The sequence below is a fragment of the Bartonella sp. AA97HXZ genome (assembly GCF_042196985.1).
Lineage (GTDB): Bacteria > Pseudomonadota > Alphaproteobacteria > Rhizobiales > Rhizobiaceae > Bartonella.
Window position 1 is genome coordinate 1 of sequence record NZ_JBHIRC010000012.1, and the last position, 43,505, is coordinate 43,505.

Genomic DNA, 43,505 nt, shown 5'->3' on the forward strand with positions numbered 1-43,505 from the left:
TGACCAACCACACCCGCTTTTACAGTTTCACGTTTTTACGATTTTGCAAATTCACAGAAAACAAGCAAACTGCCGATAAACCGCCCCATTAAAGCCTATCACCAGCCTATACAAGCCTATTCATTGCCACATCAGCCCTTTTCCCCCAACGCCCTCCATTCCAATTTTGACGCATTGCACAATCCAACCATTACGCCTCCATTGGCACCTTTTCTCCCCATATCCTCCCCACAACTCTCACGGCTCTTGACCAACCACACCCGCTTTTACAGTTTCACGTTTTTACGATTTTGCAAATTCACAGAAAACAACAAAACTTCCGATAAACCGCCCCATTAAAGCCTATCACCAGCCTATTACAAACCTATCACCAGCCTATTCATTGCCATCAACCCTTTTCCCCCAGAGATCAGCGTAAAATGAGAAAAACAATCGATGCCCTCCTCCCAAGCCGTGAAGAAATGGCATGATCTAAAACTTACGCCTCCCCCATGACACGAGCACTACATGCGCTTTTTCAGCGCTGCGTTTAATTGTTTGGTAACCTTGTAATACGAGATCAAACGCTTGATAAAAGAAATATACAGTGCCACAATGGGTATTGTTAAGAAAAAATCAAAAACACCCCCCAGCAGAATGATCAAAATCACCGTCCAAGCTGCCGCTATTTCGTAATGCATTTTATCCCCTTCCCTTTATAAATTGATTGATTGGGTTGCTTCAGTCACTTCTTCCAACTGCTGAATCTTCTTTTTCAATCGATGAGTTAAAATTTCACGAAGGATCACAACAACAGGGATCGTTGCAAAAATACATACCGATAAAAAAAACCAGAAAAACAAGAGAATGATAATATATTCAAATCTGCTCTCATCTACCTTAGCAGCTATCCCTTTAGAGAAAATCACATAGACATAAGCTTTGAAAAACATAATGATGAAAGAAAGGCATGCGTGAAGGATATAATCTTTGCGTGAAAAAGCGAGCCATTTTTTTAACGAATAGGAACTTATCTTTGTTTCTAGTGCTAAGTTTTGCGGCACTCTCTCTTTTTCTTTTCCGCTTTTTTCAAAGAAACAAAAACGCTGTGGATGTTCTTTCATCAAACGTCTTTGTTTTTTCACTCTGTAATAGAGCCTCAAACGCTTTATTAAAGAATAATAAGGCGCCACAATAATCATATTCACAAAAATGGCAAAAACTGTAACTGCATTTAGAAGAAAATATTCAACTGGCAGAAACAAAATAAAAAACGCGATCTCACCCCTCATGCGTATAACCTCATTGATTAATCTCTTGCTGCTTTATTTTTTCTTTTAGTTTTTTCTTTATTTTTTCCAATTTACGCTCTTTAAAACGACAAATGCCCCACAAAATAGGAAGGGGTGTGAGAAGACAAAACCATATCAACACTGGTAAGAGAAAAATAAGAGAACCAATTCCTTCCCATCTTGTCCATTGCAACGGCTGTACCAGAGATTTTGCACCCGCAGGAACTTCTAAAGCCATCATGATAAGGCATGTACAAAACATGATAAAAAAGCGGCGCCCTATTATTTTACACCTTCCCACCCCTTTACGCCTTTCCACTGAAGACACTATAAATTTTCTAAATGAAAAGAAAGACTCTTCAAATGTTGCTTTTTTCTCCTGCATTGTTCCCCTCTGCTTTTACGCTTCGCGCTTTTTACGCATTATTTTCAGGTTTAAGCTCTTTTTAAATTATCTAAACGCTTTATTTTTCTCAATAAATTTTTTCCTCAACCCTAATTTCTACATCCATATATTCTAACTCCCCATCCTTTATGTAAAGAATATGAGGACGATAGTTTTTTCCATCAACCTCACAAATCGCGTCCTTTTCGTAAACAAAATATCCCTGTTGCCTTAATTCTTCTCTTTTTTCCTCGATCAAATTTTCATAAGAATCTCTTCTTCTATTGCACAAATTGGGATCTGTAGCTCTAAAACATTCATAGCTCTCTACCTCCATGGAAAAATCCTTTGCCGCCTGTTGAAGCAAATCGTAACTGGGTTGCTTTGTCTTTTCTACCGCCTGAGCAATCACCATTGCGCGTTCCAGATGCTCCTCTTCGATGCTTGTTTCAAAGCCCAGCTTCTCACCTTCCATAAAGCTTTTGTGATAAGAGTGTAAAGTTTCAACATCGCCCATCAAAGCCAGAGCCGCAAGATAACGCAGGGAATAAGAAGCCAACCGAGGGACCACAGTTTTGTTTTCCCAAGGCAGGATTCTATATTGAGAGTGAAGCATCTTGCCAAGATCAACCTCAGTCATTGCCTCATCTAAAGCTTTCTCGAGTGCACGACGTAAACATCCAACGCTTACCTTTTCTTCAAAAATTTCCAACCCCTTCACATCAAAACTCAATTCAAGAGCAATCAAGCCTCCAGAATTATAAGGGTCTATTGTTTGGCAAGCCGCCGCATGGATACCAGAAACCACCGCAATTGCACAATCAAATCGCGGATACCCCTTCTCAGCATTATAAAGAAACTGCACTTCACGATCTGGTAAATAATAGGTGGCCAAATGATCTCCTTTTCCTTCAATTTCCACCTTCCACCCCAAACTCTTTAAAAGCGCCGTTGCACTTTCCATCGTTAAGATTTCCTCATCAGAAAGAGAAAACTCTTTTTCCTCAGATAACAGCTTAATCATCGGCATTGCTCCACTAGACGGCTCAAAAACGACAGGTTGTTCAAGCACGCGGCTTAATTCTTTTGTCACTTGGCAATACAGTCTCACCCGCTTGAAAGTAGAGTAATACAATGCCCAAATAAACATCATGACCACAGCAGAAAGCAGCGTGAAAAGCGTCAAGCCCACACCCCACGAGAGTACAACAACAATATCCATCATTTTAATATCTATCATTTTCTCCGCCCCTTCATGCGCTGTTTTGTTGAGAAGCGGTTTTTCTCCGCTTCCAGATTGCTTGCTCCAACATATCGATCTTTTCTTTCAACAGAACCGTGAAAATGATACGAACCACAAAGGCAACAGGGATGAACAAAAAAATAAACCATGATATAAGCTGCATGATTAACGAGAGAGCTGCCACGACATCCCCTTCCCACTCCGCCAACTTCCACCCAAGCAACATGGGTACGAAGCGAAGAGCCATTCTTAAAGCTGCCACAATGAAAGCAATACAAAAGATGACTTTATAATTTTTGCGTGTCAGAAACGCTTCTTCAAGCGAAAAAGACCGTAATTCTTCATCCAATGATACATTTTTTCCATTGCCCCTCATTTTTTATCCCTCATTTGTTTCAATTTTCAAGCCATTTTCATGAACCGAAGCTTTCGTCCTCACAATGAATGAGGGTTCATCAATATCAAGCGTTTGTATCCCTCATCTTTTATAAAGACAATATCAAGGGTGCATTTTTTTTCCATCACCTTCAAACATCACACGAAGAGAAGGTCTCTCCTACAACGCATGAGAATATATAAAGACCAGTATTCATTTTCTGCCCGCCCTTCACACGCTGTTTTGTTGGTAAGCCGTTTTTCTTCGCTTCCAGATTTCTTGATCCAACTGCTCGATCTTTTTTTTCAACAAACGCGTAAAGATGATACGGACCACAAAGGCAACAGGAATGAGTACAAAAATTAAATCTAATATAACCTGCACGATGCAAAAGAGAACTGTTATGACATCCCCTTCCCACCCCGCCAACTTCCACTCAAGCCACATTGGTATGAAGAGAGCCGTTCTTAAAGCTGCCACAATGAAAGCAATGCAAAAGATGACTTTATAATTTTTGCTTGTCAAAAACGCTTCTTCCAGCGAAAAAGACCGTGGTTCTTTATCCAATAGTGAATTTTTTCCATTGCCCCTCATTTTTATCCCTCATTTGTTTCAATTTCTAAGCCATTTTCATGAACCGAAGCTTTCGTCCTCACAATGAATGAGAGTTCATCAATATCAAACGCTTGTATCCCTCATCTTTTATAAAGACAATATCAAGGGTGCATTTTTTCATCACCTTCAAACATCGCACGAAGAGAAGGTCTCTCCTACAACGCATGAGAATATATAAAGACCAGTATTCATTTTCTGCCCTCCCTTCACACGCTGTTTTGTTGGTAAGCCGTTTTTCTTCTCTGCCAGATTTCTTGATCCAACTTATCGATCTTTTTTTTCAACAAACGCGTAAAGATGATACGGACCACAAAGGCAACAGGAATGAGTACAAAAAGAAGCGCTGATATAAAAACCAATATTAATGTTAAAATGAACAGGATATAATTCCACCACCCTGTCAAATCCCACTTAAAAAACATAAAGAATGCCATTATAAAAGCTGACACAATGAAAGCAATGCAAAAGATGACTTTATAATTTTTGCGTGTCAAAAACGCTTCTTCCAGCGAAAAAGACCGTAACTCTTCATCCAATGGTGCATTTTTTCCATTGCCCCTCATTTTTTACCCCTCATTTGTCTCAATTTTTAAGCCATTTTCATGAACCGAAGCTTTCGTCCTCACAATGAATGAGGGTTCATCAATATCAAGCGCTTGTATCCCTCATTTTTTATAAAGACAATATCAGGGGTGCTTTTTTTTCATCAACTTCAAACATCATGTTTTCATCACTCACAGTGTACCCCCTATTATCTTAAGGCTTCTCTTTTCTCCTCGATCAAATTTTCATAAAAATATCTTCTTCTATTGCACAAATTTGGGTCTCTGACTCTAAAATTCTAAGTGCTCTTTTTATTTTCAGGAAGATAAGCTGCTTTCCAAAGAAGAAGCAAACGAGTGCAAGAAAATCGTAACGAAGTTGCTTTGTCTTTATGACGATTTAAATCATCAACAAAACCGGCCCAAATAGATTTTTTCGATATTTTTTTTCAAAACCCAAACTTTCATCTTCCATAAAGCTTTTATGAGAAAGCTGCCAAATGTTAACATCAGCCCTCAATACCAAAGCCGCAAGGGTGTGCAAGTAAAGAAGAAGCCACTTGAGAGATAGCACAATTTCCTTTTCCCAAGGAAGGGTGTTCTATTGAAAGCCAAGCACGCGGACAAGATCAACCTCAGTCCCAGATCAAACCTCAGTCATTGCCTCATCGAAAACTTCCTCAAGTACACAGCATAAATGCCTTACGCTTACCTCTTCCTCAAAAAATTTCAATCCCTTTGCCTTAAAATCCACCCCTTTGCCTCAATGCCTCGTTGTCAATCTGGCCCCCCCCCAAAAATGATAAAGCCCTAAAATGATAAGGATTAATCATTTGGCAAGCCGCCGCATGAATACCAGCGCCTCTCACAATTCCATAACCAAATTGCACAAAACCTTTTTCATCCAGAGAGAGAAACTGTCCTTCACGGTCTCGTAAATAAATAACGGTCTCGTAAATAAATAGATGTCCCTCTTTTCTTTCAATTTTCCCCCTCCACCCCAAGCTCTTTAAAAGCACTGTTACACTTGCTATGGAGCAAAACGTGTGCTTTTGGCTCACCTTCTCTATGCGTCTTGCCTCTCCACCTGCAAGAAAATGGGCTTTTTTTCCCCAAACACCAGAATATCTTTTGCTTTAAGTATAGATTTTCGCTCTCAATATCGCTTGGTAAAACACATTTTTATGCTTGATAAAAAGAAAATAAGTTACAAGATTTTCTCTCTTTAAGAGAACAGAAACAGCAAGTAAAGTCCAAGAGCGGCCTCTCTTCACTTTCCCCTCAGCACTCAAGCAAGAATCCTACTCAAGCAAGAGCCTCAATTCTTTTCAAAACACGACACAAATATAAAAAGGCATAAAACGAGAAGTGTCCCCCATGCTCCTTAATGAACAAGTCAAAGGCAAGGCTCAATAAAAGCCCTCTTCACTTTCCTCTCAGCACTCAAGCAAGAGCACCAACTCAAGCAAGAGCCTCAATTCTTTAAAAAAACACGACACAAATATAAAAAGGCATAAAACGAGAAGTGCACCCCATGCTCCTTAATGAACAAGTCAAAAGCAAGGCTCAACAAAAGCCTCTCTTCACTTTTTCCCCTCGCTCACTTTCCCCTCACTCACATCGTATAATATGACGGGAGCTCCTTTCTGCTCAACCTCTTCTTCTAATTGCCGTATCATTTTGTTCAACTGACGTGTCACGATAAAACGCATAATAAAAACAATCGGTAAGAATAAAAAAGTACAGGCAAGCATCCATGCCAGTGGCTCGAATACGACAAGAGAAACAAAGTCCTGCCCTCTCCATATCTTAACGACAGCAGTTATAACTATTGGAGCAGTCGCCATGACTGTAGAAAGATAGAATATTTTTTTATAGTCTTGCCAAACAAGAGAAAGCTGTTTTTTATCAAACATTCTGCTGCTTTTTATTTTGGGGAGTTCTGTTTTAAGGCGATATCGCGTTCATTCAGCACGCATTTCAGTTCCTTTTTCACGCGACAATAAAGCCGCGCACGCTTGATAAACAGGTAATAAATGACAACGATTGGCGCCCATATTAAAACACTTAAGAGCGTAAAACACAGGAAAGAAATGGCTATTAATGTTATAAGACTACTCGTCATTTTGTCCCCCTTCCACATTCTGCATACGCATTGCCTGATCGCGTTGTTGTATCGCTTCTTCCAATTGTGGAAGTATTTTGTTCAATTTTCTTGTTAACTTTATGCACATGATCCCAATGATCGGAGAAAAGAGAAGAACCCCTAACCATATAAGGCTCAACAGCTGCATGATAAAGGCAACACTATCATTTTTCCACCATACAAAATTTGCAATAGAGAAAGCAGATTGCAAAACAGAAAAGAGAATAAGGATAAAAAAGATTATTTTACATTCTTTTGAATAAAAAGGCAGAGATTCTTTGAAGTTAAGAAAGCGCATTTTCGCATCAAGGGTCTTATGGGCGAGATTGTGTCTTTTCATTTCTCCCAGATCATTGCGCAATTGTTGTATGGCGTGTTTTTGTTGCGTCGTACTCTTTTTCAAGCCTTGAGCGAGTTTAAAAGATAACCTGATATATTTGATCAACAGGTAAGGAAACCTGACCATAACCATAACCATTAAAATGGCAATGATAATGAACCCTAAAAAAACCAAATGCTGCATCATAATGCTCCCTTTTTTTCCCTATCGCATTGATGTGAAATCATCATTTTTATTCTCTGCTCAAACAAATGTTTCTAATTCCTTTACTGTTTCTTGCACGCCATACTGAAGGAGACTATGGAGAATTAAAATGACAGGTAAAGAAACAACAATACATGTCCAGACCCAAAACAGCAGTCGCATGACAAAATCAATAATGTGAAGCACTATCATAGGCACGTAATTGTGCAAAAAAACCGCAGATTTTGGAAGAAAAGCTGAAAAAACGACAAAACCTGTGCAAAGTGCAACCATAACGAAGGCGATAGAAAAGATCATAAAATAATCTTTTTTTGAGAGAAGCAAAGATTCTTGAAAAGAAAAGGCACGCAACTGTGTTGCAAGAATTGTCCTCTGTCCTCTACCCTCTACCTGATAATGCCCTAAATTCTGCGCTGCACCCTTTTTTAATTTTCGCTGCGTCACCAATAACAAGATTGTCCGTTTTATCAACGAATAATAAAGTGCAACGATTGTCACCACGGTAGAAAGGAATACCATAAAAATTGCAGAACAAATAAAAATTGCCGTTCCTACGGCAATCAACATTCCAATGATTAAAGAAGCACTCACTTTTCCCCCTATTGTCTTCTGTTAAGAGATTGATTGTCTAGCTGTTGCTGCTCTGGCAAGGTTTCCCATTGTAGCATCATTTCCTTCACATCCCGTTTAAATACGGCGTTAAAGACAAAAAAGAGCGGACAAAAACCAAAAAGAACGCCAAAAATTATTTGCGGTAAGAAACATAAAAAAGCCCAAACACTATTCCACCCCGCATCAAGAACATGCTGAATTATAGGATTTTGGAAAGGGTGTTTAAGACTTTCCTGAAGTCTTTCCTGAAGACTTTCTTGTTTCATTTGTCCCAGTGCTTGGAGCTGTTCTTTGGATATAACGTGAAAAAATTCCAAAGGATCCATATAGGCAGACGCGGAAAAAAGCACCAACAAGAGGATAGCCAAACAACAAATGATGATATAATCGCCTGTTGAAAGAGCCGTCAATTTTTTGAAAGCTTCTGATTGATCCAACACTGGCTGCGATACAAAAGCCTTATCTCCCTTATGGGCAAATTGATGTTGTGATTTATCTTCGATCATACGGATACTCCCCCACTTCTAAAATTCCCACTCTTCAATATTTGATAGCACGCCACCAGCGCGGTAAATTCGCTTAGCACCCTTCTCAGAGTAATGCAAGTATTATAAATCCCCTCTACGTATTTTGTTCATTTGCCCTATACGCGCTTATACATGAAGCACTATACGTGAGGCGCTTACAAGCCACCCCCCCCCTATCCCCAAGGTGGTGCCCGCATATTGAAAGCCAAGCACGCAGACAAGATCAACCTCAGTCCCAGATCAACCTCATTCATTGCCCTCATCAAAAACTTCCTCAAGTACACAGCATAAATGCCTTACGCTTACCTCTTCCTCAAGAAATTTCAATCCCTTTGCCTTAAAATCCACCCCTTTGCCTCAATGCCTCGTTGTCAATCTGGCCCCCCCAAAATGATAAAGCCCTAAAATGATAAGGATTAATCATTTGGCAAGCCGCCGCATGAATACCAGCGCCTCTCACAATTCCATAACCAAATTGCACAAAACCTTTTTCATCCAGAGAGAGAAACTGTCCTTCACGGTCTCGTAAATAAATAACGGTCTCGTAAATAAATAGATGTCCCTCTTTTCTTTCAATTTTCCCCCTCCACCCCAAGCTCTTTAAAAGCACTGTTACACTTGCTATGGAGCAAAACGTGTGCTTTTGGCTCACCTTCTCTATGCGTCTTGCCTCTCCACCTGCAAGAAAATGGGCTTTTTTTCCCCAAACACCAGAATATCTTTTGCTTTAAGTATAGATTTTCGCTCTCAATATCGCTTGGTAAAACACATTTTTATGCTTGATAAAAAGAAAATAAGTTACAAGATTTTCTCTCTTAAAGAGAACAGAAACAGCAAGTAAAGTCCAAGAGCAGCCCCTCTTCACTTTCCCCTCAGCACTCAAGCAAGGATCCTACTCAAGCAAAAGCCCCACTCAAACAAAAGCCTCAACTCAAGCAAGAGCCTCAATTCTTTTCAAAACACGACACAAATATAAAAAAGCATAAAACGAGAAGTGTCCCCCATGCTCCTTAATGAACAAGTCAAAAGCAAGGCTCAACAAAAGCCTCTCTTCACTTTTTCCTCGCTCACATCGTATAATATGACGGGAGCTCCTTTCTGCTCAAGCTCTTCTTCCAATTGCCGTATCATTTTGTTCAACTGACGGGTCACGATAAAACGCATAATAAAAACAATCGGTAAGAATAAAAAAGTACAGGCAAACATCCATGCCAATGGCTCGAATACGACAAGAGAAACAAAGTCCTGCCCTCTCCATATCTTAACGACAACAGTTATAACTATTGGAGCAGTCGCCATGACCGTAGAAAGATAGCATATTTTTTTATAGTCTTGCCAAACAAGAGAAAGCTGTTTTTTATCAAACATTCTGCTGCTTTTTATTTTGGGGAGTTCTGTTTTAAGGCGATATCGCGTTCATTCAGCACGCATTTCAGTTCCTTTTTCACGCGACAATAAAGCCGCGCACGCTTGATAAACAGGTAATAAATGACAACGATTGGCACCCACAATAAAACATTTAAGACCATAAAGAACAGGAAAGAAAAGGCCATTAATGTTATAAGACTACTGGTCATTTTATCCTCCACGCCCATTCTTCATACGGATTGCCTGATCGCGTTGTTGTATTGCTTCTTTCAATTGTTGAAGTTTTTTGTTCAATTTTCTCGTTAATTTTATGCACATGATCCCAATGATCGGAAAAAAGAGAAGAAGCCCAAACCATAGAATGCTCAACAGCTGCATGATAACGCCGACCATATCGCTCTTCCACCATACCAAATTTGCGATAGAGAAAGCAGATTGCAAAACAGTAAAGAGGATAAAGATAAAAAAGATTATTTTACATTCTTTTGAAGAAAGAGGCAGAAATTCTTTGAAGTTAAGAAAGCGCATTGTCGCATCAAGGGTCTTATGGGCGAGATTGTGTCTTTTCATTTCTCCCAGATCATTGCACAATTGTTGTATGGCTTGCTTTTTTTGCGTTGTACTCTTTTTCAAGTCTTGAGAGAGTTTAAAAGATAACCTCATATGCTTGATCAACCGGTAAGGAAGCCGGATCATAACCATAAACATTACAATGGCAATGATGGTGAACCCTAAAAAAGCCAAAAATTTTATAACAATAGTCACGTGTTTCCCCTATCGCATTGATGTGAAATCATTATTTTTATTCTCTTCTCAAGCAACCATTTCTAATTTCTTTATTGTTTTTTTCACGCCATAATGAAGGAGACTATGGAAGATTAAAATGACAGGTAAAGCGACAACAATACACGCACAAAACCAAAACAGCAGCTGCATGCCAAAAACGCCAACCTTAAACAATAGAGGCATATAATTGTGTAAAAAAATCACAGATTTTGGAAAAAAAGCAAAAAAAGCGAGCAAAACTGCGAAAACCACAATCACAATGAAAGCTAGAAAAAAGATGATACAATAATCTTTTCTTGAAAGTTCCAAAGATTCTTGAAAAGAAAGGGGGCTGAACTTTATTGCACAAACTGTATTTTGTCCTATGCTGACTTTCTGATTATGCCCCAAATTCTGTAATGCACCCTTTTTTAATTTCCGCCGCATCCCACACAACAATATTGTCCGTTTTATCAAAGAATAATAAAGTACCAAGATTGTCATCAGAGTAGAAAAAAGTATCATGATCTCCCCGAGAAACATGACAGTACTCCACCATACTGTGGTCAAAATTACAAAAGTACTTATAAAAGAAGCAGCCACTTATTTTCCTATTGTGTTCTGTTGAGAAATTGGTTGTCTAGCTGTTGCTGCTCTGGCAATGTATCCCACAGCTTCATCATTTCCTTCACCTCCCGTTTAGAGATAGCGTTAAAGACAAAAAAGAGTGGAAAGAACACCACAAGAACACCAAAAATCATTTGCGGCAAGAGACATAAAAAAGCCCAAACACTATTCCATCCCGCGTCACGCAAAAACACGATTGCAGGATTATTTTCAAAAGGCTGTTTCAAGATCTCCTTAATCATTTTTCGAAGATCTCCTTGTTCCATTTGTCCCAGTGCTTGAAACTGTTCTTTGGATATAACGTGAAAAAACTCCAAAGGATTCATATAGACAGTCGCGGCAAAAAGCACCAACAAGAGGATAGCCAAACACAAAATGATGACGTAATCTTTTCTTGAGAGAGCCGTCCATTTTTTGAAAACCGCACACTGATTTAACACGGGCTGTGACGCAAAAGCCGTATTTCCCTTATGGGCAGATTGGTGTTGTGATTTATCTTCGATCATACGGATATTTTCTCACTTCTAACATGCCCACTCACTCTTTGAGAACATGCAACCAGCAAAACCGGTTTATCTAGCACTCTTTTCACCATGAAACACGCGCTATAAGCCCCTTTAAGTCTATTTTTAAAATTTCTCATACGTGACAACATACAATCCCTAAACCTTACAAGCACAAATGCCATTGTATCCTCTTATCTATTACCCACACTTCAAAAGACAATGTTTCACAAAACTCAACAAGCAAAAATATTCAATCTAAGAAATATCTGATGTGTAAAGTTTACAAACAATACGCTGATTTATAACAATTTATTGTTTTTCATATTAAATGAGAACCCTAAATACCGTAGGATTGTCTTATTCCAAACCTATTCCATATTAAATCAACCCAAACCATGTCTCTTGTGCGTTACAAGCAGAAAGAGCCATATAGAGTAAAACATTAAGAAAGGATGATAAATGCCTCTAAGGAAGCGCCTCAAATGCCAAGGGCTGTCTCAACAATGAGAGCTGGCAAAATGTGTGATGCTATAGACTTTCTTCTTTACAAGCGTAAAAATGGAAGTGTGCAATAGATTTTATATTATTCAAACTTTATATGGATTTCATTGGGGACTTTATCGTTATACCCTTCATGAGCACCCTTGCAAAATGGGCAAAAGAGAGCCCTAAGACATGGCTCTTTAAAAAGCAACACAAAACAAAGTCAAACAAGCAATCGATTATCCAGTATAAAAAACGTGCGACAAACAACCTTAATCCTCATTTGAAAGCTTCTTAATCAAAAAGGCTTCATTTTAAAAATTCTTCATTAAAGATGAAATATCTCACAGCCCCTACATTTGTATAGCCCCTACATTCATCAAGGCATCTCTTATAAAAGCATCTTTTTATAAAGGCATTTTCTTCTTATAAAAACAGCTTCTTTCGATAATGCATTCCGTCCTTTAAACGACATCCCCTCGTCTTATGATGAGATCCATTAAAACGGAAAATTTATACTCTATAAAGGATACTTATAAAGGATACACCAAACAAAATAGCGAGATCATTCACAGTTTATTTTAAGCCGATAAACGATATTTTATTTGAAAATATAGGGCATCTTATGCTATTATAATAGAATGCGGAGGTTTGCTTTTTGCCACTCTCTGCCACTCAACAGAAGACAACATATCTCCTATAAAGGATAAAAGTATGCTTAACAGCGTGATGTATATCAAATATCTTGGGAAAGCGCCCAACAACAAAAAAATAAGAGAACCCAAATAAAAAGCTTCCAACTTAAGAAAACAATGACCTTTCAAAAGTGGAATTGAAAAATTTCCACAAAGCGCTCGTGAAAAAAGAGACAAATAATCCCATTAAAAAAAACTTCCTATTAGAAAGACGATGACATGCCCTTGAAATCCATTGTTATTTTTTCATTCACATTTGACAAAAATTTTCCTTCAATCTCTCAAGAACAGTTAAGAAATATTTAAAAAGCAAATAATCCGCTAGCAATAAAAAATAAGCATGATAGGGGCGGAAGATAAGACTGATAGGGATAAGATAAAAAAGGTAAGAAACCACCTTAAAGATGATTTTTTCGCCCCACACCGTTGCTTTTCTTTGCATTTAAAACGCCTTTAGTATCGTTTGTTTTTTGATCTGCAACGGCTGATATTTCCCAGTATTTGCTCACTCCCCCAGTATTTTCCTCTTTTTAAGTATTTTCCCCCTCTTAAGTATTTGCTCCCCCCAATATTTGCGCCAAGTGCTTTTTACATCACTGTCCCCCATCAACAGACAGTTTCTTTTTCATTCAAATGGTTAAGTTCATGAAAATACGTAAAAAACGCGGTAGATCGAAAATAACAGGAAAGCGAGAGCCCAATAGCTGTATTTCACGTGCCCAAAATTCCAGCGAATCTGCGCTTCAATCTGCGATTGAAATGCGTGCAAAACACTTTGGTTTAAGCTTCGAAGAAGCGAAAAATCCGCTTGTCGGAACCTATATTGGGCGTCTTTGTTTGCTTGGCTATAAAGAGGCTTCATCAGGCATCAGTAAAGAGCAATATGACACGGCGCAACAATACTTGCAAATTAGAAACGACTATTTATGTGCAAAAGGTTTACCAAACGGTTATTATGATGGTTTTACGCACAGCGCATCAGATGAGAAAGCAAAAAAGCAATGGGTCCAAAGAGCAACGAAACACTATGAAGCTATGCAAGAAGCGATTAAAGAAGCACAATATCTACATCGTCAACACAACTTCCATGCGGCATTACACTATCTTGTTATAGAAGATCAACCGCTGCCTAATCTTGTTGGTTCGTTGCGTATTATTCTTGATGCCCTTTATAAACATTTTGACAGTTCTACCCAAAAGAGCCTTGGCTAAAACACCCATCATTTCCTCCCCCTCACAGGATAAAGATTCTCCCCCTCCTTTTATAACATGCCTCTTTATAACCAGCGCCTTTATAAAGTCCCCCTTTGGCAAGTGACACTTGAGATCCACTGAGCATGCCCTTTCATAAAATTTCATGGGATTGACAAGCTTAAAGCGCACAACAAACAAGCTTAAAAATATCCACCACGCCCTTTAAAAAAATACTTCAACTGTCAAAGAGACTTAACCTTATACCTACCAGTGCCTCACTTAATCCATGCCTCAAAGGACAATATTTCACGGCATGGACAGGATAAATATTGCCCCCTCTTTAAAAAACAGCAACATTCTTCCCTCTACCCCCATTGTAACAAACCACCCTCATCATACACTTCACCCAATATCGCGACATCCTTAGCTCTTCAGACAATTCATTATCGTCATTTTACGTCTTTTCTTGTACAATTCTATATGGCTCTTCTGATCTTATGACGGACAAGAGCTATGGCTTTTATTTCAGCATAATCTGGGTTTCTCATTCAAGATAAATAACGATAAAATATCCACTATAAATCAATAGCTTATCATTAAAACAACCCGTTGATTTTTTGACACAATTAAAAGCATCATCCCTTAAACGAAAGAAAAAGCCCCTACCAACAATCTCCTCCCTCATCAACAACTGCACCGATAACCCTCCACACCTATCACACCACCACTAATACGACAGCCAGCACAGCCCCAATCACCCCCACAAATCGCCAACACCTAAAGCTTTGCCCCGCAACACCTTCCAACCACCGCCTTCCCAATTCCATCAATAAAATACCACGGATTTCAAAACCACAATTCTCCCTTCATCTTGTCCCCGCCTTTCTCAAAGGAGAAAATGTTTTTTGCCACATCAAAAACTTTTCCATTAAAACAATATATTTTGCTGCATAGCCAATGAATGAGCTTTTTTCTGTAGATTTTTTCCCGCGATAAAGGAGGAAAAATAATCGTTTTGCGGTTGACAGAATATGAAAAATCGTATTTAATGATGGGTGCGGCAAGGGGTTTTCTGCGTCCAGATTTCATCATAAAATTTTCGCATTATCATAGACTATTATAAGTTATTATAAACTGTTATAAAACAGTGTGTTTCGCGACAATGTTTAAAACTTTACGGTTTGAAGGTATCTTTCGTCCTTTTCTGACTGTTTTCTTTTGCATTACACAATTTGCATCACCAACAACTCTATAATTTTGAGATTTTCAAAACAAGTGGTATTCAATAAGGGCTCTCAATAGAACGCCCTAATAATCCCCCCATAAAATACCAATATCATACATCACAGCAATGATGAGCAATACACGCATAAAAATATGAAAACAGCATTATTATGCTCTCATCGCCTCACCTTTCAAGATGCAAAGGCTTGTTTTTCAAAACATTGTTTAGCCAGAATTGAAGAAGATAATATCACTTATCGATCATCAACATAGAGGCTAAGATTATGAAGCCACAAGATTCTCCCCCACCACATTCCTCACAAACCCCAGAAGGTGCAAGTGCACCTGAAGGGGCGCATGCAAATGCATCATTAGACACTCTTACTGCACATTTAGAACGGCTTAACATTGAAAAAATAAAAAACACCCCTTTTAATCGTGCAGAATTAAAAGATATTATTGCCGGTTTAGAAAAGCATAATGCCGATGGCAGTTGGATCAAAAATTATTATGATATTTTAGATCTGTACATGATGCCAGCCTTGGTCGATCAAGCAAATCGTAAATATCCAGAGATGAATCTCAAACTTACAAGCCCTCCTGACGGCTTTGCCCTTGCACTCAAAGAAACGCTCGAGAAGGGCATAAAATCTTCTAGGCTGATCGTTAACGCACAGGATAGGGGAATTCATTTTGCGGTTGTCGATCATCAAACCATTGATAATAAAACATCTTTGATCTTTTTTGAACCGACCTTACTGCGTGACACGCTTCCCGCACTACTTGCATTAAGGACGCGACAATCCATTGAACATCACCAATTTCCGAATATTCATTTTGCCATGGTAGAAATGGATATTCAACGAAGCTCCTCTGAATGTGGGATGTTCAGCTTAAGCCTTGCCAAAAAGCTTTATCTCGAAGCTCAAAAATTAGAAAGACTACACAAAGATAATATTAAGGGTGTGTTATGTGAACCAGACACGCCTTTACCTGCTGAAAAATTAGATCCATATCTTCCAGCTCGTTTATACAAACACGTGCAAGGCAGAAGACGTCTTGGGGAATATCTAAAAGCCAATCCAGAAGCAGCACAGGAGAAAGTAAACAAAAAAGGCGAAACCCTAACCGAAAGATTTGAGAGAAGCTTGGTAGCAACAGAGACAAAAACTGTTTCTGTTTCACAACACAGAAAAAGAGCCACAGAATACAAATCTCTAATGATGTAATAAGCGTTTTGGCCATAGCCATATTCCACATCCACAAAGAATGAAGCTCTGCGGCTTTACGGTAAGGCATAAATTGCTGTTAGCAAATCTTCTTTTGAGGTAAAGATGCAAACAGTAAGCAACGTGACCTCTTAAAAGACAAAAAGATACCTTACCTTTGACTCTGAAAAGCGGGGGATTTTGTCTTTCGTAACAAAATTTTTTAAATAAAGATGATTTCATCTCTTTGTTTTTTTAGATAAAAATCTTTCCTGCAAACATTGTTTAGCCAGAATTGAAGAAGATAATATCACCTATCGATTATCAATATGGAGGCTAATAGTATGAAGCCACAAGATTCTTCCCTCCCTCATTCCTCACAAACACCAGAAGGAGCAAGTGCAAATGCATCGTTAGACACTCTTACTGCACATTTAGAACAACCCAGTAGCGAAAAAGGCAAAAATATCCCATTCAATCGTGAAGAATTAAAAAGTATCATTGCCCGTTTAGAGGATGATATCTCAACGGGTCGTTGGTTCACAGCTGATTATGCAAGTACAGACCTTAAACTAATGCCAGCCTTGGTCGATCAGGCAAATCGTAAATATCCCGACATGCGTCTTCAATTGGCAGCGTCATCTCACGACTTTGCCCTTGCACTCAAAGAAGCCATCGAAAACGGCGTTCAATCTTCTAGATTTATCATTCACACAAAGGACAGGGGAATCCATTTTTCAGTGATTGATCATCAAACCATCGATGACAAAACCTCCGTGATATTTTTTGAACCTACAACACTCAACAATATGAAACCAGCAGTGCTGGCATTAAGAACACAATTGGCTCTTAAAGCGCATGAGTTGCCCAATTGTTCTTTTGCCATGGTAGAAATGGATATTCAGCGAAGCTCTTCTGAATGTGGAATGTTCAGCTTAGCGCTCGCTAAAAAGCTTCATACCGAATCTCAAAAATTAGAAAGACTGCATAAGGATAATGTTAAGGGTGTATTATGTGAACCAGATACACCTCTATCTCCTGAAAAGTTAGATACATATCTTCCAACCTCTTTTTACAAACACGTGCAAGGAAGAAGACGTCTTGGGGAATATCTAAAAGCCAATCCAGAAGCAGCACAGGAGAAAGTAAACAAAAAAGGCGAAACCCTAACCGAAAGATTTGAGAGAAGCTTGGTAGCAACAGAGACAAAAACTGTTTCTGTTTCACAACACAGAAAAAGAGCCACAGAATACAAATCTCTAATGATGTAATAAGCGTTTTGGCCATAGCCATATTCCACATCCACAAAGAATGAAGCTCTGCGGCTTTACGGTAAGGCATAAATTGCTGTTAGCAAATCTTCTTTTGAGGTAAAGATGCAAACAGTAAGCAACGTGACCTCTTAAAAGACAAAAAGATACCTTACCTTTGACTCTGAAAAGCAGGGGATTTTGTCTTTCGTAACAAAATTTTTTAAAATAAAGATGATTTCATCTCTTTGTTTTTTTTAGATAAAAATCTTTCCTGCAAACATTGTTTAGCCAAAATTGAAGAAATAATATCATTTATCAATCATCAATATAGAGGCTAAGATTATGAAGCCACAAGATTCTTCCCTCCCTCATTCCTCACAAACACCAGAAGGAGCAGGTGCAAATGAATCTTTAGAAGACCTTATTGCACGTTTGATGCAAAGTTCCATCCAAACAGAAGAAGAACATGTTGCACCGAGTTCTGACGAATTAAAAGATATTATTACAGGCTTAGAAGATGATCTTGTCACCGGCCGTTGGATTAACGCTTATTATGAAAACACAGATATTAGATTGATGCCGGCTCTCGTAGAAAAAGCAAACAGCAAATATCCAGAAATGAATCTCAAATTGGCTCTTACAGCAGAAGAGTTTTCGCACGCCCTAAAAGAAGTCGTTGAGAGCGACGCAAAATCTGCCCGATTTATAGTAAATTCGGGAAGCAAAATCCACTTTGCCGTCCTTGATTATCAAAAAGTTGATGAGAAAATCTCTTTGATTATGCTTGAACCTACAACATTTCAGAATATCACAGCTTGCAAACTAGGGATAAAAATAAATCAAACCCTTCAATGTCTTCAACTGCCTCCTTATTCTTTTACCACGGCAGAAATGGATATTCAGCGAAGCTCTTCTGAATGTGGGATGTTCAGCTTAAGCCTTGCCAAAAAGCTTCATCTTGAATCTGATAAATTAGCAAGATTGCACAAAGATAATGTTAAGGGTGTATTATGTGAACCCAACTCATCTTTATCTGCTGAAAAGTTAGATTCCTATCTTCCAACCACTTTTTATAAACATGCGCAAGGAAGAAGACGTCTAGAACAATATTTAAAAGTCCATCCGGAAGCTGAACATGAAACAGTCAACAAAAAAGGCGAAACCCTGAGGGAGAGATTTGAAAAAAACTTAAGAGAAACAGAGGGAAAAACTGTTTCCGTTTCCTCCCACCAAAAAAGGCTCACTGAATACAAATCTTTAACGATGTAAGTGAGGCTTTTTCCATATTCCTATTCATCAAAGAACGAAGAGAGGCTACTTTACGGCTAAGATTTCTCTAAGCAAACCAGCTTTTGCGCTCATAAAACAAAAATAGCCAACAACTTTCCTCTTAAAGAAAAAGCACCATTGTCCTATAAAAACCAGCCCCTCTTAAAATTGTATCAAAATTCCACAGCTCTTGTTAGCCCAAAGCTCTGTGTAACAATGAGACTCTTTGGATAAGCAAAACGCTTGATACATAAAATATTTAATGCTTTCGTCTTCAGTAAAAGCATATGTCTTGTTTTTCTGAGAGTATCCACTTCGTATCTCAAACACCCCCACATCAATACCATACGACCAAACAACCGCAATAGACCACACTTATCGTGCATCAACCAAACAACCGCCCGCACCCCAAGAAGGCTCCATCAAAAACACCAGGACAAGCTCTTAAAATCAACAACCTCTCTTAACGGAAAACACCAGCCCAACTATTTACCCCTCTTTGCCAACTATTTACCCCACTTGCCCAACCATTATCCCTCTTGACCAACCATTATCCCTCTTTGCCAACCATTACCCCACTTGGCCAACCATTATCCCACTTGCCCAACCATTATCCCTCTTTGCCAACTATTATCCCTCTTGCCCAACCATTACCCCTCTTTGCCAACCATTACCCCTCTTTGCCCAACTATTATCCCTTTTGACCAACCATTCCCCCATTTCCTAAGATGTCATAACCAACCTTTTGATTTCATAAAAGTTTCACATCTCTTCTGTTTTTGAAGCGTGAAAAAATTCATTTTTAATCTGTCAACCAGCCTCACGTTAACGTGAGGCTTTATTTTATGGAGAAGCAAATGAGAAAAATATCTAAAGCAGGGCTTGCGCTCATTAAACAATGGGAAGGATTGCGTTTACAAGCCTATAAAGATTCCATCGGGGTGTGGACAATCGGCTATGGCCATACCACCACGGCTGGCCAACCGTTCGTTCACAAGGGCATGATCATTACTGAAAAACAAGCAGAAGAAATTCTTTCTCAAGATTTAAGACAATTTGAGAATACCGTTGAAAAACATGTGACGGTTTCTTTAACGGATGAACAATTCGCCGCGCTCGTATCGTTTTGCTATAATATAGGAACATCGGCTTTTTGTAATTCGACCCTGCTCAAAAAACTCAATAATGGCGAATATGAAGCCGTCCCTGCTGAGTTACAAAAGTGGACTAAAGCAGGAGGAAAACGTCTTCACGGTTTAGTGCACCGTCGTGCAGCAGAATCGGGATTATGGGCAAAAGGGGCTTATGTTTCTCCCAACTACCAAACTGTAGAAACGCAAGCTCCAATGGGATTTTTCAAAGCAGAAGCGCTTACACCGATTATTGGTTCTTTTTCTGGACTTGGGGGCTTATTGGCAGGCAATGGTCCCATCCAATGGGCATTAGCAACCATTATGGTTTTAGCCGCCTGCGTTGGCATTTTCTTTGTGGCAAAACGGTTTCGGGAGCAGCGCTTATGATGTGGTGGTTGAAAAAAAATCTGATGATAACAGGAGCGGCTCTGACCGCTTTTTTTATCGCTTTAGCGAAAGCTTTCACTCTTGGAAAGAAGGTTGAACAACAAAAGCAAATAGAAAAAACGCTAAAGTCATCAACAACACGGCTAGAGGTGGAAAATGCAATTAATCAAAAAAGTGATGCTGATGTACGCGCTGCTCTTACTCACTGGTTGCGCGATAAAAACAATCAATGAGCCTTTTTCTTGCGTTGGTTGGATGCCCATTTATTTAGACAAAAAAGATCTCAATGTCATCAGTTCAAATCTCGCAAGAGATATTTTAAAGCATAACAAACAAGGGGAAGGCTTGTGTGGGTGGAAACATGGCTAGAAAAAAAACAGAAAAACAAACAGAGCTTACAGAAAAGGAAAAAGAAGTCCTACAAGAAATCATCACAACGTATAAAAGTGTAAAAATGATGTCACGCTATACGAAATGGATTATATTCATCATTTTCTTATTAGCACTTGATTTTTCACGGATCGTAGATGTGCTGGGAAGTATTTTTACACAAAAATCGAATATTCAGCTCTAAAATAAATAAAAAACGTGAGACGTGTTAAATCTTTTAAATATAAAAAGCCATTCGTTATTTTTTGAAAACATGGAGATTTTATTGATGATTTTTCATGTCTCACGAGAAATTTTTACACGCCTCACAAACGTCGTGCTCTTCACAAACGCTTTCATGAAATGAATTTAAGGGCATGAAGAGAGATTTTTAACCAACGCGTAAGTCAGCAACTTTGGTAACATAAGAAAAGGATCATACCAACATACATTTTTTTAATAAACTATTGATATCCAAATGATTTTATACTCTTCATAAATAGCATTGCCAAGAATTTGTATTAAAAGACATTTCTTTTAAAGAAGCGCATAAACAAGCAATGTAATGGTAGCCTTACATAAAGCCTCTCATCTTTACGTTGAATAAAAAAGCAAGCCGGCTCCTCCCACCCTCTCAATGCCCTGCCTCCCAATACCCTGCCTCCCAATTTCCCCCTCCCAATACCCTGCCTCCCAATACCCTGCCTCCCAATACCCTGCCTCCCAATGCCCTGCCTCCCAATGCCCTGCCTCCCAATACCCTGCCTCCCAATACCCTGCCTCCCAATTTCCCCCTCCCAATTCCCTGCCTCTCAATTCCCTGCCTCTCAATTTCCACCCTCTCAATTCCCTTATGTTCTATGCATAAAGGTCAAGTTGAAGAGAATATATGGAAAATCCTTGGCTCGAAAATATGAAAAGAAGGCATGAGGCTACAACAGAATTTCGCGTGCCTTTATCATCAGAAGCATTAAAAATTCTAAAACAAGCGCGCCTACTGTCTCGTAATGATTTTTTTCGGCTACCTGTCATGGTCCCCTTAGTTCAAAAATTGCTCCCCCCCCCAAGAATTTTCTGTCACAATATAGGCAACAAACAGAACTTGAGTATAACAACATGGGTTTGGCTCCAGTTTAGGTGATGAGCTTACCGAAAAAAAGATGAGAGCAAGGCGAAAAATTAGCTTTTATCTTTAAGCTTCTCAAATGGAGCAGTCTCCCCATTTCAGAGATCAACGAAACAGAGAGATGCTTATTCTCCTATGCAAAAGCTTGAAATACCAGCATCTTATTCATAAAAAAACAAACCAGCCCCATCATGCTCTTTTCAACTCTGTCTTTCCAACGCTCAATAGGTACTAACTCTTAACTACTGACTCTTTTTAACTACTGACTTTTAATGATTGCGTTGGTTCATAAAAACCGTAGTGACCTCTCACCTTATAAAGCACAAACCCAGGATTTTTTAACGATGCATGCATAAACCTGAAATAAAAAAACAGAACTGTATTAGGAATAAATGATTATAAATCAAATGGTTATATTTTTATTAGCACAATATTTTCAAAGGAAACCACGATCCCCGCACAATAGAAACATTTCATAAAAACAAGAGAAAAAGCTATGGATTAAGAGTGAAATTCATTCACAATAACGGTAGATCAACCAGAGGAGAATAGAACAATCCTATAAGATAAAGAAACTATCATAAAAGGAAAAACTGTATGAAACGTGAAAAATCATAAAAAAAACGGGCACAGAAGGCCCGTTTCTTTATTACTTCTATGGAATAAGAGCTTAGAAATCCATTCCACCCATTCCGCCAGCAGGCATCGGAGGCATTAGTGTATCTTTCTTTGGAACTTCAGCAACCATTGCTTCTGTTGTGATCAGAAGGCTCGCAATTGAAGCCGCATTCTGAAGAGCAGAACGCAAAAACTTTCACGGGATCAACAATTCTTGAAAGCAATCAAATCACCGAATTCACCGGTTGAAAAACATGAAAAAGCATAAAAAAAACGGGCACAGAAGGCCCGTTTCTTTATTACGTCTAGGAATAAGAGCTTAGAAATCCATTCCGCCCATTCCACCCATTCCGCCAGCAGGCATCGGAGGCATTGGTGTATCTTTCTTTGGAACTTCAGCAACCATTGCTTCTGTTGTGATCAGAAGGCTCGCAATTGAAGCCGCATTCTGAAGAGCAGAGCGCACAACTTTCACAGGATCAACAATTCCCAAAGCAATCAAATCACCGAATTCACCAGTTGCGGTATTGTAACCATAAGTGTCAGCATTATTTTCCAGCACTTTGCCCACAATAATAGCGGCTTCTTCACCAGCATTGCTTGCAATCTGGCGCGCTGGTGCTTGTAGAGCACGACGAACGATACTAATACCAGCTTCTTGGTCAGGATTACTTCCCTTAACGGTCAACGCATTTGCTGCACGCAACAATGCGGTACCACCACCAGCAACAATACCTTCTTCAACAGCAGCACGTGTTGCATTCAAAGCATCATCAACACGGTCTTTCTTTTCTTTCACTTCAACTTCTGTTGCACCACCCACACGGATAACAGCAACACCACCAGCGAGTTTAGCAAGTCTTTCTTGCAATTTTTCACGGTCATAGTCAGAAGTTGTTTCTTCAATCTGAGCCTTGATTTGATTGACGCGAGCAGTAATTTCGCTCTTTTGTCCAGCACCATCAATAATGGTGGTGTTTTCTTTAGAAATATTCACTTTCTTTGCACGTCCAAGCATATCCAAAGTGACATTTTCAAGTTTAATGCCCACATCTTCAGAAATAACCTGTCCGGATGTCAAGATAGCGATATCCTCTAACATTGCTTTACGACGGTCACCAAATCCAGGAGCTTTTACAGCAGCAATTTTCAAACCACCACGCAATTTGTTGACAACGAGCGTTGCCAAAGCTTCACCTTCCACATCTTCAGCGATAATGAGAAGTGGTTTTCCAGACTGAACAACAGCTTCAAGCACAGGAAGAAGAGATTGCAAATTAGACAATTTCTTTTCGTGAATGAGAATGTAAGGATCATCAAGATCAGCGACCATTTTCTCAGCATTTGTGACAAAATAAGGGGAAAGATACCCACGGTCAAATTGCATTCCTTCAACGACTTCTAATTCCGTTTCAGCGGTTTTAGCTTCTTCCACGGTAATGACGCCTTCATTGCCCACTTTTTCCATAGCATCAGCGATCATTTTACCGATTTCAGCAGCGCCATTAGCGGAAATTGTTCCCACCTGTGCAATTTCTGCTGAAGTTTGGATTTTTTTTGCTTTTTTGAAGAGGTTTGCCACCACTTCTTCAACAGCAGCATCAATCCCACGTTTAAGATCCATTGGGTTCATGCCCGCAGCAACAGCTTTAACACCTTCTTGCACAATAGCTTGTCCTAAAACAGTTGCTGTTGTTGTTCCATCACCAGCGATATCATTGGTTTTAGAAGCAACTTCGCGCAACATTTGTGCACCCATATTTTCGAACTTATCTTCCAGTTCGATTTCCTTTGCAACGGATACACCATCTTTTGTGATACGAGGCGCACCGAATGATTTATCAATCACCACATTGCGACCTTTAGGGCCGAGTGTCACCTTAACAGCATTAGCAAGGATGTCGACACCGCGCAACAAACGCTCACGCGCTTCACGGCCAAATTTGACTTCTTTAGCAGCCATTTAATTTCTCCTTGGAGTTTTCTCAAAATAGTACACAATGAAAAACTAAGTGCTTCAATTAGCCCATAATTCCCATAATGTCAGATTCTTTCATGATGAGGAGGTCTTCCCCATTAATCTTGACTTCAGTTCCAGACCATTTTCCAAACAAAATACGGTCTCCTGTTTTGACTTCTAAAGGCACGCGCTTTCCGTTATCATCGAGAGCGCCATTGCCAACAGCAATCACTTCGCCTTCTTGGGGTTTTTCTTTTGCTGTATCAGGGATGATAATCCCACCAGCCGTTTTATTTTCAGATTCAACCCGACGGACAACGACACGGTCGTGAAGTGGGCGGAATTGTATATTAGCCATGTTTTAAATCCTTAAAACTGAACATAATTGAATTAATCTTAAAAGTTCTTGCTAGCACTCTTAAATTACGAGTGCTAGCATGTGTTAGATATAAAATCGGCATCTCTCAATGTCAAGAATAGCCATAAAAATAATTTCTCTAAATGAAGCTTCAAAGTCTTGCCTCTTATTGCACTTTCGCGTTATCTATCTTTTTTGAGAACCCGTGAACAAAAAAGGATCTTATCATGGTTGAAACACGTCAGGAAACGGATAGCTTTGGAACGATTTCGGTACGTCAAGATCGTTATTGGGGCGCACAAACTGAACGTTCTCTGCATAATTTTAATATTGGCAGTGAAAAGCAGCCTCTTGCCATCATCTATGCCTTAGTCCTTGTCAAAAAAGCAGCAGCGATTGTAAATATGGGCAAAGGAAAACTACCAGAAAATATTGGAAAAGCAATTATTGCCGCCGCTGATGAAGTGCTTGCCGGCGATTTTGATACGCATTTTCCACTGTCCGTCTGGCAAACAGGTTCTGGCACACAAAGCAATATGAATGTCAATGAAGTCATTGCTAATCGTGCTAGTAAGATTTTGGGAGGAAAACTTGGAAGCAAAAAACCAGTTCATCCCAATGACCATGTCAACATGAGCCAATCATCGAACGATTCCTTTCCCACGGCGCTTCACATTGCCACCACGTTGCAAACACGCCAACACTTACTGCCAATCCTTGAAGCTCTTATTGCGACATTAAAACAAAAAGAGCAAGAATTTGCAGATATCATTAAAATCGGCCGCACCCATACGCAAGATGCAACCCCTTTAACCTTAGGGCAAGAATTTTCAGGCTATCGTGCCGCATTAGAAGCCAATTTTCAGCGTATTGAAAATGCTCTAACCGATGTCCAAATGCTTGCTCAAGGTGGTACGGCTGTTGGCACAGGGCTGAATGCGCCAAAAGGTTTTGACGTTGCTTTTGCGCAAACAGTGAGCACTCTCACAGAAATAACGTTCCAAACTGCCAACAATAAATTTGAAGCACTTGCCCATCATGGCGCCCTTGCGCATTTCCACGGGAGCTTGAATGCTCTCGCTGCTGATCTGTTTAAAATTGCCAATGACATTCGGTTTTTAGGCTCTGGTCCACGTTCCGGTTTAGGGGAACTCAGTCTTCCTGAAAATGAACCCGGATCTTCTATTATGCCCGGCAAAGTCAACCCCACACAATGTGAAGCCTTAACCATGGTCGCATGCCAAGTTTTTGGTAATCACACCAGCGTAACCTTTGCCGCAAGCCAAGGACATTTTGAACTCAACGTTTATAAACCTGTTATTGGCTATAACGTTTTACAATCAATTACCCTTCTTGGTGATTGCATGCGTTCTTTTGATATGCATTGCATTCAAGGATTACGAGCCAATCGTGTTCATATTCACTCACTCATGGAGCGCTCACTCATGTTAGTCACAGCTCTTGCACCAGAAATTGGCTATGAAAAAGCTGCTGAAATTGCCAAAGCAGCGCATAAAAATGATACAACTTTGCGCACCGAAGCATTAAAAGCAGGGGTTTTTGTAGAGGATTATGACCGATTAGTTGATCCTAAAAAGATGATTGCTCCCCAATAAACAACCCACTAAAAAAGATGCAAACATCTTAAAACAAATCTTTCTGTCAAAAGATCGGGGTGTAAACACCCCGATGATGACCGATAACAATTACCCACAGCGTTCATTTTAGGCTCTGATCCGCATTTATGCTATGGGTGGTTTTGTTGCTTATATTGTACTTAAAAGGCACAACGGTTTTGCAAAGGCATGGATAGTCATAGCTCAACACCCAATGGCTATACTGGCAGAAAGTGATTTAAATGGATATGACCTTAAGGTGTTTTTCATTCTAGCTTCGCGTCTTGATTTTGAAAATCTATTAGCTATCAACCAAACAGAATTAGCTCAAAAAAATCGGTATTATCGGTATTAATAGACATAATTTCAATCGAAGTATAAAAAGATTAATGAATTCATCGTAGTTACGCTTTACAATGTTATCATTATTGATAACATTGGGTAGATAACTCTTATCTCAATGAGATAATGTGTTTATTTATAATGATAATCTAGCGTTATCCATATTGAACGAGAATCCTAAATACCGTAAGATTTTCTCATTTTAAATCGGTCCCATGTTGCATCAATCAAAATCACTGACTTGCACATCACAAACGCAATGAATGTATGAATAGAAATTGTATCCGATAAGGACTACAAACGCCTCTAATGAACCACCTCAAGTGCCAAGGACTGTCACAACGGACAAAAGGGGCCTCTGTCACAACATTGTGGAGAGGACTGTCACAACAACCCCACGAACTGGCAAATATAGTAATGGTACCGGCGTGCTCCTTTATGAAGCGTAAAAGAGATGCTCAATAGATTTATTATTATACCATTCACAATCGCTGTCATGAAATGGGTTTAGGAACATTGAGAAATGTCTCCTTTATGAAGCGTAAAAGAGGTGCTCAATAGATTTATTATTATACCATTCACAATCGCTGTCATGAAATGGATTTAGGAACATTGAAAAATGTCTCCTTTATGAAGCGTGAAGATGGGAGTGCTCAGTAGAGGAACAGCTGCTGGAACAAAATTCAATGTACCGAAAGGTTTTGATCTTTGCTGAAACAATCCGCCCTCTGACGGGGATATCCTTGACAACTCGCAAGAAATTGGAGGCTTTTGCCCATTATAGCGCCCTCACCCATTTCCACAAAAACCTGAATGGTACGCGCTAATCTCTTTAAAATCGCCAACGACATTCAGTTTTTAGGCTCTCATCCACGTTCCGTCTTTAAGCGAACGGAACGGAGAGTTTATCCGTTTTACATGACGTATAAGAAACCTCATGAGACTTGAGATTCTCGCACTTTACTCCTTCTTATTCTTCGTATTCCATTCAATCAATCAAAACTATTCGCTTGGATTATCATAAGCAAAAGTGGCATATAGATAAAAAAGAAATAAAGTCGCTCATCCCCTCAAGTGCTCAAAAGGCTATCGCAATACAAAGCTATGCAATATCAGAAACGAGCAAAGAATATGATGGTGCCAATATGCATTTTTTACGATCAATTGAATATGTAAGCACATTGATGTCAATCATAATGGATAATACATTTAATAACAAAAAGTGTTTTAATATATATAAAATAATGTTTTTTAATAAGTAAAAAGCTTATTTACTATACTATAATTTTTTCTAAAACACAGAGAACACTGAAGGCGTATAAAAAAATCCTGAAAAATCAATATAAACCCGGCATAATAGCATGAAAACAAGTTTTAAGAACGCTTAAATATGGATAATTATAGAGTTTTTGAGTGTTTTAGTTTTCATAATGATATTAAGTATAGATTTTTTTAACCAATTTGTATATAATACGATTTGTATCTGAAATAAATTGGGGACGTTTTTATGAAAACAAAATGTTTAGTTGCACTATCTATTTTCACCTTCATTACCGCTTCAACAGCGCAAGCAGCAGATACGGTAATCTTTAAGCAATCAGAACCGAAGGTTTCATTGCAAGATGTTTCATCGTCACGTATTTCACCGGTTACTGTTTCTGCGCCTTTTTCTTGGTCTGGTTTTTATTTTGGAGGACAAATTGGATATTTTTCCAATAAAAATACTCTAAATTACGCACAAGAAGCTAGGGACGGAAAATGGGCTTGGGTTGATAGAGATTTATCACCGAAACTATCAGGATTGAGAGCAGGTTTGTATGCAGGTTCTAATATTGATCTGGGAGATCTTGTTTTCGGTTTTGATACCGACATGGTCTGGTCTGGGAGGAAAAGCACCCAAACAGACAATGGAAAGAAAATTCTAGATGAATCAAACTCCATTAACATTGCCTTTAAAAAAGCTGGGATTCCTATCATAAAACCTGCAGCTCAGGGTGAAACGATATCCAACTATGGTGACATTGTTGTTAGCAGTGTAACATTGAAAGAAACGTGGTCTGGTGCCACGCGCGCGCGTATTGGTTTTGCTTCCCATCGTCTTATGCCTTATATTGCAGGGGGTATAGCCTATAGACAGATGCAATATATCATGTCACTTTTATCAAAATCGCAAGAAGATTCGACAATTTTTGCTTCTGGCAATGTGTTAGATGAGACAAAAACAATGTTTGGTTACACTGTTGGTGGTGGTTTTGATCTTGCAATGACAGATAATATCATCATGCGTACAGAATATCGTTATTCAGATTTTTTTAAAAAGAAATTTGCAAACGATAACCTTAAAATCTCTTCTCAAACGCATGATGTTCGCTTTGGTATCGCTTATAAATTCTAAGTTTTGTAGAAAAATTGAACGATTAAAAAACCCTGTTAAAAACGGGGTTTTTTAATGCCCCTTTCCCCCTAAAAAGACGTAGATTCTAAAAACCTGTACTAAACTGTAAACAAATAGTCACGAAACAATAAAGCCTCTCCCTCTCTTAAAGCAAGCTCCTATCCTCTCAGCCTTTCATGTAATGCCTTTGGAATATAAAAGCTTTACCATCATACCACTGGGTGCCATCGTAAAATAAATGAGAGCCGTTATTTAAGAGATATTTCTTTAAAATAAATATAGATATTGTGCATCAATTGCAGTTTTATAAGATGATGTTGACTTGGCCTCCCCGCTCTTAAAGGATAAAGATTCTAAAAACCCATTTTTAAACACCCATTTTTAAACACCATGTCGGTTTATAAAAGCACAAAAACCCTTGGAGACTCTTGGGGGATATTGGGCGGGCTTCTTTGGGTTCCTCCTCATGGAATGCCCTTAAATCTCAAGCAAGATAAACACTGAAGAATATCCAACACACACCGAAAAAAATACTGTAACGTTTCAAGGAAGTATGCCCTATATGACCACACTTCAAACGACAGTATTTTACCGCTATTGTATGCCAGAGTGGAGAGAGGATATTGCGGTTCTCTGTTTATGTAATTTCTATAACGAGAAGACAGCTTCATTTAGGGAGCACATGAAGTTGTCAAGGTAAAAACCAATTTCCAACCTTACCATTTCCCTCTGCTTTACGACTTTCAAAAGCCTCTAAAGCATAATCTTTTAAGCCTCTCATGCTCCTGTCTTTTAAAGAGTGGAGATTACACATTGCCCCATGTTTTTGTTTCTCACATATCTTTTTGGCGATCACGCCCCTCATGTCATACGACAACGCTTCAAACCAAACACACTCAAATCCAAGACACTTGGATTGCCAATTCACATGCGTGTTTTAAAGAAACAGCTCTCAAAACCCTCAAGCCCATTTTGCGACAGCACCCACAGGAATATAAAATCTATAGAGCACCATCTCTACACTTCATAAAAATGCAAGCTGGCACCATCCATCATATACTTTACCTCCAATGATGCCCTTGAAACGGCATAAGAGGCATTTTTATTCATTTTTTGTAAAATTTCACTCCACGCGAGAGCTCATCTAGCTTGTAACGTACGAGCGACATGATTTTGGTTGATTTACTATAAGCAGACTTGAAATGAAAGAATCCTAGGGTATTCGAGGTTTTTCATTCAACATGCAAAACATTGAACACGGTCTATAAATCCCACGTTTTATAACCCCCCATGTTTTATAAAACAACGTGATGCGCCATAATAGGATAAAGGAAAATATTTATGAAGTGGTGCGGGTGGTCGGACTCGAACCGACACTCCTCTCGGAACCAGATTTTGAGTCTGGCGCGTCTACCAGTTCCACCACACCCGCACACTGCTATAAAAGACAGGACTATAAAAGACAGACTTGTCGATTATTCCTTTGCACTATATGAAGAAGAACAGATTCGTCAACAGAAGACTTCTCATTTTTTAAGAATTCATATCATTTTCTTATCTATTTTATGAAATACTTTCTTTATTGGATTTCTCTACCGGATTTATAGCAATCTCATTTGTAAAGTCTTTACCTCTTAAACTTATAAAAAGCCTCATGATATTAAACAAATTAAAGCTTTGGACGATTTCTTTAGCAAATCGGCGTACAGCACCACACTGGCTTGGTTTCATTGCCTTTATTGAAAGTTCTGTTTTTCCAATTCCCATAGATGTTTTATATATTCCGATGCTTCTTATCCATCAAAAGCGGGTTTATCGCTATGCTTTGATTGCGACAATCTGTTCTGTATTAGGAGGCATTGCCGGTTGGTTTATCGGACATTTTGCCTATGATACCCTTGCCAAACCCATTTTAGAAATTTATGGTAAGGTTGAAAGTTTTGAATCACTGAAAAATAGTGCAACCCTGCAATTTCTCATCATTTTACTGATAACATCAGGTTTTTTTCATCTTCCCCCCATCAAGATTGTCACAATTTTGGCCGGTGTAATGAGTGTACGTCTTGAACTTTTCATGCTTATTTGTATTTTTTCTAGAGGCGCTCGTTTTTATCTTCTCGCGTGGCTGATTAAACATTTTGGACAAAAAGCAATGAATTTTCTAGTACAGCATTTCAAATGGATTGTTCTCATTGGTTGTGTTAGCCTCCTTTTAATTTATGGGATTTTCATAGCTTTTTTAAACAGGAAGCTTTTATAAGGAACAGACTTAATGGCATGCGTTTTGTCTTCTCACCCACTTTTACACAAACACCTTCATCTTGAACCCAGCAGAAAAGAACAAAGTTTATGGGCTTTTTTTCTCGCTTTTTGCTTGTCTGCCACAATAGGGATTGCCCTTGGTTTTGAATATTTCGGAGGATATCTTCCTTGCGATTTATGTCTCATAGAGCGTTTTCCTTATTATGGAGCCATACCATTTTTGCTCTTAGCAGGTTTTGGGGCATGTTTTTTTCGCATAACTGCTTGGATACAACTTTTATTTTTGTGTGTTTTTGTCTTAATGTGCATCAGCCTTGTTTTAGCCGTTTATCATGCGGGTGTTGAATATGGCTTTTGGGCAGCTCCCCTCAGTTGTGGTTTAAGCGCAGTCAGAAAAACCTCAGACATTAACCAGCTGCTTAACCAATTAAACAACATTCATCCTCCTTCTTGTTCTGAAGCATCCGCACGCTTTCTTTTTCTCTCATTTGCCGGTTGGAATGTCGTCTCAAGCCTATTTTTCTCCCTTATAAGCCTCTATATTACTTCAAAAGGGCTCCTTTCAGTCCATAAAAAACTCTAACCATAAAATAGAAACGAAACCGCGTGCACTCGTTCTCTCCAATCGCTTTCCCCTACCAACAACCCTCCAGTCACCAATCCCCACCCAGAACCACCCACCGCCAAACCAACCCACCCACACCAACGAGTCACCAACATCCCTCCTCTAGCGTTGTACTCAAAAGACAAAAATAAGCAGATACATCCATTTTATGGTTTCACCTCTCTGTACTTATAAGCAACATTTTGATAAAAACTCGTGATAGAAAAGCCGTAAAATAATAAGTGAGGGGACCAATAAATATAAATGGTCTGCTATGGCTGAAGATAAGAACACAGAGCCTTCTACCCTATCACCTATTTCCTTAGATATAACCAAACTTGAAGAACCATGTGTTATGATGGAACATGATCATAATGCATGGCGTGAGCATATAAAAGAAAGGGATTTAAATGCGCCTTACGAAAAACCACCTCATATAAAACCACGAATCAAATCGGCACCACGCATCAGGCAAGTTTTTTGGTGCGATTTTCCTCATGATTCGATACTCCCTGAATTTTGGAAAAAGCGGCCTGTTTTAGTGCTTTCTAAGAATGCAAAATTATATGGAAATGTGACAGTTTTACCTTTTTCAACGAAATCACAACCCAATAATCCCGCTGCGTATCCAATACAATCTCCCATAGAGAATAAAAAAGCATGGATTATCTGCAATTATGTCACAACAGTTTCTGTAAGTCGTTTAAGTTGCTCACGTACCGTTCCAAGATTATCCTGCGAAGATTTTCATAAAGTTGTAGCTCTGATGCTCAAATATTTACCGCATTTACACTATTGACTTTTGAGAAAAATAAGTGTACCTATATCAGCATACACGGCATCAGTAATGGTGGCCGCTTCCCCGCAAGGGGAGATAGGAACGAAGGAGTGGGAAACCGCTCCTTTCGTCATTTTTGGTGTTTTTTTGAAAACTGCCATTTTTTGCAACCTTCCCTAGAACATATCCAACATTCATTCTCCACCGTTGTTGTTTTGAAATATCTGCGATTTGGGGTAAGCAGAAGACAATATCCACACCTTGGATCCGGTAAAGTTTCCCACGGAGATTACCGAGATATTGTACATACTTATCATTTCATTGCACAAAAAATCGTGCTGCCGTTGCTTAAACTTTATATGATTTTCCGCAATGGGAATATCTTTCCAAGATTGAAAAAAATTTCATAATTTGGCATAACAAACAATCCCTTGTTCTTCGCGCTCTTGAAGTGTTCAATCGCTCAATTTACCAAAAGATATTCGACCTCACAACTTGTTTATTTACGTCCCTCAATACGGATGAAGCGGATGAAAAAGCCAGCATTTTTGAAAAGAAAAAAATAGTAAAGAGCATTTAATGATTCAAACGCTTTAAGACTACACAGAATACTCCATTCATCTTTGAACGCATCTGTTTCTGTTAAAGAGAGCTAATAATGCTTATATAATCTGAATAATATTAGTTTACTTACCATATGATAACCGATTGATAACGATAACGCTAAACACAGAACTTACATCACCACACCTCAAAATAGTATTTTTACGAGATAACAAAGAAAATTCTGTAGTAAAACAGAAATCAACACCCAACCGATTTCTATCTCTTCACCAATAACAATTGTTTATTGCCCTAACCGCATTATTTCACCTGTCACACGACCCAACATAGCTTTTACAGATAGATTTTCTTCCCCTTTTCCGAGAAACGATCTATGCTATTTTGGGATTTACTGCTAAATTGCGTATGCTTGCACTTTGAATACCTTTCTCTCACCATATAAAAGGTAGATAAAAAAATAATTTCGTTTATCAGCTTTATTTTAAAGACATACCTATTTTTTACAGGATACGTTTTCCTTTCTATCAGCCCTATCGCATTTAATACACTTGTCGTTTCTAAACATGAACAACCAAGCATCACAATGGAACAATAGACACCCATCACTTTCATGGGCACTTGCATTGACAAGAGATAAACAAGAGCATTGATCACCACACACGGAGCAAAAATCTATAGCGACTACGCCATAGACTTTCGCCACGCACGGGTTATTCTTAAAGCATATTTATGATGAGATAATCATTTATGACATTCTTTTTGTTACACCACAGAACGGGTTTTGCTAACCAGTTTTATTATTGTGCAAATTTTTCAAGAGAAATCCTCACTCGCTCATAGATGACAAGATTTCTTTATGGAGAGAACGTATGGCGCTCAGTTTTGACCTTTTCCATAACAAGGATAAGTTCAAACTTTAACCAACACGACAATACACCTACTCTAAACGATTTATGTACCACCTCATCCGCAACACATTGCCAAATATCCGTACATTTCCTCGAAAAATTTTCACACTTTTACGCATAGTAAAAAAAAGATTAACTTTAATCATGTTGCACTCCATTTTAATTGATTTGGATTTTAAAAATGACCAAAAAAATCAAACAAAAATAGAGAGGTAAGTTACGAAAACTACAGGGTAAATTTTACTGCCGCAAAATGTCTATTTTCCCCCGCCTGAACAGTCAGAGGAACACTATAAAAATTATTTTCATTGAAAAACAATTACTTATAATCTAGGGAAGAAAAGTAAAAATCTCCCCCAGAAAAAGAGATTACCTTCAAAATTATCAAAAAAAGCAGCACAATTTTAGTGATCTTTTTATTTTTTTTCTTTTGATCAAAGAGAGCTGGCAGGTGTCTTAGGAGCCCCTCCGGTAGGTTCCCAATTCGCAACAGCCGCTAATTCCTCAATGAGCTTCTCTCTTGGTAAATTATTATCATCCACCAACTTGTACTGAACGGCATTATCACTAAGCCACTTTATAAGCGTTCCTTTAACAGTTTTACCACCCTCAGCCTCACTCACCGCTTCCCATGCTGCAACAATAGCAGCAAGCTTTGGAGCATAACGTGGATGCGTTGGATCTTGAAACGCATATTTTTGATCCTTAGTCTCAGCAAAATTATCCTCAGGAAAAAAAAACGCAGGACGCAGACCACGCGACGAAAGCCATTCTTTTAAATCATCAACGCGAACATATGAGGAATCTGCATCTATAAAATCCGAAAAATTATAGTACGACCATTCTATCTCTAATCGATTGCTTTTTCCCGCTTGAACGATAGCATGATAGGCTGCACGGAAATTAGCAGTTTTCTCTGATGATACGGAAAGGTTATCTTCGTAAATATCACTTTTTTCTGGTTCTAATTTGTTGACAAACAAATACTTTCCTGGATTTAATCCAACTATTAAAAGCGCTGCCTGCAGTATTGTTAGTTTTTCAGAAAGCCGCCAAAATTTCAAACCATCACTATTTTCCATATATGCTCCCTTTTTTTCTGCACAATTTCGCTCTTTTTTAAAAACATCAAAAACGTTTGTTAACGCGTAGAGATTATGCACTTTTCACATTTCAACTCATCCCATACTTTAAATAAAAACACAGCACCCACACTCCTCCTTGTGATACACAAGAAAATGATTTGAATTGATTTAAGATAAGAAGTTTTGAAGTGAGAGAATTTTACTGAATTTTGGGCTTTCATGCAAGATATCAGGCAAGTTACAAGGCGATAAATGCCCCTTCATAAAGCATAAATTTTTATGCGTGATCAAACAGTTTGATATGATAATATCTCTCTCATTTATGCACCCCCACCCTTAAACCTGCCCCTGCAATCACAGCACAAAAGATAATTCGTTACACGCTAACAAATCCACCTAAATGCAAAAGCTGTAACAACGCTAAAGTGCGCGTAAATATCATAAGAATACTGTCTTACACCTCCACAAGCAGAATGAGTGGCGTAAAAACTGTACAATAAAATGCCATGCCTATAATGAACCGTGCTAAAGACTGTCGCAACACTGGGAGCTAAGGTGTATGATGATGCCGGCTTGCTCTTTTACGAAGCGTAAAGATTAAGAAGACTCAATGGAGTTTATATTATTTCATGGACATTTTGCTGCTCTACCCTTCTATACTCTTCACGGGGCCCCCCACGCGAAATGGGCTTTTATCCCTTGAATAAAGATCTCCTTTAAAAGAATCATTTCAAATTCTAAGAGCTGTTACAGTCTTTTGAACGCATAAAATGAATGATGATGCTAGCTTATTCCTTTCCTATATTCTCGAACATCAATACATTGAAATGCTCCATTCAAACGCCCCTTTAGCAAAATAAAGCACATTGTCTCTTAAATTTTTTCACGTAATCATTTCTTTCATGCGCCCCTGTCGTCTCCATTTGATAAATCTCCTTGTACTTTCTCAGCATCCCAGCACCTTTTTTCTCAGTGCAACCTTTTTGCAATTTTTCAGTTTTGAACTTTTAGATTGACTTTCGGTTTATTTTTCTTATGTTTTAGAATTATTCTAAAGTGCAAAGGAACAGAAAATGTTGAAATTGTTTTTTTCATTTGTACAACGTAAAGCTCTGTCCTTTCGTTCAGCACAAAACGTGATACTTAAAGCGCTCAAATTAAAAGAGCAACATGCGGCGCTCTATTTAAAATATGCAAAAGCTCTAGCACCTTATTCCTCTAAGGAAGCCGCGGTTTTTACCGCCATGGGGCTTCAAGAGCTTAAAAATTATAAGCAACTTTTGTGCCTTTCTTGCCATAATCGTGCAAACACTATCGGTTCATTATGTGACAAAACTTCTCTTGTGAAAGGCAAAAGCCGCCATCCCTCCCAAAAAACAACAGCGGCAAATCACACCATAAAAAAACCCTCGAAAACGCAAAGACAAACACTTTTGACTTGGATTCAACCAGGTCTTGCAGGGTTAATGGATGGCTCTGTCTCTACCCTTGCCCCCATTTTTGCCGCAGCTTTTGCCACGGGAGACACGCATCAAACTTTTTTGATAGGGCTCTCAGCTTCAATTGGTGCAGGGCTTTCAATGGGTTTCACAGAAGCAGCCCATGATGACGGAAAATTATCAGGGCGTGGTTCGCCATTAAAAAGAGGTCTTGCCAGCGGCATTATGACAACATTAGGAGGACTAGGTCATACTCTTCCCTATTTGATCAACTCTTTTTATGTAGCGACAATTATTGCTTTTATCATTGTTTTTTTCGAACTAGGCGCCATCGTCTGGATTCAGAACAAATACATGTCCACTCCCTTTTGGCGCGCCTCTTTACAGGTCATCATTGGGGGAGCTCTGGTTTTTGCCACGGGTATTCTTATCGGTAGTATCTAAAAAATCTTATCTGTAACCATAATTTAGATCTCAAATAAGCGCATGCCCCTAGGCATAAGCCATCCTTGATGATGCCATTATTGAAAAATGCCATTGATAATGTTAGGTGGTGTTGTGGAATATTTTAGGTCAGTAAGAGATGATAAGCAAGCTCTGGGGACAACCTATATCCACACACCTTTATCGACTTGGTTTTATAGATATCTTTTGTTAAAGTATCATTTTCTTCTAGACCTCATATTTTGGAAATGCCTCGATCATGTCGCACACTGAAACCAACGCCTCTCTAAACAATCATCCTGTCTCTTCTCAATCTTCACATGCCCAGACTTTATTTGTTCAGCGTCTTGCACACGGACAAGGTTTAGAACTTCCTTGCTACGCGACAGCGGGTTCTGCGGGTCTTGATCTACGGGCAGCAATTGGAGAAGAAGAAACGCTTGTTCTTGCCCCTGGGCAGCGGGCGCTTATTCCAACAGGTCTCATTTTTCATTTATCTCTTGGGTTTGAAGCACAAATACGTCCACGCTCTGGCTTAGCCTTAAAACACGGCATCACATGCCTCAACACTCCAGGAACGATTGATAGTGACTACCGTGGTGAAGTCAAAGTCCTTCTTATCAATTTAGGACAAGAAGACTTTTCCATCCAACGAGGCATGCGCATTGCCCAAACAGTCATCGCTCCCGTATCCCAAGTCAATGTTTGCGCCATTGAACCAGAGCAAAGTACCCAAAACCATAACGAGAGCCGTGGAACAGGAGGTTTTGGTTCAACGGGACACACTTAAGAAGCTCTGAAAAAATCGCTATCCTTAAAATAACACACACACTTATTCCAACCACTCTTTCACTTAAAACCCCTTGGGCTTTTAAAGTGCACAAGGAGTGCGCATTTGCTTTCAAAGTTTTTTCACTAAACGCCCCTCTAAACAAGTATCCTTACTCTTCTCCTGTCTCTTCTCAATCTTCACATGCCCAGACTTTATTTGTTCAGTGTCTTGCACTTGGGACAAGATTTAGAACTTCCTCACTACACAACGGCTGGTTCTGCTGGTCTTGGATTTACAAGCAGCAATTGGTAAAGAAGAAACGCTTGTTCTTGCCCCTGGGCAGCGGGCACTTATTCCAACAGGTCTCATTTTTCATTTATCTCTTGGGTTTGAAGCACAAATACGTCCACGCTCTGGCTTAGCCTTAAAACACGGCATCACATGCCTCAACACTCCAGGAACGATTGAGTGTGACTACCGTGGTGAAGTCAAAGTCCTTCTTATCAATTTAGGCCAAGAAGACTTTTCCATTTAAACGGGGCATGCGCGCCATTGCCCAAACAGTCATCGCCCCTGTATCCCAACTTAATGTTTGCGCCATTGAACCAGAGCAAAATACCCAAAGCCATAACGAGAGCCGTGGAACAGGAGGTTTTGGTTCAACGGGACACACTTAAGAAGCTCTGAAAAATCGCTACTCTCAAAATAACACATACCCAACCACTCTTTCACTGGAAATTCTTTGAGCTTTTAAAGTGCAAAAGGAATGCGCATTTGCTTTCAAAGTTTTTTCACTAAAAGCACCTCTAAACAAGCATCTCTCAATTACGTCTCGTGCACTATACAAAACTTCATTATCACCAGATACCCCTCCCTCATAACAAAAACATTGGCATTAACCATTGAGCGTTCACACACTACTTGTAATGTCGACAATCTATACATCATATTGATTTATAATAATAATGAATTGTCTTTCAACTTAAATGAGAAATCTCAATACTGTAAGATTGTTTTATGGCAAGCCTATTTATATTAAATCAATCAAAAGCATGTTTCTCACATTCCAAACGTGGCTAGCATGCAGATAAAAACTGGAAAAATGCCTATAATGAATACGTGTCCTAAACACTATCGCAACATTGGGAAAAAAATATAAATACGGTAATGGTGCTCGCTTGCTCTTTTGTTAAGCGTAAAGATGGTGATGTTTGATAGATTTTTTTATTATTTTACGGGGGCTTTACGGTTATACCATTTATGAACACCGCCGCAAAAAAGGCTTTAAGATGTATTAAGATACACAACAATCGCCTCTGCTGTTTTCTTGATCGCACCTCTTGCGGCAAGATGAGTAGAGCTTAATCCTAAAAAAACCGATTCGATATATGAACCCCCTGCATAATATCAAACCCATGCGTATTTGGTTTAACAAATCCACGGAACCCTCATCAATTTCACTCTACGACTTTGAGTAATATGCTTTGCTTCCTGCAACAAAGGCTGTTTTTTATCACTGATCAGAGACATCGGCTGGAATATTAGCGTTTCCCGCAGTGCCCGTTGTTACAGCATCCACATGCCCCACAACGTTACCACCCGCTCCATCGACAGCAGCATCCGCTATCCCTGTTGTTTTATTATTGATCTCACCTCTTGAAACAAGATTGGTAGAGTTTTGCAATCCTACAAGACCGATTTTATGATATCCAGCCATGCGTATTTGATTTAATAAATCGATGACAGTACCATAATCAATTTCGCTATCCGCTTTGATTAAAATTTTTGCCTCTAAATTTTGCGTCGTTTCCCTCAACAAAGCTTCTCTCAAAGCTGCTTGTTCTACAAGATGATCACCAATGTAAAGAGAACGATCTTTTTGCAACGTAACATAAAGAGGTTCATCAGACTGAACCACTGAAGGTGCTTGAGTTATAGAAGGAAGCTGAACGGAAATGGCAGATGTTGCCAAAGGCGCAGCAACCATAAAAACAATAAGCAACACCAATACAACATCAATAAAAGGGGTCACATTGATTTCGCTTTGCAACCCACTCTCGTCTATATCCCAATCATTATTAAGGCTTGCTTTCATTTTTTATGACTTTTCTGTTGTCTTTGTCTATCAAGTTCACGGCTCAAGAGCCTTTCAAGAGCAGCAGCGATATCGCCTAAATCACTGCGATAACCACTCAAAGCACGCATAAGGCTATTATACATAACAACGGCGGGAATAGCCACAAAAAGCCCAACAGCCGTTGCGAATAAGGCTTCAGCAATTCCAGGCGCCACCACATCAAGTCGCGTTGTTTGAGACTGAGCAATCCCAATAAAAGAATTCATAATTCCCCAAACAGTTGCAAAAAGACCAACAAAAGGAGCAATTGCGCCAATAGTTGCAAGAACAGCGCTTCCACATGCAACACGGCGTGTAGCAGCCAGCAAGCAGCGTGACAAAAGTGAATGAACCCTTTCTTTTAAACCTTCATGAACATCACGAGCCTTAGCATCGCGAACATCGCGGGAAACATCTTCATATTGATTGCTCTCCTCATAAAAGAGAATATCTTCAATCGTTTGTGCACTTTCCCCTGTACTGTTTTTTTCACCAGAGCTTTCGTTTATCCCTTCAGGAGCAGAAAAATGAACCTGTTGTGCAGAAAGATACACCTCTTTAAGAACTTCTTTGAGAAAAAATACACCAGCTCCTTTGCTTTCTTTCAAGCTAGCTGCCAAACGCGTAAGAGTCTGAGCATTTAGAACCAATTGAAGTTCATGACGTACTCTTCGTTTTACCAAAGTGATCTCGACAATTTTCACAAAAGCAATTGTCCAAGACACAAGTGAAGCAAGTAACAAAATAATGATAACGGCTTTTACCACCCAATCAGCAGCCATAAACATAGAAAGAGGAGAAAAATCATGCACTGTCAATACAGAAGACATATTATCTAAAGGGACTGTTTTATCTAAAGGGACTGTTTCAGATTCCATTTTTATCTCACATTCTTGTGCTCTTATCTTTATTTATGAGCTGGATCGTCACCCCGCATAGCATCACTGTTCCACAATGCCACGACCCTTTTAACGTCACTTGTGTATTCCTCTTAAGAAAGAAAACTTGATAAATCAAGTATAGTTTTATTTCACAAGCTCTCTCTTAATTCTAAAGAAATTACTCAAGAAATTTTTCTCTAACAATTCAACAAGTTTATCTTACCCAATCAATTTATTGCATAAATTAGGCAAAATGATAAACTTACAAGAAGTATCGCATATAATATTTTAATTTATAAGAATAATTTATCATCATTCCTGTTAAATAAATCTCTCATATCGCAAAGCTTTTCTCATTTCTGCGGCTCTTTTGAAGCCAACAAAATATTTTCTTACATGAAACAAGCAGCAAAAATATCATAAAATCCTCGGAGAAAAGGATATGCACTTCTCTAACAACCAGTGCACTAAAGTACCTCTCCTATCCTAAAATAAAAATATACCTTACGTTTAAAAAAAAGAACTATCGCAATATCTTAAACTGACCAAAAGTATCATGGGCAGCGCGTGTTGCCCCCAAATACATAGAGAGCAAAGAGCCGCAATATTATTTTCTTTTTCTTTGCTGCAAAAGTATAAAAATGACAGTACTTCTGCCGCAAAATCGCAACAACAATGTTTTTTAGCTGTCACAAGCTTAAAAAATAAGCCTCAGCACACTTTTAAAAAACTTTTATAAAAAACTGCGCCACGAGAAACTGAAGAATGGTACTAAATTACTGCAAAAACATAAGACAATTCTCAACAGATGCGCCCCTTTACAGACAAAGCATATCATATAGGAAAGATTTATTTTATCAAAAACAGTTTTAAATTCAACAAAATGAAAGGAACCAAAAAAAGCTTTTGGCGTTACTCAAGCAGTGAAAATTTTCACTCCAATGCAAATGATCACTATGAACACACCAATACAAATATAATGAATCAAGAGGGAAAAATACCATGGCCCATAATAAAACAACACAGCACGATAAAACAGCCGTAGAAAAAGACCAACAAAAAGACCTACAAGGACAATTAGAAACGTTACGCACTGAAATTTCAGGGATTACCTCAACCCTAACAGATCTTGGTGCAAACAAATTCAACGCCGCCAAAGACAAAGCGGAAAAACTATATCACTCAGCGAAAGAAAGTGGTGAAGACATGATGTCTCAAGCAAAAGACAAAATCAGTGATCTTGAACAAACTCTGAACCAATGCGTTCGCAAAAACCCTGGCAAAAGCGTTTTGTTTGCCGCAGGGGTTGGTTTTATTCTTTCTCAATTACTACGTCGTTAAGCAATGCATAAGTTTATCGCTCCTCTTTTAAACCATCTTGTCGGTGGAGGGCTTAAAAGCACAGTCAAGCAAGTACGCCTTCAAGCAATTTTCTATGGGTTTATTAGCATTTCATTCTTCATGTCTTTGCTTTTTTTATGTACCATCGGTTTTATTGCGTTATGTTCTGTTATGAAGCCTCTTGCTGCCGCCAGTATCATGTTTTTAATTTGTCTTTCTCTTGCGGGATTAGGTCTTATTATCAGTCGCGTTCTCAAAACTTATCAACGCTATGACCAACAAAAAAAGACAGAAGAACAACGCCACAAACTCATGACAGATGCGACTGTTTCCAGCCTTGCAGCTCTCGGTCAACATCTCCCTTTTGCCAAATTGAGTGTTCCCATTCTCGGACTTGCAACTTATTTTTTGTGGAAAAAAGATAAAAAAGACCGCTTTTCAAAGTAAAATATGTAAAACTGTCACTCTAAATTCCCCCTCAGTGTGCTTTCTTTTATAACAAAAGAAAGCACATTTTTTTCCTCATAATCTCTTTAGCTTCTTCAAATACCTGAAAAAAATCCCCTTCATTTTGCTAAAAATTCCATAGAACCGCTACACTCTCTTTCAGATTGCAACCCATGTTTCATGAACATAGCTACATGAGGCAAAGCTTGCATTAAAAGTTCTGGTTTGATTTGAAGCAATTGATTGTTTTTTGAAGGCAAGGTATTTTCAGTTTTACCTTTTCTCTATTTTTTCATAAGCCTTTTTCAGAACCAAAGGTCACGTCATCGATTTGAATTTATAAAGCAAAAATATTCCCCGTATGAAAATTCTTTTTTCAAAAAATCTGAAATTTTTACAGATAAGAAAGTTGTAAAAACGTCCATTACACAACAAAAATTTATCAATTCTGATACTGATAAAATAGAGGTCATACCTATAATTCACGTCACAGAAAAAACAAATAAAGAAAATTTTATAGAAATATTTGCTGATGGCATTCAAGCAATTTTTAATTTATCTCGTACAGGACATCGTGCTTTGATAATAGTTTTAGAAGAATATCGATCTAATAAATCAACAAACGAAGATCCCAGCAGCGTTACCTTAATTTGGTTTGATGGGGGTATAAATGGAAAAAAGCGCGATATGGTCGACAGAACTTTTCA

Annotated in this window: 42 protein-coding genes, 1 tRNA gene and 4 pseudogenes; 21 read left to right on the forward strand and 26 right to left on the reverse strand. The window is 38.8% G+C overall.

Features of this window, described 5'->3' with window-relative positions:
* Positions 1-503: 503 nt before the first annotated feature.
* From ACFINE_RS07290 to ACFINE_RS07370, 17 genes are all read right to left on the reverse strand, one after another.
* Positions 504-680 carry a hypothetical protein gene (locus ACFINE_RS07290; protein ID WP_375621559.1) on the reverse strand — a complete coding sequence of 59 codons (177 nt, stop codon included), beginning with the start codon at positions 678-680 and terminating at the stop codon, positions 504-506.
* Positions 681-695: 15 nt separating this feature from the next.
* Positions 696-1,271: a hypothetical protein gene (locus tag ACFINE_RS07295; protein ID WP_375621560.1), complete on the reverse strand. Its 576-nt coding sequence runs from the start codon at positions 1,269-1,271 to the stop codon at positions 696-698.
* A gap of 10 nt (positions 1,272-1,281) precedes the next feature.
* Positions 1,282-1,656, reverse strand: a complete 375-nt coding sequence (locus ACFINE_RS07300; RefSeq protein ID WP_375621561.1) for a hypothetical protein — start codon at positions 1,654-1,656, stop codon at positions 1,282-1,284.
* Between the two features lie 88 nt (positions 1,657-1,744).
* Positions 1,745-2,896 carry a DUF6990 domain-containing protein gene (locus tag ACFINE_RS07305; RefSeq protein ID WP_375621562.1) on the reverse strand — a complete coding sequence of 384 codons (1,152 nt, stop codon included), beginning with the start codon at positions 2,894-2,896 and terminating at the stop codon, positions 1,745-1,747.
* Between the two features lie 13 nt (positions 2,897-2,909).
* Entirely contained in the window at positions 2,910-3,275 is a 366-nt protein-coding gene (locus tag ACFINE_RS07310) for a hypothetical protein (RefSeq protein WP_375621563.1), read from the reverse strand.
* A gap of 231 nt (positions 3,276-3,506) precedes the next feature.
* Positions 3,507-3,869: a hypothetical protein gene (locus ACFINE_RS07315; RefSeq protein WP_375621564.1), complete on the reverse strand. Its 363-nt coding sequence runs from the start codon at positions 3,867-3,869 to the stop codon at positions 3,507-3,509.
* Between the two features lie 227 nt (positions 3,870-4,096).
* On the reverse strand, positions 4,097-4,453 hold the full coding sequence (locus tag ACFINE_RS07320) for a hypothetical protein (protein ID WP_375621565.1): 357 nt from the start codon (positions 4,451-4,453) through the stop codon (positions 4,097-4,099).
* Positions 4,454-5,175: 722 nt separating this feature from the next.
* The gene (locus ACFINE_RS07325) at positions 5,176-5,451 is read right to left on the reverse strand and encodes a hypothetical protein (protein WP_375621566.1); all 276 of its coding nucleotides are present in this window, start codon (positions 5,449-5,451) and stop codon (positions 5,176-5,178) included.
* A 564-nt stretch (positions 5,452-6,015) separates the two neighbouring features.
* Positions 6,016-6,348 carry a hypothetical protein gene (locus ACFINE_RS07330; protein ID WP_375621567.1) on the reverse strand — a complete coding sequence of 111 codons (333 nt, stop codon included), beginning with the start codon at positions 6,346-6,348 and terminating at the stop codon, positions 6,016-6,018.
* 198 nt (positions 6,349-6,546) lie between these two features.
* Positions 6,547-7,104 carry a hypothetical protein gene (locus tag ACFINE_RS07335; RefSeq protein WP_375621568.1) on the reverse strand — a complete coding sequence of 186 codons (558 nt, stop codon included), beginning with the start codon at positions 7,102-7,104 and terminating at the stop codon, positions 6,547-6,549.
* A 57-nt stretch (positions 7,105-7,161) separates the two neighbouring features.
* A complete protein-coding gene (locus ACFINE_RS07340; protein WP_375621569.1) occupies positions 7,162-7,713 on the reverse strand; it encodes a hypothetical protein in 552 nt (183 codons plus the stop codon).
* 8 nt (positions 7,714-7,721) lie between these two features.
* Positions 7,722-8,240 carry a hypothetical protein gene (locus ACFINE_RS07345; RefSeq protein ID WP_375621570.1) on the reverse strand — a complete coding sequence of 173 codons (519 nt, stop codon included), beginning with the start codon at positions 8,238-8,240 and terminating at the stop codon, positions 7,722-7,724.
* Between the two features lie 358 nt (positions 8,241-8,598).
* Complete coding sequence (locus ACFINE_RS07350; RefSeq protein ID WP_375621571.1) at positions 8,599-8,871, reverse strand: hypothetical protein; 273 nt, start codon at positions 8,869-8,871, stop codon at positions 8,599-8,601.
* Positions 8,872-9,296: 425 nt separating this feature from the next.
* A complete protein-coding gene (locus ACFINE_RS07355; RefSeq protein WP_375621572.1) occupies positions 9,297-9,629 on the reverse strand; it encodes a hypothetical protein in 333 nt (110 codons plus the stop codon).
* 210 nt (positions 9,630-9,839) lie between these two features.
* Positions 9,840-10,394: a hypothetical protein gene (locus ACFINE_RS07360; RefSeq protein WP_375621573.1), complete on the reverse strand. Its 555-nt coding sequence runs from the start codon at positions 10,392-10,394 to the stop codon at positions 9,840-9,842.
* A gap of 48 nt (positions 10,395-10,442) precedes the next feature.
* Positions 10,443-10,997, reverse strand: a complete 555-nt coding sequence (locus ACFINE_RS07365; RefSeq protein WP_375621574.1) for a hypothetical protein — start codon at positions 10,995-10,997, stop codon at positions 10,443-10,445.
* 8 nt (positions 10,998-11,005) lie between these two features.
* Positions 11,006-11,527 carry a hypothetical protein gene (locus ACFINE_RS07370; RefSeq protein ID WP_375621575.1) on the reverse strand — a complete coding sequence of 174 codons (522 nt, stop codon included), beginning with the start codon at positions 11,525-11,527 and terminating at the stop codon, positions 11,006-11,008.
* Between the two features lie 1,823 nt (positions 11,528-13,350).
* Between ACFINE_RS07370 and ACFINE_RS07375 the strand changes: the two genes are divergently transcribed.
* From ACFINE_RS07375 to ACFINE_RS07410, 8 genes are all read left to right on the forward strand, one after another.
* Entirely contained in the window at positions 13,351-13,917 is a 567-nt protein-coding gene (locus tag ACFINE_RS07375; RefSeq protein ID WP_375621576.1) for a hypothetical protein, read from the forward strand.
* 1,490 nt (positions 13,918-15,407) lie between these two features.
* The gene (locus tag ACFINE_RS07380) at positions 15,408-16,352 is read left to right on the forward strand and encodes a YopJ/AvrA family T3SS effector serine/threonine acetyltransferase (RefSeq protein WP_375610230.1); all 945 of its coding nucleotides are present in this window, start codon (positions 15,408-15,410) and stop codon (positions 16,350-16,352) included.
* Positions 16,353-16,675: 323 nt separating this feature from the next.
* Complete coding sequence (locus ACFINE_RS07385; protein ID WP_375621577.1) at positions 16,676-17,602, forward strand: YopJ/AvrA family T3SS effector serine/threonine acetyltransferase; 927 nt, start codon at positions 16,676-16,678, stop codon at positions 17,600-17,602.
* Between the two features lie 324 nt (positions 17,603-17,926).
* Positions 17,927-18,853, forward strand: coding sequence for a YopJ/AvrA family T3SS effector serine/threonine acetyltransferase (locus ACFINE_RS07390; protein WP_375621578.1), 927 nt, complete (start codon positions 17,927-17,929; stop codon positions 18,851-18,853).
* A gap of 857 nt (positions 18,854-19,710) precedes the next feature.
* Complete coding sequence (locus ACFINE_RS07395) at positions 19,711-20,373, forward strand: lysozyme (protein ID WP_375621579.1); 663 nt, start codon at positions 19,711-19,713, stop codon at positions 20,371-20,373.
* Positions 20,370-20,606, forward strand: a complete 237-nt coding sequence (locus ACFINE_RS07400; RefSeq protein ID WP_375621580.1) for a hypothetical protein — start codon at positions 20,370-20,372, stop codon at positions 20,604-20,606. Before ACFINE_RS07395 ends, ACFINE_RS07400 begins: the two co-directional genes overlap by 4 nt.
* Positions 20,530-20,742, forward strand: a complete 213-nt coding sequence (locus ACFINE_RS07405) for a hypothetical protein (RefSeq protein WP_375621581.1) — start codon at positions 20,530-20,532, stop codon at positions 20,740-20,742. The genes ACFINE_RS07400 and ACFINE_RS07405 overlap by 77 nt, the downstream gene beginning before the upstream one ends.
* Positions 20,735-20,947 (forward strand): hypothetical protein, encoded by a 213-nt coding sequence (locus ACFINE_RS07410; RefSeq protein WP_375610233.1) that lies wholly within the window; start codon positions 20,735-20,737, stop codon positions 20,945-20,947. Before ACFINE_RS07405 ends, ACFINE_RS07410 begins: the two co-directional genes overlap by 8 nt.
* Positions 20,948-21,336: 389 nt before the next feature.
* Here ACFINE_RS07410 and ACFINE_RS07415 read toward each other — a convergent pair whose 3' ends face one another.
* Positions 21,337-21,573 carry a hypothetical protein gene (locus ACFINE_RS07415; RefSeq protein ID WP_375621592.1) on the reverse strand — a complete coding sequence of 79 codons (237 nt, stop codon included), beginning with the start codon at positions 21,571-21,573 and terminating at the stop codon, positions 21,337-21,339.
* Between the two features lie 17 nt (positions 21,574-21,590).
* On the opposite strand from ACFINE_RS07415, the pseudogene ACFINE_RS07420 reads away from it, so the two are divergent.
* Positions 21,591-21,896 (forward strand): annotated as a pseudogene (locus ACFINE_RS07420) (integrase); the annotation flags it as partial.
* Between the two features lie 642 nt (positions 21,897-22,538).
* Here the strand turns inward: ACFINE_RS07420 and ACFINE_RS07425 are convergent.
* The 3 genes from ACFINE_RS07425 to groES all read right to left on the reverse strand — a co-directional run bounded on the left by ACFINE_RS07425 (position 22,539) and on the right by groES (position 24,804).
* Complete coding sequence (locus ACFINE_RS07425; protein WP_375621593.1) at positions 22,539-22,676, reverse strand: hypothetical protein; 138 nt, start codon at positions 22,674-22,676, stop codon at positions 22,539-22,541.
* A gap of 129 nt (positions 22,677-22,805) precedes the next feature.
* The gene (gene groL / locus ACFINE_RS07430) at positions 22,806-24,449 is read right to left on the reverse strand and encodes a chaperonin GroEL (RefSeq protein WP_273790908.1); all 1,644 of its coding nucleotides are present in this window, start codon (positions 24,447-24,449) and stop codon (positions 22,806-22,808) included.
* Between the two features lie 58 nt (positions 24,450-24,507).
* Entirely contained in the window at positions 24,508-24,804 is a 297-nt protein-coding gene (gene groES, locus ACFINE_RS07435; protein WP_005774667.1) for a co-chaperone GroES, read from the reverse strand.
* Between the two features lie 227 nt (positions 24,805-25,031).
* Between groES and fumC the strand changes: the two genes are divergently transcribed.
* The 3 genes and pseudogenes from fumC to ACFINE_RS07450 all read left to right on the forward strand — a co-directional run bounded on the left by fumC (position 25,032) and on the right by ACFINE_RS07450 (position 29,157).
* Positions 25,032-26,420 (forward strand): class II fumarate hydratase, encoded by a 1,389-nt coding sequence (gene fumC, locus ACFINE_RS07440; RefSeq protein ID WP_375613253.1) that lies wholly within the window; start codon positions 25,032-25,034, stop codon positions 26,418-26,420.
* A 1,003-nt stretch (positions 26,421-27,423) separates the two neighbouring features.
* Positions 27,424-27,641, forward strand: a pseudogene (locus tag ACFINE_RS07445) (lyase family protein); the annotation flags it as partial.
* 628 nt (positions 27,642-28,269) lie between these two features.
* Positions 28,270-29,157, forward strand: a complete 888-nt coding sequence (locus ACFINE_RS07450; protein WP_375621582.1) for an outer membrane protein — start codon at positions 28,270-28,272, stop codon at positions 29,155-29,157.
* A gap of 1,347 nt (positions 29,158-30,504) precedes the next feature.
* Here ACFINE_RS07450 and ACFINE_RS07455 read toward each other — a convergent pair.
* A tRNA-Leu gene (locus ACFINE_RS07455) sits at positions 30,505-30,589 on the reverse strand.
* Positions 30,590-30,811: 222 nt separating this feature from the next.
* Between ACFINE_RS07455 and ACFINE_RS07460 the strand changes: the two genes are divergently transcribed.
* Positions 30,812-31,417: a YqaA family protein gene (locus ACFINE_RS07460; RefSeq protein ID WP_273790911.1), complete on the forward strand. Its 606-nt coding sequence runs from the start codon at positions 30,812-30,814 to the stop codon at positions 31,415-31,417.
* Positions 31,418-31,429: 12 nt separating this feature from the next.
* Positions 31,430-32,002: a disulfide bond formation protein B gene (locus ACFINE_RS07465; protein ID WP_375621583.1), complete on the forward strand. Its 573-nt coding sequence runs from the start codon at positions 31,430-31,432 to the stop codon at positions 32,000-32,002.
* Here the strand turns inward: ACFINE_RS07465 and ACFINE_RS07470 are convergent.
* Positions 31,999-32,133, reverse strand: coding sequence for a hypothetical protein (locus ACFINE_RS07470; protein WP_375621584.1), 135 nt, complete (start codon positions 32,131-32,133; stop codon positions 31,999-32,001). The two genes, ACFINE_RS07465 and ACFINE_RS07470, sit on opposite strands and share 4 nt — an antisense overlap.
* A gap of 164 nt (positions 32,134-32,297) precedes the next feature.
* Between ACFINE_RS07470 and ACFINE_RS07475 the strand changes: the two genes are divergently transcribed.
* Positions 32,298-32,822 carry a type II toxin-antitoxin system PemK/MazF family toxin gene (locus ACFINE_RS07475; RefSeq protein ID WP_375613249.1) on the forward strand — a complete coding sequence of 175 codons (525 nt, stop codon included), beginning with the start codon at positions 32,298-32,300 and terminating at the stop codon, positions 32,820-32,822.
* A gap of 1,885 nt (positions 32,823-34,707) precedes the next feature.
* On the opposite strand, the gene ACFINE_RS07480 is transcribed toward ACFINE_RS07475, so the two are convergent.
* Positions 34,708-35,355: a hypothetical protein gene (locus ACFINE_RS07480; RefSeq protein ID WP_375621585.1), complete on the reverse strand. Its 648-nt coding sequence runs from the start codon at positions 35,353-35,355 to the stop codon at positions 34,708-34,710.
* A gap of 1,076 nt (positions 35,356-36,431) precedes the next feature.
* On the opposite strand from ACFINE_RS07480, the gene ACFINE_RS07485 reads away from it, so the two are divergent.
* The 3 genes and pseudogenes from ACFINE_RS07485 (at position 36,432) to dut (ACFINE_RS07495) (ending at position 38,690) form a co-directional block, all read left to right on the forward strand.
* Complete coding sequence (locus ACFINE_RS07485) at positions 36,432-37,241, forward strand: VIT1/CCC1 transporter family protein (protein ID WP_375621586.1); 810 nt, start codon at positions 36,432-36,434, stop codon at positions 37,239-37,241.
* A 259-nt stretch (positions 37,242-37,500) separates the two neighbouring features.
* On the forward strand, positions 37,501-38,031 hold the full coding sequence (dut, locus tag ACFINE_RS07490) for a dUTP diphosphatase (RefSeq protein ID WP_375621587.1): 531 nt from the start codon (positions 37,501-37,503) through the stop codon (positions 38,029-38,031).
* Positions 38,032-38,117: 86 nt separating this feature from the next.
* A pseudogene (gene dut / locus ACFINE_RS07495) lies at positions 38,118-38,690 on the forward strand (dUTP diphosphatase).
* A gap of 836 nt (positions 38,691-39,526) precedes the next feature.
* Here the strand turns inward: dut (ACFINE_RS07495) and ACFINE_RS07500 are convergent.
* Both ACFINE_RS07500 and ACFINE_RS07505 read right to left on the reverse strand, forming a co-directional pair.
* The gene (locus tag ACFINE_RS07500; RefSeq protein WP_375621588.1) at positions 39,527-40,108 is read right to left on the reverse strand and encodes a biopolymer transporter ExbD; all 582 of its coding nucleotides are present in this window, start codon (positions 40,106-40,108) and stop codon (positions 39,527-39,529) included.
* Complete coding sequence (locus ACFINE_RS07505) at positions 40,105-41,007, reverse strand: MotA/TolQ/ExbB proton channel family protein (RefSeq protein ID WP_375621589.1); 903 nt, start codon at positions 41,005-41,007, stop codon at positions 40,105-40,107. Before ACFINE_RS07505 ends, ACFINE_RS07500 begins: the two co-directional genes overlap by 4 nt.
* 1,005 nt (positions 41,008-42,012) lie before the next feature.
* Between ACFINE_RS07505 and ACFINE_RS07510 the strand changes: the two genes are divergently transcribed.
* The 3 genes and pseudogenes from ACFINE_RS07510 to ACFINE_RS07520 form a co-directional block, all read left to right on the forward strand.
* The gene (locus tag ACFINE_RS07510; protein ID WP_375621590.1) at positions 42,013-42,351 is read left to right on the forward strand and encodes a YqjD family protein; all 339 of its coding nucleotides are present in this window, start codon (positions 42,013-42,015) and stop codon (positions 42,349-42,351) included.
* Between the two features lie 3 nt (positions 42,352-42,354).
* Positions 42,355-42,798, forward strand: a complete 444-nt coding sequence (locus tag ACFINE_RS07515) for a hypothetical protein (protein WP_375621591.1) — start codon at positions 42,355-42,357, stop codon at positions 42,796-42,798.
* A gap of 243 nt (positions 42,799-43,041) precedes the next feature.
* Positions 43,042-43,505, forward strand: a pseudogene (locus ACFINE_RS07520) (hypothetical protein); the annotation flags it as partial.

Excerpts from the sequence above, each read along its gene's own strand:
- ACFINE_RS07290 (WP_375621559.1), bottom strand. The coding sequence starts at position 680 with ATGCATTACGAAATAGCGGCAGCTTGGACGGTGATTTTGATCATTCTG.
- ACFINE_RS07295 (WP_375621560.1), bottom strand. The coding sequence starts at position 1,271 with ATGAGGGGTGAGATCGCGTTTTTTATTTTGTTTCTGCCAGTTGAATAT.
- ACFINE_RS07300 (WP_375621561.1), bottom strand. The coding sequence starts at position 1,656 with ATGCAGGAGAAAAAAGCAACATTTGAAGAGTCTTTCTTTTCATTTAGA.
- ACFINE_RS07305 (WP_375621562.1), bottom strand. The coding sequence starts at position 2,896 with ATGATAGATATTAAAATGATGGATATTGTTGTTGTACTCTCGTGGGGT.
- ACFINE_RS07310 (WP_375621563.1), bottom strand. The coding sequence starts at position 3,275 with ATGAGGGGCAATGGAAAAAATGTATCATTGGATGAAGAATTACGGTCT.
- ACFINE_RS07315 (WP_375621564.1), bottom strand. The coding sequence starts at position 3,869 with ATGAGGGGCAATGGAAAAAATTCACTATTGGATAAAGAACCACGGTCT.
- ACFINE_RS07320 (WP_375621565.1), bottom strand. The coding sequence starts at position 4,453 with ATGAGGGGCAATGGAAAAAATGCACCATTGGATGAAGAGTTACGGTCT.
- ACFINE_RS07330 (WP_375621567.1), bottom strand. The coding sequence starts at position 6,348 with ATGTTTGATAAAAAACAGCTTTCTCTTGTTTGGCAAGACTATAAAAAA.
- ACFINE_RS07335 (WP_375621568.1), bottom strand. The coding sequence starts at position 7,104 with ATGATGCAGCATTTGGTTTTTTTAGGGTTCATTATCATTGCCATTTTA.
- ACFINE_RS07345 (WP_375621570.1), bottom strand. The coding sequence starts at position 8,240 with ATGATCGAAGATAAATCACAACATCAATTTGCCCATAAGGGAGATAAG.
- ACFINE_RS07355 (WP_375621572.1), bottom strand. The coding sequence starts at position 9,629 with ATGTTTGATAAAAAACAGCTTTCTCTTGTTTGGCAAGACTATAAAAAA.
- ACFINE_RS07370 (WP_375621575.1), bottom strand. The coding sequence starts at position 11,527 with ATGATCGAAGATAAATCACAACACCAATCTGCCCATAAGGGAAATACG.
- ACFINE_RS07375 (WP_375621576.1), top strand. The coding sequence starts at position 13,351 with ATGAAAATACGTAAAAAACGCGGTAGATCGAAAATAACAGGAAAGCGA.
- ACFINE_RS07380 (WP_375610230.1), top strand. The coding sequence starts at position 15,408 with ATGAAGCCACAAGATTCTCCCCCACCACATTCCTCACAAACCCCAGAA.
- ACFINE_RS07385 (WP_375621577.1), top strand. The coding sequence starts at position 16,676 with ATGAAGCCACAAGATTCTTCCCTCCCTCATTCCTCACAAACACCAGAA.
- ACFINE_RS07390 (WP_375621578.1), top strand. The coding sequence starts at position 17,927 with ATGAAGCCACAAGATTCTTCCCTCCCTCATTCCTCACAAACACCAGAA.
- ACFINE_RS07395 (WP_375621579.1), top strand. The coding sequence starts at position 19,711 with ATGAGAAAAATATCTAAAGCAGGGCTTGCGCTCATTAAACAATGGGAA.
- ACFINE_RS07400 (WP_375621580.1), top strand. The coding sequence starts at position 20,370 with ATGATGTGGTGGTTGAAAAAAAATCTGATGATAACAGGAGCGGCTCTG.
- ACFINE_RS07405 (WP_375621581.1), top strand. The coding sequence starts at position 20,530 with ATGCAATTAATCAAAAAAGTGATGCTGATGTACGCGCTGCTCTTACTC.
- ACFINE_RS07410 (WP_375610233.1), top strand. The coding sequence starts at position 20,735 with ATGGCTAGAAAAAAAACAGAAAAACAAACAGAGCTTACAGAAAAGGAA.
- groL (WP_273790908.1), bottom strand. The coding sequence starts at position 24,449 with ATGGCTGCTAAAGAAGTCAAATTTGGCCGTGAAGCGCGTGAGCGTTTG.
- groES (WP_005774667.1), bottom strand. The coding sequence starts at position 24,804 with ATGGCTAATATACAATTCCGCCCACTTCACGACCGTGTCGTTGTCCGT.
- fumC (WP_375613253.1), top strand. The coding sequence starts at position 25,032 with ATGGTTGAAACACGTCAGGAAACGGATAGCTTTGGAACGATTTCGGTA.
- ACFINE_RS07450 (WP_375621582.1), top strand. The coding sequence starts at position 28,270 with ATGAAAACAAAATGTTTAGTTGCACTATCTATTTTCACCTTCATTACC.
- ACFINE_RS07460 (WP_273790911.1), top strand. The coding sequence starts at position 30,812 with ATGATATTAAACAAATTAAAGCTTTGGACGATTTCTTTAGCAAATCGG.
- ACFINE_RS07465 (WP_375621583.1), top strand. The coding sequence starts at position 31,430 with ATGGCATGCGTTTTGTCTTCTCACCCACTTTTACACAAACACCTTCAT.
- ACFINE_RS07475 (WP_375613249.1), top strand. The coding sequence starts at position 32,298 with ATGGCTGAAGATAAGAACACAGAGCCTTCTACCCTATCACCTATTTCC.
- ACFINE_RS07480 (WP_375621585.1), bottom strand. The coding sequence starts at position 35,355 with ATGGAAAATAGTGATGGTTTGAAATTTTGGCGGCTTTCTGAAAAACTA.
- ACFINE_RS07485 (WP_375621586.1), top strand. The coding sequence starts at position 36,432 with ATGTTGAAATTGTTTTTTTCATTTGTACAACGTAAAGCTCTGTCCTTT.
- dut (WP_375621587.1), top strand. The coding sequence starts at position 37,501 with ATGTCGCACACTGAAACCAACGCCTCTCTAAACAATCATCCTGTCTCT.
- ACFINE_RS07500 (WP_375621588.1), bottom strand. The coding sequence starts at position 40,108 with ATGAAAGCAAGCCTTAATAATGATTGGGATATAGACGAGAGTGGGTTG.
- ACFINE_RS07505 (WP_375621589.1), bottom strand. The coding sequence starts at position 41,007 with ATGGAATCTGAAACAGTCCCTTTAGATAAAACAGTCCCTTTAGATAAT.
- ACFINE_RS07510 (WP_375621590.1), top strand. The coding sequence starts at position 42,013 with ATGGCCCATAATAAAACAACACAGCACGATAAAACAGCCGTAGAAAAA.
- ACFINE_RS07515 (WP_375621591.1), top strand. The coding sequence starts at position 42,355 with ATGCATAAGTTTATCGCTCCTCTTTTAAACCATCTTGTCGGTGGAGGG.